At 71.6% G+C, this 57671-nt stretch carries 50 protein-coding genes and 2 tRNA genes (2 of these 52 cut by a window edge); 30 read left to right on the forward strand and 22 right to left on the reverse strand.

Annotated elements, in window-relative coordinates; genetic code table 11:
• The 4 genes from LL648_RS26750 to LL648_RS26765 all read left to right on the forward strand — a co-directional run.
• Positions 1–308, forward strand: partial view of a sensor histidine kinase gene (locus LL648_RS26750; protein ID WP_232665497.1) — the final stretch only. The gene continues 862 nt to the left of window position 1, outside the view; 308 of the gene's 1170 nt are visible here — the last part of the coding sequence; its start codon lies off the left edge, out of view; it ends in the stop codon at positions 306–308.
• 275 nt (positions 309–583) lie between these two features.
• A complete protein-coding gene (locus tag LL648_RS26755) occupies positions 584–1528 on the forward strand; it encodes a LysR family transcriptional regulator (protein WP_232665498.1) in 945 nt (314 codons plus the stop codon).
• Between the two features lie 126 nt (positions 1529–1654).
• Complete coding sequence (locus LL648_RS26760) at positions 1655–2608, forward strand: MarR family winged helix-turn-helix transcriptional regulator (RefSeq protein ID WP_232665499.1); 954 nt, start codon at positions 1655–1657, stop codon at positions 2606–2608.
• Positions 2609–2705: 97 nt separating this feature from the next.
• Positions 2706–3083, forward strand: a complete 378-nt coding sequence (locus LL648_RS26765) for a hypothetical protein (RefSeq protein WP_232665500.1) — start codon at positions 2706–2708, stop codon at positions 3081–3083.
• Between the two features lie 44 nt (positions 3084–3127).
• On the opposite strand, the gene LL648_RS26770 is transcribed toward LL648_RS26765, so the two are convergent.
• Positions 3128–3736, reverse strand: coding sequence for a TetR/AcrR family transcriptional regulator (locus tag LL648_RS26770; protein ID WP_308190405.1), 609 nt, complete (start codon positions 3734–3736; stop codon positions 3128–3130).
• A gap of 108 nt (positions 3737–3844) precedes the next feature.
• On the opposite strand from LL648_RS26770, the gene LL648_RS26780 reads away from it, so the two are divergent.
• From LL648_RS26780 to LL648_RS26790, 3 genes are read left to right on the forward strand one after another with little or no spacing between them, the layout of a single operon-like run.
• The gene (locus tag LL648_RS26780; RefSeq protein ID WP_232665501.1) at positions 3845–4642 is read left to right on the forward strand and encodes a class II aldolase/adducin family protein; all 798 of its coding nucleotides are present in this window, start codon (positions 3845–3847) and stop codon (positions 4640–4642) included.
• A gap of 23 nt (positions 4643–4665) precedes the next feature.
• Entirely contained in the window at positions 4666–5223 is a 558-nt protein-coding gene (locus LL648_RS26785; RefSeq protein WP_232665502.1) for an HD domain-containing protein, read from the forward strand.
• The gene (locus LL648_RS26790) at positions 5220–6068 is read left to right on the forward strand and encodes a bile acid:sodium symporter family protein (RefSeq protein WP_232665503.1); all 849 of its coding nucleotides are present in this window, start codon (positions 5220–5222) and stop codon (positions 6066–6068) included. The genes LL648_RS26785 and LL648_RS26790 overlap by 4 nt, the downstream gene beginning before the upstream one ends.
• Positions 6069–6085: 17 nt before the next feature.
• Here the strand turns inward: LL648_RS26790 and LL648_RS26795 are convergent, their stop codons facing one another.
• Positions 6086–7441 (reverse strand): MFS transporter, encoded by a 1356-nt coding sequence (locus tag LL648_RS26795; RefSeq protein WP_232665504.1) that lies wholly within the window; start codon positions 7439–7441, stop codon positions 6086–6088.
• Positions 7442–7506: 65 nt separating this feature from the next.
• Here LL648_RS26795 and LL648_RS26800 point away from each other — a divergent pair, with 65 nt between their 5' ends.
• The 11 genes from LL648_RS26800 (at position 7507) to LL648_RS26850 (ending at position 17687) form a co-directional block, all read left to right on the forward strand.
• Positions 7507–8271 (forward strand): ArsR/SmtB family transcription factor, encoded by a 765-nt coding sequence (locus tag LL648_RS26800; RefSeq protein WP_232665505.1) that lies wholly within the window; start codon positions 7507–7509, stop codon positions 8269–8271.
• An 82-nt stretch (positions 8272–8353) separates the two neighbouring features.
• Complete coding sequence (locus LL648_RS26805; RefSeq protein ID WP_232665506.1) at positions 8354–9355, forward strand: Gfo/Idh/MocA family protein; 1002 nt, start codon at positions 8354–8356, stop codon at positions 9353–9355.
• Entirely contained in the window at positions 9352–10113 is a 762-nt protein-coding gene (locus tag LL648_RS26810; RefSeq protein WP_232665507.1) for an amidohydrolase family protein, read from the forward strand. Before LL648_RS26805 ends, LL648_RS26810 begins: the two co-directional genes overlap by 4 nt.
• Positions 10110–10871 (forward strand): amidohydrolase family protein, encoded by a 762-nt coding sequence (locus LL648_RS26815; protein WP_232665508.1) that lies wholly within the window; start codon positions 10110–10112, stop codon positions 10869–10871. The genes LL648_RS26810 and LL648_RS26815 overlap by 4 nt, the downstream gene beginning before the upstream one ends.
• On the forward strand, positions 10868–11851 hold the full coding sequence (locus LL648_RS26820; RefSeq protein WP_232665509.1) for a dihydrodipicolinate synthase family protein: 984 nt from the start codon (positions 10868–10870) through the stop codon (positions 11849–11851). The genes LL648_RS26815 and LL648_RS26820 overlap by 4 nt, the downstream gene beginning before the upstream one ends.
• Positions 11848–13191 (forward strand): ABC transporter substrate-binding protein, encoded by a 1344-nt coding sequence (locus LL648_RS26825; RefSeq protein WP_232665510.1) that lies wholly within the window; start codon positions 11848–11850, stop codon positions 13189–13191. The genes LL648_RS26820 and LL648_RS26825 overlap by 4 nt, the downstream gene beginning before the upstream one ends.
• 14 nt (positions 13192–13205) lie before the next feature.
• Entirely contained in the window at positions 13206–14084 is an 879-nt protein-coding gene (locus LL648_RS26830) for a carbohydrate ABC transporter permease (RefSeq protein ID WP_232665511.1), read from the forward strand.
• Positions 14074–14934 carry a carbohydrate ABC transporter permease gene (locus tag LL648_RS26835; protein ID WP_232665512.1) on the forward strand — a complete coding sequence of 287 codons (861 nt, stop codon included), beginning with the start codon at positions 14074–14076 and terminating at the stop codon, positions 14932–14934. The genes LL648_RS26830 and LL648_RS26835 overlap by 11 nt, the downstream gene beginning before the upstream one ends.
• A 7-nt stretch (positions 14935–14941) precedes the next feature.
• Complete coding sequence (locus LL648_RS26840; RefSeq protein ID WP_232665513.1) at positions 14942–15670, forward strand: creatininase family protein; 729 nt, start codon at positions 14942–14944, stop codon at positions 15668–15670.
• The gene (locus tag LL648_RS26845) at positions 15667–16785 is read left to right on the forward strand and encodes a mandelate racemase/muconate lactonizing enzyme family protein (RefSeq protein WP_232665514.1); all 1119 of its coding nucleotides are present in this window, start codon (positions 15667–15669) and stop codon (positions 16783–16785) included. Before LL648_RS26840 ends, LL648_RS26845 begins: the two co-directional genes overlap by 4 nt.
• Before the next feature lie 32 nt (positions 16786–16817).
• Positions 16818–17687, forward strand: coding sequence for an amidohydrolase family protein (locus LL648_RS26850; RefSeq protein WP_232665515.1), 870 nt, complete (start codon positions 16818–16820; stop codon positions 17685–17687).
• On the opposite strand, the gene LL648_RS26855 is transcribed toward LL648_RS26850, so the two are convergent.
• The 7 genes from LL648_RS26855 to wrbA all read right to left on the reverse strand — a co-directional run bounded on the left by LL648_RS26855 (position 17684) and on the right by wrbA (position 24765).
• Complete coding sequence (locus tag LL648_RS26855; RefSeq protein WP_232665516.1) at positions 17684–18466, reverse strand: IclR family transcriptional regulator; 783 nt, start codon at positions 18464–18466, stop codon at positions 17684–17686. The genes LL648_RS26850 and LL648_RS26855 overlap by 4 nt on opposite strands.
• A 34-nt stretch (positions 18467–18500) precedes the next feature.
• Complete coding sequence (locus LL648_RS26860; RefSeq protein ID WP_232665517.1) at positions 18501–19394, reverse strand: alpha/beta fold hydrolase; 894 nt, start codon at positions 19392–19394, stop codon at positions 18501–18503.
• Between the two features lie 33 nt (positions 19395–19427).
• Positions 19428–20045, reverse strand: coding sequence for a GNAT family N-acetyltransferase (locus LL648_RS26865; RefSeq protein ID WP_374112112.1), 618 nt, complete (start codon positions 20043–20045; stop codon positions 19428–19430).
• A gap of 22 nt (positions 20046–20067) precedes the next feature.
• The gene (locus LL648_RS26870) at positions 20068–21396 is read right to left on the reverse strand and encodes an HNH endonuclease signature motif containing protein (protein WP_308190407.1); all 1329 of its coding nucleotides are present in this window, start codon (positions 21394–21396) and stop codon (positions 20068–20070) included.
• Positions 21397–22229: 833 nt separating this feature from the next.
• Positions 22230–22808 carry a class I SAM-dependent methyltransferase gene (locus tag LL648_RS26875; protein WP_232665519.1) on the reverse strand — a complete coding sequence of 193 codons (579 nt, stop codon included), beginning with the start codon at positions 22806–22808 and terminating at the stop codon, positions 22230–22232.
• Between the two features lie 78 nt (positions 22809–22886).
• Positions 22887–24062: an MFS transporter gene (locus tag LL648_RS26880; RefSeq protein WP_232665520.1), complete on the reverse strand. Its 1176-nt coding sequence runs from the start codon at positions 24060–24062 to the stop codon at positions 22887–22889.
• Positions 24063–24150: 88 nt separating this feature from the next.
• Positions 24151–24765: an NAD(P)H:quinone oxidoreductase gene (gene wrbA / locus LL648_RS26885; protein ID WP_232665521.1), complete on the reverse strand. Its 615-nt coding sequence runs from the start codon at positions 24763–24765 to the stop codon at positions 24151–24153.
• Positions 24766–24886: 121 nt separating this feature from the next.
• On the opposite strand from wrbA, the gene LL648_RS26890 reads away from it, so the two are divergent.
• Positions 24887–25789: a LysR family transcriptional regulator gene (locus LL648_RS26890; protein WP_232665522.1), complete on the forward strand. Its 903-nt coding sequence runs from the start codon at positions 24887–24889 to the stop codon at positions 25787–25789.
• 9 nt (positions 25790–25798) lie between these two features.
• Here LL648_RS26890 and LL648_RS26895 read toward each other — a convergent pair whose 3' ends face one another.
• Together LL648_RS26895 and LL648_RS45395 are read right to left on the reverse strand one after the other, a co-directional pair.
• Entirely contained in the window at positions 25799–32245 is a 6447-nt protein-coding gene (locus LL648_RS26895; protein ID WP_232665523.1) for a non-ribosomal peptide synthetase, read from the reverse strand.
• Between the two features lie 4 nt (positions 32246–32249).
• Complete coding sequence (locus LL648_RS45395; protein ID WP_232665524.1) at positions 32250–35291, reverse strand: non-ribosomal peptide synthetase; 3042 nt, start codon at positions 35289–35291, stop codon at positions 32250–32252.
• A 291-nt stretch (positions 35292–35582) separates the two neighbouring features.
• On the opposite strand from LL648_RS45395, the gene LL648_RS26905 reads away from it, so the two are divergent.
• Positions 35583–36506, forward strand: coding sequence for a sigma-70 family RNA polymerase sigma factor (locus LL648_RS26905; RefSeq protein ID WP_232665525.1), 924 nt, complete (start codon positions 35583–35585; stop codon positions 36504–36506).
• Between the two features lie 28 nt (positions 36507–36534).
• Positions 36535–36975 carry a YybH family protein gene (locus LL648_RS26910; protein WP_232665526.1) on the forward strand — a complete coding sequence of 147 codons (441 nt, stop codon included), beginning with the start codon at positions 36535–36537 and terminating at the stop codon, positions 36973–36975.
• A gap of 78 nt (positions 36976–37053) precedes the next feature.
• Here LL648_RS26910 and LL648_RS26915 read toward each other — a convergent pair whose 3' ends face one another.
• Genes LL648_RS26915 through LL648_RS26935 form a run of 5 tightly spaced genes read right to left on the reverse strand, consistent with a single transcriptional unit; the run spans position 37054 to position 41016 of the window.
• Positions 37054–37983, reverse strand: coding sequence for a phosphotransferase enzyme family protein (locus tag LL648_RS26915; RefSeq protein WP_232665527.1), 930 nt, complete (start codon positions 37981–37983; stop codon positions 37054–37056).
• Positions 37984–37992: 9 nt separating this feature from the next.
• Positions 37993–38976, reverse strand: a complete 984-nt coding sequence (locus LL648_RS26920) for an LLM class flavin-dependent oxidoreductase (protein ID WP_232665528.1) — start codon at positions 38974–38976, stop codon at positions 37993–37995.
• Complete coding sequence (locus tag LL648_RS26925) at positions 38973–39299, reverse strand: TIGR04076 family protein (RefSeq protein WP_232665529.1); 327 nt, start codon at positions 39297–39299, stop codon at positions 38973–38975. The genes LL648_RS26920 and LL648_RS26925 overlap by 4 nt, the downstream gene beginning before the upstream one ends.
• Positions 39296–40783 carry a sodium:solute symporter family protein gene (locus tag LL648_RS26930; protein WP_232665530.1) on the reverse strand — a complete coding sequence of 496 codons (1488 nt, stop codon included), beginning with the start codon at positions 40781–40783 and terminating at the stop codon, positions 39296–39298. The genes LL648_RS26925 and LL648_RS26930 overlap by 4 nt, the downstream gene beginning before the upstream one ends.
• Positions 40783–41016, reverse strand: coding sequence for a DUF3311 domain-containing protein (locus tag LL648_RS26935; RefSeq protein WP_232665531.1), 234 nt, complete (start codon positions 41014–41016; stop codon positions 40783–40785). The genes LL648_RS26930 and LL648_RS26935 overlap by 1 nt, the downstream gene beginning before the upstream one ends.
• Positions 41017–41149: 133 nt before the next feature.
• Here LL648_RS26935 and LL648_RS26940 point away from each other — a divergent pair, with 133 nt between their 5' ends.
• Together LL648_RS26940 and LL648_RS26945 are read left to right on the forward strand one after the other, a co-directional pair.
• Positions 41150–41686 (forward strand): helix-turn-helix domain-containing protein, encoded by a 537-nt coding sequence (locus tag LL648_RS26940; RefSeq protein ID WP_232665577.1) that lies wholly within the window; start codon positions 41150–41152, stop codon positions 41684–41686.
• A gap of 98 nt (positions 41687–41784) precedes the next feature.
• The gene (locus LL648_RS26945) at positions 41785–42651 is read left to right on the forward strand and encodes an alpha/beta fold hydrolase (RefSeq protein ID WP_232665532.1); all 867 of its coding nucleotides are present in this window, start codon (positions 41785–41787) and stop codon (positions 42649–42651) included.
• 103 nt (positions 42652–42754) lie between these two features.
• Here LL648_RS26945 and LL648_RS26950 read toward each other — a convergent pair whose 3' ends face one another.
• The 3 genes from LL648_RS26950 to LL648_RS26960 are packed head-to-tail and all read right to left on the reverse strand — an operon-like array spanning position 42755 to position 45567.
• Positions 42755–44137 carry a VWA domain-containing protein gene (locus tag LL648_RS26950; protein ID WP_232665533.1) on the reverse strand — a complete coding sequence of 461 codons (1383 nt, stop codon included), beginning with the start codon at positions 44135–44137 and terminating at the stop codon, positions 42755–42757.
• Between the two features lie 9 nt (positions 44138–44146).
• Positions 44147–44701 carry a GNAT family N-acetyltransferase gene (locus LL648_RS26955; protein WP_232665534.1) on the reverse strand — a complete coding sequence of 185 codons (555 nt, stop codon included), beginning with the start codon at positions 44699–44701 and terminating at the stop codon, positions 44147–44149.
• Positions 44702–44706: 5 nt separating this feature from the next.
• Positions 44707–45567, reverse strand: coding sequence for an alpha/beta fold hydrolase (locus LL648_RS26960; RefSeq protein ID WP_232665535.1), 861 nt, complete (start codon positions 45565–45567; stop codon positions 44707–44709).
• Positions 45568–45631: 64 nt separating this feature from the next.
• On the opposite strand from LL648_RS26960, the gene LL648_RS26965 reads away from it, so the two are divergent.
• The 3 genes from LL648_RS26965 to LL648_RS26975 all read left to right on the forward strand — a co-directional run bounded on the left by LL648_RS26965 (position 45632) and on the right by LL648_RS26975 (position 48195).
• Positions 45632–45703: transfer RNA gene (locus LL648_RS26965), tRNA-OTHER, on the forward strand.
• Positions 45704–45740: 37 nt separating this feature from the next.
• Positions 45741–45812 (forward strand) — tRNA-Arg (locus LL648_RS26970).
• Positions 45813–45837: 25 nt separating this feature from the next.
• Positions 45838–48195, forward strand: a complete 2358-nt coding sequence (locus LL648_RS26975; RefSeq protein WP_232665536.1) for a hypothetical protein — start codon at positions 45838–45840, stop codon at positions 48193–48195.
• On the opposite strand, the gene LL648_RS26980 is transcribed toward LL648_RS26975, so the two are convergent.
• A complete protein-coding gene (locus LL648_RS26980) occupies positions 48196–49098 on the reverse strand; it encodes a GntR family transcriptional regulator (protein WP_232665537.1) in 903 nt (300 codons plus the stop codon).
• A gap of 177 nt (positions 49099–49275) precedes the next feature.
• Here LL648_RS26980 and LL648_RS26985 point away from each other — a divergent pair, with 177 nt between their 5' ends.
• Positions 49276–50106 carry an AfsR/SARP family transcriptional regulator gene (locus LL648_RS26985; RefSeq protein WP_232665538.1) on the forward strand — a complete coding sequence of 277 codons (831 nt, stop codon included), beginning with the start codon at positions 49276–49278 and terminating at the stop codon, positions 50104–50106.
• Here LL648_RS26985 and LL648_RS45400 read toward each other — a convergent pair.
• The gene (locus LL648_RS45400) at positions 50039–50701 is read right to left on the reverse strand and encodes a TetR/AcrR family transcriptional regulator (protein WP_232665539.1); all 663 of its coding nucleotides are present in this window, start codon (positions 50699–50701) and stop codon (positions 50039–50041) included. The genes LL648_RS26985 and LL648_RS45400 overlap by 68 nt on opposite strands.
• Before the next feature lie 81 nt (positions 50702–50782).
• On the opposite strand from LL648_RS45400, the gene LL648_RS26995 reads away from it, so the two are divergent.
• Positions 50783–51754 carry an ArsR/SmtB family transcription factor gene (locus LL648_RS26995; protein WP_232665540.1) on the forward strand — a complete coding sequence of 324 codons (972 nt, stop codon included), beginning with the start codon at positions 50783–50785 and terminating at the stop codon, positions 51752–51754.
• Positions 51755–51865: 111 nt separating this feature from the next.
• Positions 51866–53137 (forward strand): serine hydrolase domain-containing protein, encoded by a 1272-nt coding sequence (locus LL648_RS27000; RefSeq protein ID WP_232665541.1) that lies wholly within the window; start codon positions 51866–51868, stop codon positions 53135–53137.
• On the opposite strand, the gene LL648_RS27005 is transcribed toward LL648_RS27000, so the two are convergent.
• Positions 53124–56261 carry a BTAD domain-containing putative transcriptional regulator gene (locus LL648_RS27005; RefSeq protein ID WP_232665542.1) on the reverse strand — a complete coding sequence of 1046 codons (3138 nt, stop codon included), beginning with the start codon at positions 56259–56261 and terminating at the stop codon, positions 53124–53126. The genes LL648_RS27000 and LL648_RS27005 overlap by 14 nt on opposite strands.
• Before the next feature lie 348 nt (positions 56262–56609).
• Here LL648_RS27005 and LL648_RS27010 point away from each other — a divergent pair, with 348 nt between their 5' ends.
• Positions 56610–57671: the 5' portion of a hypothetical protein gene (locus tag LL648_RS27010; RefSeq protein ID WP_232665543.1), read on the forward strand. The gene runs 582 nt beyond the window's last position; the window shows 1062 of its 1644 coding nt (coding positions 1–1062); it begins with the start codon at positions 56610–56612; the stop codon falls past the right edge of the window.

Consider the following 57671-nt stretch of genomic DNA (forward strand, 5'->3'; position numbering starts at 1 on the left):
ACGCGTTGGTGCACAACGTGCCGGGCGGGCGCTGCAACGTCTGGACGGGGACGCGCGACGGAAGGCCGGCGCTGCGGGTCGTCAACACCGGCGCCGCGATCGACCGTGCCGACATCGACGCCCTCTACCAGCCGTTCCGGCGGCTCGACGCCACCCGCACCGCCGGCCGGGACGGCCTCGGGCTGGGCCTGTCGATCGTCGCGGCCATCGCGATCTCGCACGACGCCGAGATCACCACCGACCCCGGCCCCGCCGGCGGGCTCGACGTGTTGATCACATTCCCTGCCGGCCCGGCCGACCCGACGTAGAAGTTCCCCACCGTTTTGCCAACCTGCACGCCCAAAATGCCGTGTAGGTAGGCAAAACGGTGGGGACGTTCTACGCGGTGTCGGCTGGCCGTGCTCTACCGTCCGTAGGACTTCCCCATCGTTTTGGGTGGATGCGCGCTCCCACGGCGCGCAAGTGCACAAAACGGTGGGGAAGTTCGGGGTGCCGGGGGTTCGGCCATTGTCGAATCCTCTTGCCGGGCGGTGTTGCTGCGCTGATCCTTGGCCGGCCGGGCGGCCGGCGGGATCGGGGGACAGTGGAGCTGCGCGAGATCGAGACCTTCCTCGTGCTGGCGGAGGAGCTGCACTTCGGGCGGTCGGCGACACGGTTGCGCCTGAGCCAGGGCCGGGTGAGCCAGACGATCCAGGCGCTGGAGCGGGAGATCGGCGGCACGCTGTTCGACCGGTCGAGCCGGCACGTGCGGCTCACCCGGCTCGGCGAGCAGTTCCGCAAGGGCGCGCAACGCATCGTCGACGAGGTGGGCGCGACGCTGCGCGCCTGCCAGGCGCTCACCCGCGACGCCGGTTGGCGCATCCACGTCGGCTACTCGACGTCGGTCGGGCTCAAGCTCGTCGCCGAGCTCACCGCGGCCTTCGAAGCGGCGTACCCCGAGAGTGTCGTCGTCTTCAACTCGGTCGGGATCCGGGTCGGCAACTCGGTGGAGTCGCTGATCCTGGACCAGAGCCTCGACATCGCGCTGATGTGGTGCCCGGGCGGCGACGGACGCACGCTGCGCGGCCCGCACCTCGCGATCGGGCCGACGCTGGCGGTCGACCGGCGCGCGGTGCTCGTCCCGTCCGGCCACCCGTTGAGCGCCCGCGCCGAGATCGAGCTGGACGACCTCGTCGGGTTCCCGCTGATCGAACCGGGCGCGCGGGCGGTGCCGGCGCTGCGCGAGCTCTGGGCTCCGCACGTGACGTCGACCGGCCGCCGGCTCGGGTACACCGACGACGACATGGTGACGATGGTCGGCCGCCCCGACATCCTCGTCACGGACCTCTACCCGCTGGTGCTGGCCGGTCGGGGCCTGCACTTCACCGTGACGTCCGTCCTGGAACGGGTGCCGTGCCCGGGGATCGTCGCGGTGCCGATCGTCGACATGCCGCCCGCTGTGCTGGTGCCGATCTGGCGCTCGCCGACCGACAACGAGGGCATCCGCGCGTTCGTGGAGGTTGCGACCTCGGTGAGCCCGATGGATTAGCCCGGGTGATCGAAGGATGAACGATCGGTGCTTGTCGAGCGCTGCCGGCGGCCGCAAGCTCGTCGAGGGCTGATCGGTTGCCCGGAGCGGGAGTGGCATGCGGTGGTTGCGCCAAGCGCCGGCAGGGTGACTGCCGCCGACAGCAGGGTCCGGATCGACCCGCGCGCGGCGGTGCGAGTGGTGTTCGACCCGTACGGCTCTGTGCTCGCGCTGGCCTGCGCCGCTGTACGTGACCGGCAGCGTGGGCTCGACACCGGGCCGGCGCGGATCGCGGCCCGGATGTCCGAGCGGGGGTTCCGGGCGATCGCGCCGCTCGTCGCGCCCGGAGCGTCGCTCGGTCCCGACTGCCTGAGCCCGGTGGCGTTGGGCACCGACACCGATGTGGCCGCCGAGGTGGACCGGCTGCGCGGCATGACGGCGGCGGACGTCGCGCACGACATCGAGAGCACGTTCGGCGGTGCCCCGCCGGATCGTTGGCAGCGTCTCGCGTCGAGATCGTGGGTGCGCGACGTCGGGGACGTCCTCGAGAGCCTGTGGACCTCGGTCGAACCGGTGTGGCGGCGGGAGAGCAACCTCAGGGCGCGGGAGGCCGACCGGATCGGGGTGGCCGCGGCCCGCCAGTCGCTGGAGCTGGTGCTGGCCCAGGCGCACCCGCGGGGCCGGGCGGAGGACAGCGCGCTCGTCTTCCCCGATCCCGAGGCCGTCGAGCTCGACGCGACGGGCCGGACGGTCGTGCTGTCGCCGCTGCTCAGCAAGCTGGACGTCTCGCTGAGCAACCTCGAACGCCCGGACATCGTCTGGTTCGCCTACCCGGTGCTCGACGACCGCCCGGAGCGCAGCGACGCCGCGGCGCTCGCCGCGTTGCTGACGCAGGTGCGCGCCGACCTCCTGCGGTTCGTCGCGCGCGACCGGACGATGACGGACGTGCGCGCCGGCCTGTCGTTGGGCGCGAGTGTCGCGACCTACCACGTCGACGCGCTGGTGGCGTACGGGCTGGTCAGCCGCTATCGCGCCGGCCGGAGCACGCTCGTGCGGCGGACCCCGCGCGGCGCGGCGCTGATCGACCTCTACGGCGGCTGACGCCTGTTCACTTGATCCGTGTGCAGTCCAGGACGTACAGTCATCGAATCGAATCGATTCGATCGAATCGATTCGATTTCGACGAGCGGGAGATGTCGTGGCTGCGGGGGCCTGGTACGGACTGATCTTGTACGCGTTCACCGCGGCCATGCCGCTGGTGCTGCCGCTGCTGTTCGTGCGGCTGCTCCCCGCGGTCGGTGTAGCGATCTGCGACGCTCTGCGCCGGGAGCCGTGCGCGCGGAACGGGCTCGGACCGGTGGTGGCCGAACTCCGGTCGCTGCACCGCAGGGCGGTCCACCGGCCGCAGCTGAACCCCGGCGGCTTCTACGCGAGCTACGACTGCGCGCTGCTGAACGCCTGCCGGCTGGTCGGGGTCGACACGCCGCTGGCGGCCGCGAACGCGGCCGAGCGGCCGTTCGCCCGCCTTCAGGCGGAGGCTGCGCTGGAGGCGGCCGGGATCAGGCTGAACCCCTGAACCTGCGCCGGCGGTCGTGGGGGTGCGCTGCGCGCGAGGGTCAGCTAGCGCCGTGGCGCGGCGAGCGCCCGCAGCACCGTGGGCAGGAACTGCTGTTCGAGCCGGCCGGGTGGGAGGGCGTCGGGTTCCAGGTGGCTCTGCGCCCTGGCGCCCTCCACGACGGCGACGACGAGGCGGGCGAGGTCTTCGAGGTCGACGGCGGGGGTCGCCCCTGCGCGCGTGTAGAGCTCGCCGAGCAGCTCGGCCAATGACGTGCGCAGCCGGGCGTCGCGCTCGTTGAGTGCCGCCGCCGCTCGCGGGTTGCGCACGGCGTAGAGCGTGAACTCGGTGGTGATCAGGAACCAGGTGCGGTCGTCGTCGGGCGGCGTCGCGGCGGCTGCGACCGCTGCGGCGAACACGTCGGTGTCGCCCTCGGGTAGCTCGACAGCCCGCAGTCGGTCCAGGACGCGCTCGGAGTTGGCGTCGAACAGGACGAGCAGCAGCTCGTCCTTGCTTCCGAAGTTGGAGTAGAAGGCGCCGCGGGTGTAGCCCGCGTGCTGGCAGATGTCCTCGATGGACGTGCCGTGGAACCCGCGCTCGGCGAAGACCTCCGTCGCCGCCTCGAGCAGTCGCGCCCTGGTCTGCGGGCGCCGCTTGGTCATGCCCTTCGGCACCGAGCCACCTCCGGTAGTTCCTTGACGCCCCTGCCGGTCGTGACTATACAGGGCTGTATCGGATACGTATCTGTATCCGATACATGCTTGAATCCACTGGAGGTGGTCATGACCGCGCCTGTCATCGGGCCCGTCGACACGACGTTCGCGCTGCCACGGGAAGGTCTGCCGGTCGACGAGGAGCGCGCGCTGCGCAAGCGGGAGCTGGCCGCGGCGTTCCGGCTGTTCGGCCGGTTCGGCTTCAGCGAGGGAGTGGCCGGGCACATCACGGCCCGCGACCCCGAGCGGCCCGACACGTTCTGGGTCAACCCGTTCGGCATGAGCTTCTCCCGGATCACCGTCGGCGACCTCGTCCAGGTAGACCACGAGGGCAACGTGCTGAGCGGCGACGCGCTGGTCAACCGGGCCGCCTTCGTGATCCATTCGCAGGTGCACGCCGCGCGTCCGGACGTCGTCGCCGCGGCGCACGCGCACTCGCTGCACGGCAAGGCGTTCGCGAGCCTCGGCGTCCCGCTCGACCCGATCACGCAGGACGCGTGCGCGTTCTTCGAAGACCACACCGTCCACGCCGACTTCGGCGGGGTCGCCGACGAGATCGAGGAAGGCCGACGGATCGCCGCCGCACTCGGCGGGGCGAAGGCCTGCGTGCTGCGCAACCACGGCCTGCTCACCGTCGGGCGTTCGGTCGCGGAGGCCGCATGGTGGTTCATCACGATGGAGCGCTCGTGCCAGGCGCAGCTGCTGGCGATGGCGGCGGGCGCACCCACGCACATCGACCGGGCGACCGCGCTGTCCGTCCGCGAGCAGATCGGCACGCCGTTGGCGGGGTGGGTCCAGTTCCGCCCGCTCTGGGAGCAGATCACGGCGTCCGACCCCGACCTCTTCGACGAGACGGGTGCGCCGTGACCGGACGAGCGACGTTCCACGCGATGACCGACTCGACGGCGGCGGACTACGAGATCATCGTCGCCGAGTCGATGCGGTTCATGGGCGGCCTGCCGGAGCGGGTGCTCGCCCACCTGCGCCTGCTCGGCAACGACCACGGCGGGTTCGCGGTCGATCGGCTCACCCACTGCCTGCAGACCGCGACCCGTGCCGAGCGGGCCGGCAAGGACGACGAGTACGTCCTCTGTGCGCTGCTGCACGACATCGGCGACACCCTCGGCCCGTTCAACCACGCCGACATCGCATCCGCGCTGCTCAAGCCGTTCGTCGGCGAGCGGAACCACTGGATGGTCAGCAACCACGACGTCTTCCAGGGCTACTACTTCTTCCACCACCTCGGCCTCGATCCCGACATGCGGGAGCGGTTCCGCGGGCACGAGCACTTCGACCACACCGCCGAGTTCTGCCACGAGTTCGACCAGCCCGCGTTCGACCCCGGCTACGACACGTTGCCGTTGGAGCACTTCGCGCCGCTGGTCAGTGAGCTCATGGCGATGCCGCGGCGCAGCATCTACCTGCCGTCCGTCGAGGCGCCGGGGTGACTTCGGAACTCGTCACAGCAAGCCTGCTCGCATCGCTCGCCGTCGTGATGTTCGGGCTCGGCACGACGTTGCAGCCGCGGGACTTCCGGCGGGTCCTCGCCGAGCCGAAGGCCGCGGTCGTCGCGCTGACGGTGCAGCTGTTCCTGCTGCCGGTGCTCTGCTTCGTCCTCGTCACCGCATTCGGGCTGGCGCCGACACTGGCCGTCGGGATGATGGTCCTGGTGGCGGCGCCGGGCGGCACGGTCGCGAACCTGTTCAGCCATCTCGCCGGCGGCGACGTCGCCTTGAACGTCACGCTCACCGCGATCAACTCGCTGCTCTCGCTGGTGCTGCTGCCGGTGGTCGTCAACCTCTCGATAGCCCACTTCCTGGGCGCCGGGGCCGACATCGGCCTGCAGTCGGTCAAGGTGCTGCAGGTCGTGGCGCTCGTGCTGGCGCCCGTGCTCGCCGGGATGTGGGTGCGCCACCGGTACCAGCACTTCACCGGCCGGATCCGGCGCGCGCTGAACATCGTCTCCGCCGCCACGCTGGTGCTCGTCATCGCCGCGGCGTTGATCAGCAACGTGCAGGTCGTGCTGGACAACTTCGCCGCCGTCGGGCTGGTCGCGTTGGTGCTCAGCGCGGCGAGCCTCGCCGTCGGGTACGGGATCCCGCGGTTGCTGCGCGTCGGGCGAAAGCAGGCGATCGCGTCGTCGTTCGAGATCGGGCTGCACAACGCGACGCTGGCGATCGCCGTCGCGGCAGGTGTCCTGCAGAGTCAGGAGATCGCGATCGCGCCCGCCATCTACGGGATCGTCATGTACGCACCGGCGGCGATGTGCTGCTACCTGTTCGCGCGCCGATAGCAGCGTCGACAACGACATCATGGCTGTTTGTGAGCGCTAACATCAGCTAAAACGTCGTTGTCGACGCGTCCGGCTACCACGGCTGTTGCCAGCCAGATGGCTGTTCCCGTCCAGGCCACTGTGTGTAGTCCCGTGACGAACCCGGCGGTGTCGGTCGGGGCTCCCGCGACCGCGCCGAACACCGCTACCCCGATGGCGGTCCCGGCTTGCCGTGCGGCTGTGACCAGGCCCGACGCGATGCCGGCTCGGCCGGCCGGGGCGGCCTGCAGTGCGGCGGCCATGACGGCCGCGGTGAGCAGGCCCGCCGCGATGCCGAGCCCGGCCAGCGCCACCAGGAGCAGCTTGTCGTCCGCAGCCAGCATGGCCGCCGAGGGCGCTCCGACGGCAGCCGCGCAGATCATCGGCGGTCGTGGCCCGAACCGGGCCGTCAGCCGCCCGGCGACGGGCCCGAGCAGCACGAGCGGCAGGAACAACGGCAGCAGTGCAACTCCCGCTGCGAGCGGGGTCCGGCCCTGGACGACCTGCAGGTACAGCGTGACGACGTACAGCGTGCCGTTCATCGCCGTGTTCATCAGCAGCGCCACGACCAGCGCGGCGGCGAACCGGCGCTTGCCGATCAGCTCGGGTGGCAGCAGCGGCGCCCGCGCCCGGCGTTCCCACCGGACCAGGCCCGCCCCGGCCAGCACGCTGACGGCCGCGGCCACCACCGCCTCGATCCCTACGCCGTGGTGTCCGACCTCGATCACCGCATACACGAGCCCGACGAGTGCCACCGCCGAGCCGACGAGACCGGGCAGGTCCACCGCCTGCCCACCAGCAGGCGACCGCCGCACCAGCAGCAGGACGGCCACCGCGGCGAGCGCGACCACGGGCACGTTGAGGAGGAACACCCAGCGCCAGCCCGCGACCGTCACGAGCAGTCCGCCGAGCATCGGCCCCGCGGGCAGCGCCAGCGACGTGATCGCCGCCCACGTCCCGAGCGCTCTGGCCCGCGCCGCCCGCTCCGGGTAGAGGGCCGTGACCAGGGCCAACGTCGTCGGCAACAGCGCGGCGGCGCCGACGCCCTGCACGGCCCGCGCGGCGACGAGCCACCCGACGTCCGGCGCCAGTCCGCAGCCGGCGGAGCCGAGCCCGAAGCCGAGGAACCCGAGCAGCACCAGCCGCCGGTGCCCGAACCGGTCGCCGAGCGCCCCGGCGGTGAGCAATGCGCCGGCCAGCGCGACCGCGTACCCGTCGACGATCCACTGCTGCGCCGCCGCACCGGCGGTCAGGTCGGCCGCGACCGCCGGCAGCGCGACGTTGACGACCGTGACGTCCAGCAGGACGAGGAACATGCCGGCGCACAGCGTGGCGAGGGTGAGGGATCGGCGCATGCGCTCCACGATCGTTGCGCAACACTTCACCGGCGGCCGAAGTGTCGCGGGCGCAGACTGGGTCCATGCCCGGAGCAACCGCCGACATCGCCACCATCGCGGCCCTCTTCGCCGAACGGGCGCGGGCCAGGATCCTGCTCGCGCTCGTCGACGGCCGTGCGCTGCCGGCGTCGGTGCTCGCGGCGGAGGCCGGTGTGTCCGCGCCCGCCACCAGCGCGCACCTGGCCAAGCTCCGTGCGGCCGGCCTGATCACCGTCGAGCCGGCGGGACGGCACCGCTACCACCGGTTGGCCGGGCCGGCCGTCGCCGACGCGATCGAGGCGCTCTCCGCGCTCGCGCCGGCCGAACCGATCCGCTCCTTGCGCCAGCACACCGCTGCCGCGGCCCTGCGCAAGGCCCGGACCTGCTACGACCACCTCGCAGGCGGCCTCGGCGTGACGGTCACGGCGGCGCTGGTCGAGCGCGGCGCGCTGTGCCGCGAGGACGGGGTCGTCGGCACCGATAGGCGCCCGGCCGATCCGCTCTCCGCCGCGGTCCCCGAGCACCCGTACGCGCTGGGGCCGCAGGCGGGCCCGGTGCTCGCGGCGCTCGGCGTCGACGTCGACGAGGTGGCGGACGCCGGCTCCCGCCGCCCGCTGCTGCGCTTCTGCACCGACTGGACCGAGCAGCGCCACCACCTGGCCGGACGGCTGGGTGCCGCTGTGCTCGAGGCACTGCTGCGGCAGGGCTGGGTGGCGCCGACCGCCCGCCGCCGCGCGCTGGCCGTCACCGATCTGGGTGAGCGTGAGCTGCGCGAACGGCTCGGCGTCAACCTGCAGCAGTCCGCCTGACGCCTTGTCCCGCCCGGCCGCCCGCTGCTAATCTTTCGGCTTATCAGATCTATGTACGAAATCTCGTAGATAGTGGGCCGAAATGAAGGGCATTGCACTGGTCGGGCTGGGCGAGATCGGGCGTGCCGCACACCTGCCCGCGATCCTGCGCAACCCCGACGTGACGCTGCGGGCCGTCGTCGAGCCGGATCCCGCCCAGCTCGCCCGCGCCGACCTCCCACCCGGTGTGGACGTCCACCCCGACCTGGCCGCGGTGCTCGACCGGCCCGACGTCGACGGGGTCGTGCTGGCCACTCCGCCGTGGGTGACGCCGGGGCTGGCGGTCGCCGCGGCGCGGCGCGGGCGGTTCGTGCTGGCCGAGAAGCCGGTGGCGACGTCGGTCGCGGCCGGCGCTGCGTACGACGTGCTCACCCCGACCGAGCGGGCCCGCATCCAGGTCGGGCTCACCTACCGGCACGACCCGGCGATGGTCGCGCTGCGCGACGTGATCGCGGCGGGCGAGCTGGGCGACCGGCTGCTCGTGCGGGCGCACGTCTACGACGAGCAACGCACGTCGGACGCGGCGCACACCGAGCTGATCGAGCGCACGCTCCGCCACGGCAGCCCCGTCGTTCACGAGGGCGCGCACGTCTTCGACTGGCTGCGGTACCTGCTCGGCGCCGAACCCGAACTGCGCGACGCGTGGTCGTTGCGCACCCGCGACGGTCTCGCGGCGCCCAACCTCGTCGGGGCCAGGCTGCGGTACGGCCCGGCCGAGGCTCTGGTGGAGTTCGGCTGGCTGACCGACGTGCTGCCGCGCACCGAGCTGAGCGTGCTCGGCGACCGCGGGCTCGCGGTGCTGGACGGGCGGACGTTCGCGCTCACCGTCACCACCGGCGACGACCGGATGGTCATCGACCCGGTGCCCGACCGCGCGACCCGCTGCTTCGACCGGCAGCTCGCCCGGTTCGTCGCGCTGGGCGGCGGTCGGGGCGGCGGTCGGGGCGGCGGTCGGGGCGGCGGCGCGGCCGCGGAGCCGGACCTCGACGACGGGCTGCGTGCGCTCGCCGTCAGCGAGCTGGTCGAACGAGCGGGGGCGGCATGATTGATTTCCATACCCACACGCCGCTGTGGACCAGCGCGAGCTGGCTCGGCGGTGCCGGGTTCGACGCCGACGACTTCGTCCGGTTCATGGACGCCGTCGGCATCAGCCGGGCAGTCGTGCTGAGCCACGACGGCCTGTTCCACTCGACACCCGAGGCGAACGACGCGGTGGCGGGGTTCGTGGGCAAGCACCCCGGCCGGCTCGTCGGGTTCGGCACCTACAGCCCGCGCCGGCCGGAGGCGCTCGCGGAGATCGAGCGGTCGTTCGCCGAGCTCGGGCTGCGCGGGCTCAAGCTGCACCCCTGGCTGCAGGGGTTCAGCATGCACGAGCAGGTGCTCGATCCGATCATGGAGATCGTCGCCGCGCACGGCGGCATCCTGCTTTGCCACGACGGCACCCCGCCCTACTCGACGGCCGGCCAGATCGCGGCGCTGGCGCGGCGCCACCCGCGGGTGCCCGTTGTGCTCGGGCACGCCGGCCTGCACGACCTCTGGCGGGAATCGCTGCACTTCACGCAAGAGACCGAGAACCTCTACCTCTGCATCTGCGGCACCCCGCCGTACGCCGCGGCGCGGATCCTCGACCGGGCGCCGGCGCACAAGGTGCTGTTCGGGACCGACGCCGGGCTGTCGGACAAGGCCAGCCAGGACTACGCCGTGGCGCGAGTGCTGGAGATCGACGAGTGGGGCATCACCGAGGCGCAGAAGCGCGCGATGCTCGTCGACAATCCGGCGCGGCTGCTGGACGGTGCCGCATGAACACGCTGGTCGTCGACGCGCACGTCAGGATCGGGCAGCACCGCGAGGCCGCGCTGAGCGTCGAGGCCCTGCTCGCCGCGATGGACCGCACCGGCGTCGACCGCGCCGTCGTCGCGCCGAGCGAGGCCCAGATCGCCTACGACAACCGCGCCGGCAACGCCGCGACCACGCAAGCCGCGCGGGCGACCGGCGGCCGGCTGGTCGCGTACGCGGTGGCCAACCCGTGGCGGGGTGCCGCCGCCCTCGACGAGCTGGCGTGGGCGCACGAGCAGGGCGCCCGCGCGCTGGCCGTCGACTCCGCGCTGCAGGGGTTCGACCTGCTCGACGGGCTGGTCGATCCGCTCGTCCGGTTCGCCGCCGAGCACCGGTGGCCGGTCTACGTCCGCACCGGCACGCCGCCGGGGCACCTCCCGCTGCCGACCGCGGCCCTCGCCCGCCGGTTCCCCGAGGTCGCGTTCGTCATGGGCCGCAGCGGCGCCACCGACTTCTGGATCGACGCCGCGCCGGCGCTGCGGCACGCGCCGAACCTCTACGGCGACACCTCGTACGCGCCGTGGGACACCGTGCTCGGCGAGTTCGCCCGCGACCCGGAGATCGGCACGTCCCGGCTCGTGTTCTCCAGCGACCAGCCCTACGCCACCGCGGTGGGGGAGATGCGGCGGATGCGCGACTGGCTGCTCCCCGCGCACGAGCGCGCGGCCGTGCTCGGGACGACGATGGCGGGCCTGCTCGGGCTCGAGAAGGAGCCGCCAGCATGAGCACGAGCATGAGGACCGCAACCCTCTCCGGCCTCGGCGCCGCCGGCGCGATCCGGGGGGTCTCGCCGGTGCTGGAGGTCCCCTTCACCGCCGACGGTGAGATCGACCTGCCCGGCTTCCGCAGGGTCGTGCGGCACGTCCTGCGCTGCGGCGTGTCGAGCGTGATGTTCCCCGGGTTCGCGGGCGAGTTCTACAAGCTCGCCGAGCACGAGCGCACCACCCTGACCGAGGCGTTGATCGAGGAGGCGAAGGCGTTTCCCGACGCCGTTGTCATCGCCGCGGTGCAGGACCACGCCACCAAGCTCGCCGTCGAGCGCGCCCGCTGGTCGGTCGCCGCGGGCGCCAAGGCGATCAACCTCCTGCCGCCCTACCTGCTCAACCGCCCAGCCGCAGCGATCGACGTGCACATCAGGGCGGTGCTCGCGGCCGTTGCCGACACCCCGGTCGTGCTGCAGTACGCGCCGAACGAGACGGGCGCGAGCCTCGATGCCGGACGGCTCGCCGCGATCGGGCGCGACCACCCGAACCTCGTGCTGGTGAAGGTTGAGTCGAGCCCGCCGGGCCCGTTCATCAGCGAGCTGGCTCGGCTCGACCCGCCGATGCTCGCCGTCGAGGGCTACGCGGGCGTGCAGCTGCCCGACGCGATCCGTCGCGGTGCCGTCGGCACCCAGCCCGGCTGCTCGTTCACCGAGATCTACCAGGAGATCTGGCGGCTCTACGAGACCGGGCAGCACGCGGCGGGCGACCGTCTGCACGCGCGGCTGCTGCCCTACACGTCCTACTGGATGCTCGACACCGAGCTGATCATCGCGGCCGAGAAGCTGATCTCGAAGCGCCGCGGGTTGATCGAGAGCGACCACTGCAGAGCCCCCCGCCGCGAGCTGGACGAGCAGGAGCTGGCCGCCGTCGACCGCTTCCTCGTCGAGTTCGCCGACCTGCTGCCCGACGTGACACCCGATGTGGATGGAGGCCCGCAATGAGTCATCGACGATTCGGCGCGCTTGCACTCGTGGCCGCCGGCGCGCTGCTTGCGGCGTGCTCCGGAGGAGGTGCGGGCGGACCGGCCGCAGCCGGTCCGGACCCCGCGGCCTGGCGGGAGTCGATCACCGGCTCGATCGAGGTCGGCGTGCTCCCCGCGGAAGGCACCCCCGGCCGCGCGTACCTGGAGAAGCTCGCCGAGAGCATCGAGGCCGAGCATCCCGGCACGCAGATCACGCTGACGTTCGCCAACACCGAGGCCCGTCCGGCCCTGGAGCAGCGGTGGCGCTCCGGCGACGGCCCGGACGTCGACTACGGGATGTTCGACGGCACCGTGCCCGCGCAGCAGGTCTGGGCCGACGACGGGTTCCTGCTGAACCTGAAGCCGTACCTCGACGCACCCGACCCCGCGACGGGCAAGCCGTGGAGCAGCTCGTTCACGGCCGCGGCGAACGGGTTCCTCACCAACCCGGGTGACGGCGGCGTCTATGGCGTGCCGAGCGAGATGTCGACGCAGGTGCTCTTCTACAACGCGGGCATGTTCGAGCAGCTCGGCATCACCCCGCCTCGCACGTGGGACGAGCTGATGGCGACGACCGCCGCGTTGAAGGCGAAGCAGGTCGACCCGATCGCCGTCACCGGGCTCTTCCAGCCGTACATGGGCATGTGGTCGGACAACCTGTGGCTGCGTGAGGTCGGCTGGCAGAAGGCCAACGACGTGCTGGTCAACGGCAAGGGGCACATCACCGACGACCCCGGGTTCCTGGCCGGGCTGGAGAAGGTGCAGCAGCTGCGCGACGGCGGGGCGTTCATCAAGGGCTTCCAGGGCACCGACTTCACCCCGGCGCAGGCGCTGTTCTTCCAGGGCAAGGCCGGGATGATCCTCATGGGCAGCTGGCTGGCCAGCGAGATGAAGGACGTCATCCCGCCCGACTTCCGGCTCGGTGTGCTGCCGTTCCCGACGGTCGCCGGCGGCAAGGGCGACCAGCAGGCGATCGCTGCCGCGCCGCAGATGGTGTCGATCAACGCGAAGAGCGCGAACGTCCCGCTCGCGCTGGAGTGGGTCAGCCGGCTCACCGGCACGAAGGTGCAGGCCGAGCGGGCCGAGCAGTTCGGCGAGCTCTCCGGTGTGGTCGGCGTGCCGAGCCCGAAGGGTGTCACCGGCATCGACGAGGTGGTGGCGGGCGCGTCGGCGCTCGTGCCGCGCGAGTTCGCCATGACCGGTACCAAGGCGTACGAGTTCGTCTACGCCGAGGTGGCGAGGCTGATGTTCGGCGAGCAGGACGCCGGCACCACGCTCGACCGCATCGATCAGCAGCTGCGTGAGCTGCACAAGAACTAGGGAGGGGCGCAGCGATGTTCCGACGGGCGCAGCGACGGATCGTCGTCCCGTTCCTCCTGCCTGCGTCGCTGCTGCTCGCGGTCTTCTTCCTCTACCCGCTGGCGCGGACGGTGCAGCTGTCGTTCAGCGAGTTCACGCGAACCGGGCGGCAGCGTTTCGTCGGGCTGTCGCAGTACGCGGAGCTGATCGGCGACGACCAGTTCCTGGCGTCGCTCGGCCACGCCGTGGTGCTCGCGCTCGCCGGCGGCTGCATGCTGTTCCCGCCGGCCGTGGCCATCGCGTGGGCGTTCCACCAGCGGCTGCACGGCGAGCGGGTGTTCCGGTTCCTGATCTTCGCGCCGGTGGTGCTCTCCGTGGCGGTCGTGGCGCTGATGTGGAAGTTCATCCTGCACCCGACGCTGGGGCTGGTGAACCCGGCGTTCGCGGCGATCGGGCTCGGCGACCTGGTGCCGGTGCTGCTCGGCGACCCGCGGACGGCGCTGCTCGCGGTGGCGTTCACGGCGGTGTGGCACGGCATCGGGATCTGGATCGTGCTGACCACCTCGGGGTTCGCGCGGCTACCCGCCGACGTGCTCGAAGCCGGCCGGCTCGACGGCGCGGGGGAGTGGACGCTCTTCGCGCGCGTGATGCTGCCGATGATGCGCGACCTGTTCCGGACGCTGACGATCCTGTGGATCGTGCAGAGCCTGCAGGCGTTCGCGTTCGTCTTCATCATGACCGGCGGCGGCCCGTTCGGCTCCACCGAGATCCCGGCGACATTGATGTTCAGGGTGGCGTTCGAGAACGCCGAGTTCGGCTACGCCGCCGCGATGGGCGTCGTGATCGTCGTGCTGCTGCTCGCCGCGGCGCTCGGGCTGAACAAGCTGCTGAAACGGGACGACCTTGAGTACTGACGCCGGCGCCGGTAGGGCGCGGTTCCGGCCCTTCCACCTGTACTTCTACGTGCTGATGGGCGCGTTCGCGCTCGCGGCGGTCGGTGCGTTCGCGTGGATCGTCAACAGCTCGCTCAAGACCGACGTCGAGTTCATCGGCAGCCCACCGTTCTCGACGACGACCTCGTGGCAGTTCGGGAACTACGCCCAGGCGTGGGAGGCGGGCGGGGTCGGCGCCTTCTTCGGCAACAGCGTGCTGGTCGCGGTGTCGGCGACCGTGCTGGGCGTCTTCTTCTCCGTGCTCGCCGCCTACCCGCTGGCCCGCATCCGCTTCCGCGGCAGCTCGCTCGTGCTGAGCGGGTTCCTGATGGGACTGATGGTGCCCTGGATGGTCACGTTCATCCCGCTGTACCTGACGCTGCGCGACCTGGGGCTGCTCGACAGTCGGCTAGGGCTGGTGCTCGTCTACGCGACCTACAACCTGCCGTTCAACATCTTCGTGATGGTCGGCTTCATGCGGACGCTGCCCGTCGAGCTGGAGGAGGCGGCCGCCGTCGACGGTGCCGGGCCGAGCGCGACGTTCTTCAGGGTGATCATGCCGCTGCTCGGTCCGGGCGTTGCGGCGATCACGATCATCAGCTTCTTGAACAACTGGAACGAGTTCTTCTACGCGTTGGTGCTGATCCACTCGGAGGACCGGATGACGCTCCCGGTCGGTATCTGGCAGCTGAGCCAGGCCGCGACATACGGGAGCAACTGGGTCACGCTGTTCGCAGCGATGTTGATCGCCGTCGCGCCGGTGCTGCTGGTCTTCGCGTTCCTGCAGAAGCGGATCACCGAGGGGCTGACGGCCGGAGCACTGAAGGGATGAGCCGCTGATGGCCCTCTACTTCTGGGAAGAGCTCACCCGCGAACAGCTGCGTGCCGTGCTGCCGAACGCGCTGGTGGTGCTGCCCGTCGGGGCGACCGAGCAGCACGGACCGCACCTGCCGACCGGCACCGACGCGATCATCGTGAGCGAGGTCGTGCGGGCCGCGGCACGAACCGCGGATACGACGCTCGACCTCGTGCTCGCGCCGCCCCTGCCCTTCGGGGCGTCGGATCACCACCTGCCGTTCGGCGGCACGCTCTCCTTGCGCGTCGAGACGATGACCGAGGTGCTGTTCGACCTCGCGCGGTCCGTCCACGTCGATGGTGCCAGCCGGTTGCTGCTGGTCAACGGGCACGGCGGGAACCGCGGCGCGTGCCACAGCGCGGCACAACGAGCCGCGACCGCGTACGGCATGCGGATCGCCTACGCGGACTACTGGGAGCTGCTGCGCGCCGACCGCCCGGCCGCGGCGGACGACCCGCCGGTGCCGGGGCACGCGGGCGCGTTCGAGAGCGGGCTGGTCGTGCGGCTGCGCCCGCACCTCGTCGGTGACCTGCCGGAACGGACCCCGCCGGACGTGCTGGGCGTGCGGGGTGTGACGGTGCAGGAGCAGGACGCCTGGACCCGCACCGACGGGTTCAGCGACAACCCGGCCGCGGCCGTCGACGGCGGTGAGTGGTTCGACGCCTGCGTCGCGGCGCTCGCCGCGCGGCTCGTCGTGCTGGCGGCGGGATGAACGGACCCGTCGTCACCGCCGTCGAGACGGCGCCGGTGAGCCTCGCCGCGCACCCCGAGCTGGTGGTGCACGGAGCGAAGGGCGGCCACGAGCGTTCGGACTTCCTGCTGGTCAGGGTCACGGTCAGCGGTGAGGGACGGACGGAGGTCGGGTACGGCGAGGTCAGCGCGACCCCGCTGTGGAGCGGTGAGGACGGCACCACCGCGCAGCACCTGATCCGGACCGTGCTCGCGCCCGCGCTCGTCGGGCAGCAGCTGGTGCCGGTCGGCGCGCTGGATGCACGGATGGATCGCGCGCTCGCCGCGAACCCGTTCACCCGCTCCGGCGTCTCGATCGCGCTGTGGGACGGCTGGGCGCGGTGGCTCGGGCTGCCGCTGGCCACGGTGCTCGGTGGGCCGTACCGCACCGAGGTGCCGATCAAGCTCTCGCTCTCCGGCGACGGCGACGTGCTGCGGCGCACCCACGCGGCCGCCGTCCGGGCCGGTTTCCGCGCGTTCAAGGTCAAGGTCGGGCTCGGGGTCGCGGGCGACGTCGCGCGGGTGGCGGCGGTGCGGGAGCTGGTCGGACCGGAGGCGTTCGTCGGGGTGGACGCGAACGGCGGCTGGTCGCGGGCCGAGGCGGCGCGGGCGGTGACCCTGCTGGCGCCCTACGACGTGGCGTTCGTCGAGCAGCCGTGCGCGGCATCGGACGTCGACGGCCTGCGGATGACCAGGGCGCTCGGCGTGCAGGTGGTGGCCGACGAGTCGGTGTTCGACCTGGCCGACCTGGCCAGGGTGGTGCGCGCCGACGCCGCCGACGTCGTCAGCGTGTACGTCGGCAAGGCGGGCGGGCCGGGACGGGCCGTCGAGCTGGCGGCGACCGCGCACGCGTTCGGCATCCGCTCGCTCATCGGCTCCAACGGCGAGCTGGGCATCGGGGCGGCCGCGCAGCTGCACGTCGCCTGCGCGATCCCGCACCTGGCGACGGATCTGCCCTCCGACGTCATCGGCGCGCACTACTACGCGGAGGACGTGCTGGCCGAGCGCCTCGACAGCGACGGCAGGCGCGCCCGCATGCACGATCGGCCCGGCCTGGGTGTCGTGCCGCGCCGCGAGATCGCTGAACGATTCTGCTGAACGATTCCGCTGACCGGCTAGGAGCTCCCCTCATGATCGTGGACGTGCACGCGCACACGCCGACCCATTGCGATGCCGTGCCGGCCGACCAGGTGCGCACCTACGACAACTGGCGCACCGACCGGCCCGTCGTCACCACCAACTCGTGGGCCGACTACAACACGGCGATGGCCGCGGCCGACGTCTCCATCGTCTTCAACATCGCCGTCGACGACCCCCTCGGGTCGACGGGGCTGGACTACCGGCCGGAGGACACGAACTCGGCGACCGCGGCGTTCTGCGCCGACGCCCCGGAGAAGCGGATCGGGTTCATGTCGGTCCACCCGATGCGGCCCGGTGCGATCGACGAGATCGAACGCTGGCGCGCCGCGGGCCTCGTCGGGATCAAGTTGGGGCCGAACTACCAGGACTTCGAGCCGCTGTGCGACGAGGCGCTCGCCGTCTACGCCCACGCGGAACGGGTCGGGCTGCCGATCCTGTTCCACCAGGGCGCCTCGCCGATCCGGTTCGCGCCGCTGCGCTACACACACCCGCTGGTCACCGACGAGGTCGCGATCCGGTTCCCCGAGCTGCGCATCGTGATGGCGCACATGGGCCACCCCTGGGGCCGCGAGACGGTGATGACGATCCGCAAGCACCCCCACGTCTACGCCGACGTCTCCTCGATCTACCTGCGGCCGTGGGTCTGCTACGAGTCGCTGCTCTACGCGTCGGAGTGGGGCGCGACCGGGAAGCTGCTGCTCGGCTCCGACTTCCCGATCGCCACCACCGCGGAGGCCATCGCCGGGCTGCGACGCGTCAACGACGTCGTCGCTGGCACCGGCATGCCGCGGATCTCCGAGGACGCGATCGAGGGGATCATCCACGCCGACGCGCTCGGGGCGCTGGGTCTGAGCCGCTAACCGCCGCTGCCGGCCGCCAGCTCCGTGAGCCGCCGGGCCTGCGCCGTGACGGCCGCGGCGACCGCGGCGCGGCTGTCGCCGCGGACCCGTTCCACCCAGCCCGTGACGCCGATCGAGCCGGCCACCGCACCTTGCGCGTCGAAGAACGGGGCGGCGATGCAGCCGATGCCGGCGTCCTCCTCCTCGTCCTCGACGGAGTAGCCGAGGTCGCGGACCTCCGCCAGCAACGTGCGCATGCGCGCGACGGTGGCGGGTCCGGCGTTCGGACCCGAGCCGGGGACCATCCGGCGCAGCAGCGTCGCCAGCTCCGCCTCCGGCACGTGCGCGGCGATGGCCCTGCCGAGCGCGGTGAGGTTGAACGGCGCCGTCTTGCCGGGGTAGGTGTTGAACTGGACGATCCCCGGCGCGCCGACCTTCGCCACGTAGATCACCAGCGCGCCTTCGAGCACACCGACGTGCGCGGCCATCCCCGTCGTCTCGACGAGGTCGCGCAGGTACGGCTGCGTCATCGAGGAGAGGTCGACCTTGCGGTCGAGCTGCGCGGCGAGCCCGCTGAGCTTCAGTGTCGGGCGCCAGAAGTGGCTCCGACCGACGACGGTGCGGCTCGCGTACCCGCGCATCTCCAGCGTCTGCGCGATCGCGGCGCAGGTGGCGAGCGGGACCCCCGCTTCCTGCGCGAGCGCGGTCAGCGTCATGGGCGCGTCGGCCGCGACGAGCGTCTCCAGGATCGTCAGCGCGCGGTCGACGGCGGGCGAGGGCGGCCGGTCGGGGTCGGGCATCGCCGGAATCGTAGCCGTCTTCGAACAGTCGGATCTATCTTCGGTAACTCGAAGGGTCGGCGCAGAAGGCGACGAGGGCCGCCGCTACCTCGTCCGGTGCCTCCTCGGGGAGGAAGTGTCCCGCGTCGACGGGACCACCGCGCACGTCGTCGGCCCACTCCCGCCACACCGCCAACGGGTCGTACCAGGTGTCGACCGCCGCGCCGGCCGCCCACAGCGCGAGCACGGGGCAACGCAACCGGTGCCGGCCGCGGTCGTGCTCGTCGTGCTCGACGTCGAGGGTGGCGGCGGCGCGGTACTGCTCGCAGATGGCGTGCACGCGCTGCGGGTCGCGGAACTGCTCGACGTACGCGGCCCGGGCCTCCGGCGTGAACACCTCCGGGCGCTGCGCCCACGTGTCGAGCATGTGGTCGACGAAGATCTCCGGTGCACCCGCGACGAGCCGCTCGGGCACCGGTGCTGGCGCGGCGAGGAACGACCAGACCCAGTAGCCGAGACTGAAGCGCTGGTCGGCGCGGGCGAACGCCTCCGCGGTCGGTACGACGTCGAGCACCGCGAGCGCCGTCACGGCGTCGGGGTGGTCGAGCGCGAGCCGGTACGCGCAGCGGGCGCCGCGGTCGTGCCCGGCCACTGCGAACCGGTGGTGTCCGAGCCTTGCCATCACCTCGACCTGGTCGGCCGCCAGCGCGCGCATCGCGTACGGCCGGTGCTCGGCGTCGCTCGGTGGGGTGCCGCTGCCGCCGTAGCCACGCAGGTCGGTGGCGACGACGGTGAACCGCTCCGCGAGCGCCGGCGCGATCCGATGCCACATCAGGTGCGTCTCGGGGATGCCGTGCAACAGCAGCAGTGGCGGCCCGGACCCGCCCCGGCGGCCGTGGACCGTCGTGCTGCCCGCCTCGACGTCGAACTCGTCGAACCCCTCGAACACGCCTGACCTCCAGCTGCTCTGCGCCCGGATCGGCTATCCCGACGTCCTGCCGGCGAGCTCCCCCCAGTGCTGGCCGCGGCGGGCCCGCCAGTGCCGGCCCCGATGCGCGCGGATCACGGGGGCACGCGGGTGCCGTCCCGCGAACTCCTCCGCGGTGATACCCATTTGCACGAGGTAGCGCACCTTGCCGCGCACCATCTCGGTGTCGGGCAGCCGATGCTCCTCGCGGAAGCCGAGCACGCCGTGCAGCGAGAGCGACGCAAGGTTCCCGCTGTAGATGCTGACCTCGCACGTGCGGAAGCCGCGGTGCCAGAACATGTGCCGCAGCAGCGTGGTGATCGCGTCGCTGGCGTAGCCGCAGCGTTGGTGCTGGGAGGCGACGCCGATGCCGTAGCTGAAACGCCCGGTCACCGGATCGACGCCGGTGGCGCAGATCGACCCGACCAGCCGCTCGGCGAGCAACGTCTCGATCCCGAAGTGGGCCGGGTCGGCTGTACCGGAGCGGTGCGCGCCCCAGTGCCGGTAGTCGCCGACCTGCGAAGGGCCGCTGCGGGCGGCGTCACGGTCGAAGCTCTTCAAGGCACGACGATCACGGGTACCGACTTCCCGCAACCGCACCTTCCGTCCGGTCAGGTGATCTGGCACGGGCACCTGGGGATGATCATTGGCACCGTCAGACGATATCGCCGAACCCGGTCGGTTCGCAGCCTGGCGGGTGGGAGCTCGCCTCCCGACGGCCTGCGTGGACACCTGAACCCGTAAACGGTCTTCGCCTGGGGACTTGGTCCGGGTCGACATATCTGGGCGGGACGAATTCTAGTATTCCGTCGACCATCCGGGCGATCCATTCGGTGGCATGTATTTCCCGGTGATGCATCCGGCATAGCATGACGAGGTTGTTGATTTCAGTTGATCCACCATTCTGCCATTCGACGACATGGTGGATGTCGCACCAACTCGCCGGGCGGCCACATCGTGCGCATCCGCGGTCACGGGCTGCGACGGCTCGTCGCATTCCGTCGGGAATCACGCGGGAGAGGCGGCCGATGTCGAGGGGCTGGCTGTCGCTGTTCATGACGATCGGAATGACGGCGGCGTTGCAGGCGAGCTGCCGCAGGTCTTTGGTGGTGATGTGGCCGCCGAAGTCCAGCATTGCGGTGCGAACTCGGGTTTCCAGCTCTTCGAGCGGGATGTGCACGTTGAGATGTGGCCGGTGCCCACCGGACTGTGGGACGTCGCCGTGGTCGAGGACGTACCCGCAGACGTCGGCCAACGCCTCGGCCTGGCGCTGTTTGCAGCTGCGCTGATCATCCGATCCCGCCGGTTTCGACTTCGCGTCGATCAGGGTGGCGATGGTGGCGAACAGGACCGGATTGTCGAACCGGCCCTTGATCGTCCCGCCGGGCCGGTCGGGGTGTGGGGTGATGGTGAGCTCGTTGACCTCGGACTCGGGTCCGTCGTCGGGTTCGGGTCCGTCCTGGTCCAGGCCGCGCACGACGTCCATCCCGAACGTGAGAACTTCCGACGGCCGGTTGAGCGGGGCGTACTCCACGACCCGCCGCTCGACCTCATCACACATGGCGGCGCTGAGCCGGGACGCCTCACCGGACTCCAGCACCTTCCGGATCACCTCGACGTGGGCCAATCCGATCGTCGCGGCCGCGAACGCCGCAGCGCAGATCGGCATCCGGGGTTCCAGGACGGTGCCGGTCAAGCTCACCTGTGGGCACAGGTTCTGCGCGGCGTTCACGTACTGGCGGGCTGTGCCCCAGTCGATGTTCCAGGAGTCCGCGAGAGCACCGATCGGCGCCCGGTAGCCGAGCGACCCGAACCCACCCTCCCGCAAGAAATCGGCGACGAACTGAACCCGCGCCCGGTCGATCTCCCGGACCACTCGTTCCATATCTCGGGACGCAAGAAGGCGATCGGGGAACGTTCCGGTGGCGGCCTCGACTTGTAACTCGGCGATACCGTCGAGTGTGGTGTCGAGACCCGGGGACATGACTCAATTCTAGGCGAGGTGAAGATCGTCGGCCAGTGAATAGGAGGCTGAGGTGCGAAGAGTGTACTTATGTACACCCCCAAGTCTGGACGAGGGTGCCGCACCTGTAATGCCGTTTCCAACCGCGCAGACCCGGGTGCGACGTCGCAGACCGCACAACCTCTGCGAGGACACAACGGGCTCTGCGAGGTCGCGCCGAAGGCGTGCCCGCCACCTACAGGTGGGGCTGAGAGTGCCATCCCGTCGACCTGGATAATCCCCACCACACGGCCGCCCGTGGGCGGCCCTCAACCCAACGGAAGACAACGGACGAAGCTCCGCCCACGGGCGGCCGTGTGGTATCCCCAAGGAGGTCGACGGGATGGCACGACCCCGACCATCCCGGAGACTTGCCCGCCCGGCGAGGGCGCCCTTAAGAAACGCGACCACCAAGCCCAACAGAACCACCACCGCGAGACCATCCGCCACGAACCCACCCAACGGAACCACGTCGAGAACCCACCCCACCCACCCAAAACGCGCGACCCGCCCGCCGAAACGCGAGACTCACCCGCCGAAACGTGGGACTCGCCCGCCGAAACGTGGGACTCGCCCGCCGAAACGTGGGACTCGCCCGCTGGAACGTGGGACTCGCCCGCCGAGACGGGGGACTCGCGCGCTGAGACGGGGGACTCACCGTGCCGGAGGTGTCGACTCACCGTTCCAGAAGTGGCGACTCACCGTGCTGAAAGTGTCGACTCACCTGTCCACCCCGACTCGCGCACGGGTTCGCCCCGACTTGCGCACGGCCTTGCCCGACTGCCGAATCTAGCGCCCGCCCTCGCCTCGTCCTTTTACGTCTTCGGTGTGCAGGCGAAGCGGACCCGCGCCGGCGGGAGGTTGCCCCACACCACGGGACCCATCTGGACGTCGTCGAATGCGCCGAGCACGTCGGCGTGGTGCCGGCGGGCCTCCGGGAGCCATCGGAACATGCTCAGCGCCACCTGCGTGAACGTTCCGTCCGGCGCGAGCACGTCGGCGACGAGCCGCGGGATCGGTGCGCTGCGGTAGGCCGCCCACGGCAGCAGGCTCACGACGGCGTCGACGGGCCCGATGCCACGGGCATCGAGCACCTCGTGCAGCGTTCCCGCGTCCGCGCAGACCACATCCACCCCGCGGTGGCGTTCCGCCAGGCGCTCGGCGAGCAGCGGGTTCAGCTCGATCGCCACGTGCCGCCCCCGGCCGCGGAGACGCCGCTGGACGGCGTCCGTCAGCCGTCCGCTGCCCGCACCCAGCTCGACGACCACCGGTTCGGTTGTCGTCGGGAACCGGCACAGCATCTCCGCGACGAGTGCTTCGGAGCTGGCGGTGACGGTCGCTACCGCCGTCGGGGCTCGGAGGAACTCCCTGAACAGGACGAAGGCATTGGACATCCGGCTGACGCTAGGTGTACCGGATGGCCGACAGATGTCGCGGAGTGAACCGCAGCGGTGCGGCATGGTGCAGGTCGGTCACCGCGCGTGCTGCCGTCGTGCGGCGGCGACAACGACCAGCCCCGCCGCCGCGACGCACGCGCCGACCGCGGAGGGGCCGGCGAAGCCGAGGCCCGACGTGATCGACAACCCGCCGGCGTAGGCGCCGAGCGCCGCACCGAGGTTGACGGCGGATCCGCCCGCGGCGGCGGCGAGTGAGGGCGCACCGGCCGCCTGGTCGATGAGCCTGGTCATGAACGGCGCGACGATGGCGAACGCCGCCGCACCCACCACTGCGAGCGCCACGACCGCCACCACCGGGTTCGAGGCTCCGGCCGCGAGCACGGCCAGCCCGGCCGCGAGCACCGCAAGCGATCCGCCGAGGCTGCCGAGCTGCGCGCGAGAGCCGAGCCGGCCGCCGATCACGTTGCCGGCGAGCAGCCCGACCCCGAAGAGCGCGAGCAGTGGGGCGATCGCGGCGTCCGGGAAGCCTGCGACCGAAATGAGCAGTGGCGTCACATAGGTGAACATCGCGAAGAGGCCGCCGAACCCGGCGAGCCCGATGGCGAGGGTCAACCACACCTGCACTCGGCCGAAGGCTGCCAGCTCCGCGCGCAGCGTCGCCGCGACCGGTGGGGGTGGCAGCGCCGGCACCGCCCGGCTGACGATCACGAGGCTGACCGCCGCCAGCGCGGCGAGCACCCAGAACGTGGAGCGCCACCCCAGCTGCTGGCCGAGCAGCGTGCCGAGCGGGGTGCCGACGATGTTGGCCGTCGTCCCGCCCGCGAACACGATCGCGATCGCTCGCGCCCGCCGCTCCGGGGCCACCAGCTCGGCTGCGACGACCGACGCGATCGGCAGGAACGCGCCCTGCCCGAGGGCCCCGAGCACCCGTCCAACCATCAGCGCGGGATAGTTCGACGCCAGCGCCGCGACGAGGTTGCCGATCACGAAGACCACCGCGGCGGTGAGCAGCAGCGCCCGCCGGGGCGTCCGGGTACCGGCGGCGACGAAGATCGGCCCGCCGATCACGATCGCCAGCGCGTACCCGGAGATCAGCAGCCCGGCCGCCGGGATCGAGACACCGAGGTCGATCGCGACGGACGGCAGCAACCCGGCGATCACGAACTCCGCCGTGCCCATCACGAACGCGCTGGCCGACAAGGCGACCAACGCGGCCGCGGAAGTGGGCCGCGCGGACGTCGTCGTGCTCATGTGTGCTCCTCGAGAACACGCGACAACGACGGCATCACGAATGCGGAAACGCGATTCGGCAATGCCGTCGGAGCCGACGGAGTGGGGTTCAGGCTGCCGTGCGCAGTGGGGCAAGAGCGGCTGCCAGGTGCGCGAGCCGGCCGCCTTGGAAACGGGCGGCGTTCAGCAGTTCCTTGGACGGCTCGCCCTCACCGGAGACGCTGCTGAGCCCGTACGGGTTGCCGCCCGCCGCGTGGATGATGTCGTAGTCGACGTAGCCGGTCGGCACGATGATCGAGCCCCAGTGGTAGGCGATGTTGTAAAGCGCGAGCAACGTCGACTCCTGCCCGCCGTGCCTCTCCGAGGTGCTGGTGAAGGCGGTGAACGGCTTGCCGGCGAGGTGCCCCGCCTCCCAGATGCCGCCCGTCGTGTCGATGTAGCTCTTGAGCTGCGCCGCGATGTTCCCGTAGCGGGTGGGGGTGCCGACGGCGAACCCATCGGCCCAGACGAGGTCGTCCGGCGTGGCGATCGGGACGTCGGCGGTGGCGTCGGCATGAGCGCGCCAGGCGGCGTTGCGGTCGAGCGCGTGTGCGGGGGCGGTCTCAGCGGTGCGCAGCAGCCGGACCTGCGCCCCTGCTGCCGCCGCGCCGTCGGCGATCGCCTCGGCGGTGGTGTGCACATTGCCGGTCGCCGAATAGTAGACAACTGCAATCCGTGACGGCACGGTTGCTCCCCCTTCTCGGGCATTCATTCTGGTGTGTCGGAAATTTCTCCGATCCATCGTGGCGAACCCGGGTTGCGGTGAACAAGGACGCATTTCTTTGCGCAGCGTGTAGTGTCGCTGCATGGTCGAGGGGATCGAGCTGCGCGAGATCCGCACGTTCCTCGCCGTCGCCGAGGCGCTGCATTTCGGCCGGGCCGCCGAAAAGGTGGGCCTCACACCGTCGCGGGTGAGCCAGTCGGTGCGGGCGTTGGAGTCGCGCCTCGGCGGGCTGCTGTTCGAGCGCACCAGCCGGAAGGTGGTGCTCACGCCGCTCGGCCAGCACCTGTACAAATCGCTCGCGCCGGCGCACCTCGCGGTGGTGCAGGCGCTGCGCTCGACGCAGGACGCGGCGCGTGGTGTCGCCGGCACGTTCCAGCTGGGCATGTTCGATCCGGCGAGCTATGCCGCGCCCCACCTGGCCGACCTCATCCGGGCCTTCGAGGCGCTGCACCCGGGATGCCAGGTCGCGGTGCGGGAGATCGCGATGGAGGACCAGCTGGAGTGGCTGCGGTCCGGCGAGGGCGACGCGCTGGTGCTGCGGCTGCCGAACGCGGCGCCCGACCTGACCATCGGGCCGGTGCTCACCGACGAGGACCGGGTGCTCGCGGTGGCGGTCGACCACCCGATCCTGCAGCGCGGCGAGATCGACGTGGAGGATCTCGCCGACTTCACCGTCACGGACATGCCTCAGATGCCTCGGGAGACGATGGACGCGTTCATCCCTCCGCGCACGCCGTCGGGGCGGCTCATCCCGCGCCGAGAGGTCCACCGGTTCAGCGAGCTGCTCCCGCTCGTGGCGGTGCGTTCGATCGTCCACCCGACGGTGCGGTCGTTCGACAAGTACCACCGGTACCCGGGCGTGACGTACGTGCCGATCACCGGGATGCCCCGTTCGCGGACCGCGCTGGCCTGGGTCACCCGGTCGTTCAACGCACGCACGGCGGCGTTCGTCGAGGTGGTGAAGGAGTTGCTCGGCGATCGATAGGCGGTGGGCTCAGCCGCCGAGCACGCACGCCGCGAGGAACTCCGGGCGCGTGACGTTCAGGTAGTGACCGCCATCGGGTGCCACCCGCACGTCGAGGCGGCCGAACCGGGCCCAGTGCCCGGCCGCCTGCTCGTGGCCGCGGACGAGCGGGTCGTCGAGGGCGTAGACGACCGTGATCGGGAGCACGGCCGGTTCCGGGTTGCGAAGGGCCGCGGCGAAGGCGTGGCTGGCTTCCGCCGTGTCGTAGCGGAAGGCCCGCGCGAGATCGGACCGGTCGGCCTCGGCAAGCCCGTCGAGCTGGTCGAACCCGGTGTTGGCCACCAACCACCGCAGGATCTCGCCCTCGCTCATGGCCATCACCTCGGTACTGGTGTGCTCGCGGGGGTCGATCGACCGGAGCACCTTCGCCACGATCACGAGCCGTGCGACCCCGACGCCCCGCTCGTGCAGCACCCGCCCGGCAGTCAGCACCGGCCCGGCGCCTGCGCAGTGCCCGAGCAGCACGACGGGACCGACGGCTCGGGCGGCGATCTCCGCGGCCAGCTCGGCACCGAGCTGCTCGGCCGGCACGGCAGGCCGCGGATCGTGCTCCACCCGCCCCGGCAGCTCGACACCGAACACCCGTGCCCCGGCCGGGTGCAGGTGCCGTGCGAGGTCGAGGTAGCTCGCGGCACTGCCACCGGCGTAGGGCACGCAGACGATCGTGGACGTCGGGTCGAGCCCCTCGGACCCCGCCGCGGCGGTCAGGTCGACCAGCAGGTCGCGCGCGGAGCCGCCGCGGTCGCGCAGGTGCCGGACGAGCCCGCGGGCGGTCGGGTGGGCGAGCAGGTCGCGCACGGTGGCGCCGCCGCCGAGCGCGACCGCCACCTTCATCGCGGCGACGGAGTGCCCACCGGCGTCGAAGAAGTTGTCGGTGACACCGATGTCGTCGACCGACTTGCCGATGGCCGAAGCGAACGTCGCCAGCATCAGCCGCTCGTCCGCGTCGGCTGGCTCGACCGGTTCGTCGCGCACCCGACCGCCGACCATCCCTGCCAGCCGGGCGCGGTCGACCTTGCCGTTCGCGGTGAGCGGGAACGCGTCGAGGTGCCGCACCGAATCGGGGTGCATGGCGGCCGGCAACGTCGCGGCCAGCGCATCGCGGAGGTCCCGGACGGTGAGTCGGGCGCGGCCCGTGTGGAACGCGGCCAGCAGCTTGTTGCCGTTGACGTGCTGCACTACCACCGCCGCCGCGTCGACACCCGGCAACCTGCGCACGGCGCCCTCGATCTCCGCGAGCTCGATCCGGAAGCCGCGGACCTTCACCTGGTGATCAACGCGTCCCGCGCAGTCCAGCACGCCGCCCGGGAGCCACCTGCCGATGTCACCGGTGCGGTACATCGTGGCCGAGCGGTCGTCGAGGACGTTCGGCTGGAAGGCGGCGGCGGTCCGGGCCGGATCGTTGACGTACCCGGCGCCGACACCTGGCCCGGTCACGATGATCTCGCCGTACGTGCCGACCGGGCAGCGCCGGCCGCTGCCGTCGACGACGTGCAGCCCGGTGTTGAGCACCGCCGTGCCGACCGGGACGCGGTCGCCGTCGACGGGCCCGCGCATCACGTGGTGCGCCACATCGTCGGACGCCTCGGTCGGCCCGTACGCGTTGACCAGCGGCGTCGAGAACCTCGCGAACCACCGTCCGGTGAGGTCGGGCGGCAGCGCCTCGCCCGTCACCACCGCGCAGCGCAGCGCCGGCAGCGCAACGGGGCGGCGCTCCAGCTCGGCGAGCACGGCGTCGAGGTGGGCGGGCACCAGCTCCAGCACCGTGACCTCCTCGCTCGCGAGGGTGCGCACCAACGCCCCCGGCTCGGCGGCCACCTCGTGGTCGACGATCACGGTCCGGCCGCCGACCAGCCAGGCGGCGATCAGCTGCCACACCGAGATGTCGAAGCACTGCGTGGCGACCTGCGCGATCCGGTCGCCCGCCCCGAGCTGCAGGTCGACCTGCTTGGCCAGCAGGTGGTTCAGCATCCCGAGGTGGCGGATCACCGCGCCCTTCGGCTCGCCGGTCGAGCCCGAGGTGAAGATCGTGTACGCCGGGTCGTCGCGATCGGGGCGGTCCGCGTCACGCAGCGCACCACCGCCGCTCGTGGCCTCCACGGTCACAACAGCGGGCATCCCGTCCTCGACGCCCGCGAGCCCGGTCCGGACCGCGGCCGCCGCGGCCGCCGCGACGACGACGTGCCGGCTACCGCTGCGCCGCACGACCGCGCCGAGCCGCGCCATCGGCGTCGACAGCTCCTGGGGTAGGTACACGGCACCGACCTTCAGGAGCGCGAGCACCGTGACCGCCCAGTCGACACCCCTGTCGAGCACGGTCACCACCATGCTGCCGGCGCGGACCCCGTCGGCCCGCAGGTGCCCGGCGACGGTGGCGCTGATCTCGTCGAGCTCGCGGTAGGTGAGCCGGCGCTCGCGGTGCACGAGCGCCACCTCGTCGGGAACGGCGGCGACCTGCTCGGCGAAGCGGTCGACGAACGTCCCCGCCGGCAGGTCGAGCCTCGCCCCGGACGCGCCGGTGATCTCCACGAGCTCCGCGGCGTCGAGCAGCGTCCCTGCATGCACGTCGAGGTGGGGGCGGTGACCGAGCAGCGTCAACGCCTTCGCGTAGTACCCGCCGATCCGCGCGATCCGCTCGGCGTCGAATGCGGCGGCGTCGTAGTGCAAGGAGAGCTGGACGGCATCGGTGATCGCGTCCTGGGCGAACTCGGCGCGGAACGGGAACTCGGTCTGCGCGTTCACGATGGACCGCACCATCCCGAACCCGTCGCGCGCGGAGAGCTGCTTCAGCACGTGGAAATGGGTGAAGTTGAAGACCGACTCGAACAGTGGTTCGCGGGTGCCGGCCGCTCGTTTCATCTCCGCCATCGGGAAGCGCCGGTACGGCAGCAGCTCGGTCTCGGTCCGGTAGACGTCACGAGCCAGGTCGGCCCAGGTCCCGCGGACCGCAACACCGAACGGGACGGTGTTGAGGAACAGCCCCGCCAGCCGCTCGCCGCCCTGTACCTCGGGACGGCCGCTGTGCTCGTACCCGGTGCGCACCGCGTCGCGGCCGCAGACGAAACCGAGCACGGCGACGTGTGCGGCGAGCAACACCGACTTGAGCGGCACGTTCAGTGCGGCGGCCGTGCTCGTCAACGCAGCGCTGAGCGTGCCGTCGACCGCCACGTCGTGGATCATGACGCCGGACCCGCCGGATCCGTCGCTGCCGTCGAGCCGCGGAATGCGGGCGTTCTCGAACCGGTCGAGCACACCGAGCCAGAAGTCGCGCTGCTCCGTCGACGCGGTGGCCGCGCGCTCGGCGCGCAGGAAGTCGGTGTATGCGGCGGCGGGCTGCCCGGTCGGCCGGGCCGGCTCGGTCGGGCTGTCCAGCAAGGCGAAGTAGTGCTCGAAGACGTCGCGGTGGATGGTGTTGACGCTCCACCCGTCGAGCGCGGCGTCGTGGTAGCTCAGCGTGTACCGGTAGCCGCGCCGGCCGAGCAGGTGCAGGTGCACGCGCACGAGATCGGGCTCGCCTGCGCGGAACCCCGCTGCAAGCTCCTCGGTCCTGAACGCCCGGAGCCGTTCGTCCTGCTCAGCGGGCGCGCATCCGGACAGGTCGTGGACGGTCAGCGGGCACGGCACCTGCCGGTGCACCACCTGGACCGGCTCGGTGAAGCCACCGAGGTGGAACGACGTCCGCATGATCGGGTGCTGGGCGGTCACCGCGGCAACCGCCGAGCGGAAGGTCTCGACGTCGACCGAGCCGTCGATGTCGTAGCCGAGCACGTCGTGGTACATGCCGGAGTGGGGCACCGCACGTTCGGCCTCGTAGAGCAAGCCGACCTGCAACGCCGACATCGGGTACGCGTCGACGGCATCGGCCGGCAACCGACTTCTGTCCTCATCGGACAACAGAACGAAGGGCTCCGGCCTGGCGGGCGGCTCCGTGTCGCTCTCCTGCCGCGTGACGACGTCGGCCAGCTCCGCGATCGTCGGGTTGGCGAACAGCTGCTGGAAGGTCATGTCGAGCCCGGCGGCGCGGGCCGCGGCCAGCACCGCGATGAACCGGATCGAGTCGCCGCCCAGCGCGAAGAAGCTGTCGTGCACGCCGACCCGCTCGACCCCGAGCGCGTCCTGCCACGTTCTGGCCAGCGCCCACTCCACGTCGGTGCGGGGCTCGACGTACCCGCTGCCGGCCAGGCCGGGCGCGGGCAGCCCACGCAGGTCCCGCTTCCCGTTGTGGCCGGTCGGGATCACGTCCACCTCGACCACCCACTGCGGGACCATGTACGACGGCAGCTCCTCGGCGAGGGCCGCTGTGAACGCCGCTGCGTCGAAGCCGCCGCCGGGGACGACGTACGCGCACAGCGCCCGCTCCCCGCCGTTGTTCCCGCCGTCGCCGACCACCGTGACGGCGCACTCCGCCACCGCCGTCAACCGGGATGCGACGTGCTCGATCTCGCCGAGCTCGATCCGGTAGCCGCGGACCTTCACCTGCGAGTCGATCCGGCCGAGGAACTCCAGCAAGCCGTCGCCGCGCCAGCGGGCGAGGTCACCCGTCCGGTAGATCCGGCCCAGCTCGGGGTGCTCGACGAACCGCTGCGCCGACAGCTCCGGCGCGGAGAGGTAGCCCCTGGCCAGCCCGGCGCCGCTGATGCACAGCTCGCCCGGTGTGCCGATCGGCGTGACCGCGCCGGAAGCACCCAGCACCCACAGCCCCGTGTTGTCGATCGGGCGGCCGATCGGGACCGCGCGGCGCAGGTCGGCCTCAGCCGTGTCGAACCAGCTGACGTCGACTGCGGCCTCGGTGGGGCCGTAGAGGTTCACCAGCCGGGAACGGTCGAGCAGCTCGCGGAACCGCGCGACCTGGGCGGAGCCGAGCGCCTCGCCGCTGGCGAACACCGTACGGAGCCCGGCCAGCTCGTCGCGCCCCTCGACCGCGTCGAGGTAGCCGAGGAAGGCCTGCAGCATCGACGGCACGAAGTGCACCGTGGTGACGCCCTGCTCGGCGATCCACGTCACGATGCTCCGGGGATCGCGCTCCGCGCCGGAGGGCAGCGTCGCCACCGCCGCTCCGGCCAGCGACCACCAGAAGATCTCCCACACCGACACGTCGAACGTGAACGGTGTCTTGTGGAGCACGACGTCTCCGTGGGTGAGCGGGAAAGCGCGTTGCATCCACGCCAACCGGTTGACGATCGCCCGGTGCTCGATCATCACGCCCTTCGGGACACCGGTGGAGCCCGAGGTGTAGATGACGTACGCGAGATCGTCCGCGGTGCCGACCGGCGCGGGATCGGCGGCGTCCGCGGCGAGGACCGCCGGATCGTCGACGTCGATGATCCGCGGGCCGATGACCACGGCACGGGCGGTGCGGTCGCCGATCACCATCCGGGCGCCGCTGTGCTCGACCATGAACTCGATCCGGCGGCGGGGGAGCGTGGCGTCGATCGGCAGGTAGCAGCCGCCCGCCTTGAGCACGCCGTAGATGGCGACCAGCTCTGCGCGCGACCGGGGCAGGCAGACCCCGACGACGTCGCCGCGGCCGACCCCGAGCTCCCGCAACCGGTTGGCCAGCCGGTTGGCGTCGCGGTTGAGCTCGGCATACGTCGTCCCGTCCTGGGTGACGGCAACCCGGTCCGGGTGCAGATCGGCCTGCTCCTCGAGGTACGAGTGCAACAGCCGCGTGGCGGGGAACGCGCGCCCGGTCGAGTTGACGGCGTCGATCTCCGACCGCTCGCGCTCGCTCGCTGCGAGCAGCCGGGTGACGTCGGTGCCGGGGTCGGTGAGCACCGTGTCGAACGCTTCGGCGTACGCGGTGGCGAGCCGCGCGGCTGTGGCCGCGGTGAACATATCGCTCCGGTAGGACACCACCACGTCGGCGCCGTCGACCGCGATGTGCACGGTGCACCCGAGCTCGGCGGCGTCAGCGGCGGTCACGACCCCGGCCACCCCGACGGCGACGTCCGTCGGGCGCACCCTCGCACGCTGGTAGAGCGTCCAGAGCGGCACCCCGGTGTGCGGCGCCACCGCGAGGTACGCGGCTCGGGTGGCGGCGAGCAGCTCCCGGAACGTGCCGGTGACCTCCACCGTGAGCGGCATGGCGACCACCGCGGCGCCCTCCGGAGCCGGCACCACCACCGTCACCACGACCTGCCCGGTCGCGCGGGCCACCACCAGCGCCGCGACCGCGGCGTGGAGGATGCGCAGCAAGGACGGCTCGCCGTTCGTGACGACCCCGGCTCCCTCGACGGCCGGATCCGCGAGCCGGCACCGCGCGCCTGACATGAGCGCCGCCGGGGCTTCCGCCGATCGGCCGGGCAGGTCGCGCACGAGGACCATGGGTTCGGGGGACCGCGCCACCGCCGCCTGCCAGAACCGCGCGTCCTCCGGGTCGGCCTGCAGGGTCCGCTGTCGCTCGAAGATGGTGGACATACCGCTAGAACCTGAAGTCCGCGACGGACACCACCGGTGCGTCGGCGGTGCGTCCGAGCACCGGGTCGTCGGGCCGCTCGGTCAGCTCTGTCAGCGTCGTGACGAACCGGTCGAGCAGGTGATCAGCGGAATCCGGCGCGTAGAGCTCGCTGGCGTACTCCAGCTGCATGGCCAGCCCGTCTGGCCGGCGGAAGACCTGCAGGTTCAGGTCGAACCTGGTCGTTCCCGGGTTGCGCAGCTCGACGGAGACGTCGAGACCAGCAGGTGTGATCTCGGCGAACCCGAGGCGCTGGTAGGCGAAGAACGTGTCGAACACCGGGTTGCGCGAACGGTCCCGCGGCCCACCGAGCCGGTGGACCAACCGGTCGAACGGGTAGCACTGGTGGGTCATCGCGTCGATCTGCTTCGCGGCGAGCTGAGCGGCCAGCCCACGCAGCGTCGTGGTGGCCCCGATGCGGGCGCGTAGGCACACCGTGGAGACGAACATGCCGACCACCGATTCCAGCTCGGGTCGGCCACGCCCGTTCATGGGCGTCCCGACGACGATGTCGTGCTGCCCGCCGGCGCGGGCCAGGGTGCCGACGTAGGCGGCGAGCAGCACGGCGAACGGAGTGGTGCCGAGGCCGCCGGTGAGCGCGTCGAGCTCCCGCGTGCGGTCGGCGCACAGCGATCGATGGGCCACGGCACCGCGCACGGCCCGGTGCACGCCGCGCGGGCGGTCGGTAAGCAGGTCGATGCCGCTGGGAGCGCCGGCCAGCTCGGAGAGCCAGTACGCCTCGGACGCCCGGTCCGGTTGCGCGTTGTGGCTCCACTGCGCAGCGGAGGAGTAGCTGACGGCCGGCGGCCCGAGGTCGGCGCCGCCGTAGAGCTGGAACAACTCGTCGACCAGCACGCGGAGCGAGATCCCGTCGACGACGATGTGGTGCGCGTCGAGGTGGAGGTGGTGCAGCCCTGGTCGGTCGGCCACGAGCAGCCCGCGGATCAGCGGCGGACGGTCGAGCGCGAACGGGCGCACGAATGCGGCGGCATCGGCGGCGGACCCGAGACCCAGCTCCGCCGTGACCGGTTCGGCGAGCTGGCGCACACCGGCGTCGGTCAGCAGGAACCGCATCCGCAACGCGTCGTGGCGCGCTACGAGCTCGGCGAACGCGGCACGCAGGCGGGCCGGGTCGAGCGGACCGCGCACCGTCACGACGGCTGGCACGTTGTAGGCGAGCGACCGTGGATCGACCTGCCACAACGCGTACATGCAGACCTGCTGCGGATGCAGGTCCACCGGCGTTCCGTCCGGCACCCGCGGGATCCGCGCAGCGGCGAAGGGTGCCGCTGCCGCCACCGCAAGGCTCATCGCGGCGAGCGTCGGTGACGCGAACGCGCCGGCGAACGTCAGCGACTTGCGCAGGCCGTGGTTGACCCGCCCGACCAGTGCGCCGAGGCTGAGCGAGTCGCCGCCGGCTTCGAAGAACGACTCCTCGGGGTCGATCGTGTCGGCGTCGATGTGGAGTACGTCCGCCCACAGCTGCGCCAGCTCGCGCTGCTGCGGGGGCCGCTCGCTGCCGTTGCCTCCACCCGTGCCGTTCGGGAGCTGCAGCGCGGCGAGGTCGACCTTGCCGTTGGCGTTCAGCGGGAGCCCGGGCACCATCACGATCTGGTCGGGGACGAGGTGGCGGGGCACCCGGGCCGCGAGCACCGCGCGCACCTGCGCCGCGGACTGATCGGTGCCGGCCACGTAGGCCGTCAGCCGCTTCAGCCCTGCGGCTCCGGTCGCGCGGACGTGGCAGTCGGAGACCCCCGGCACCGCGCGCAGCACGGCGGTCACCTCGCCGAGCTCGACCCGGTGGCCGCGGATCTTCACCTGGCCGTCGGCCCGGCCGTGGAAGTGGAGCACGCCGTCGGCGCTCTCGTGGACGAGGTCACCGGTGCGGTAGAACCGTTCGCCGCCGAGCACCACGAACCGTTCGCGGGTCAGCTCCTCGCGGTTCAGGTAGCCGCGCGCGACGCCGTCGCCGCCCACGTACAGCTCGCCCATGACCGTCGCCGGAACCGGCCGCCGCTGCTCGTCGAGCACGAGGACGCTCGTCCCGCGGATCGGGCGGCCGATCGGGATCGGCTCCGCGCAGTCCATCCGGATCTGGTGGGTGGTGGTGAACGTCGTGTTCTCGGTGGGGCCGTACCCGTTGTGGAGCTCGAGATCGGGTCGGGCGGCCAGCAGGGTCCGCACGTGCCTCGGCGAGAGGACGTCACCGCCGGCCAGCAGCACGCGCAGCGGCGGCGCGAAGATGCCGGGGTCCTCGTCGACGAGCTGGTTGAGCCGCGCCGACGTCACCCAGGCCATGGTCGCGCCGTACCGCGTGATGCATTCGCGCAGCCGCCACGGCACGAGCGCCGTCGCGGTGTCGACGATGCAGAGGCGTGCGCCGTTCAGCAGCGCGGCCCAGACCTCCCACGTGGACGCGTCGAACTCCAGCGCCGACATCTGCAGGATCCGGTCGTCGGAGAATATCTCGACGTACTCGGGGTCGGCGGCCAGCCTGATGACGCCGCGGTGTTCGACGAGCACTCCGCGGGGTCCGCCCGTGCTGCCGGACGTGTACATGACGTACGCGAGCGGCGACGGCCACACGGCGGCAGGAGTCAGCGTGACGGCCGGTGTGGTCGCGACGTCGTCGAGCGCGCACACGAGCGTCGAGGGCGGTGCCACGACCCGGATGACGTCGGCCCCGGCGCCGTCGCACAGCACGATCGCCACCCCGCTGTCGTCGATCAGCTCGGCGAGACGTGCACCTGGGAACGCGGGGTTGAGCGGGACGTACGCGCCACCGGCGAGCACCACCCCGAGCATCGCGACCACGGCGTCGGCCGAGCGTTCGAACGAGGTGCCCACGAGCGTCTCGCGGCGGACCCCGAGCCCGGCGAGGCCCGCGGCGACCGCGGCGGCGCGGTCGTGCAGCTCGCGGTAGGTCAGCGAGCAGGTCGGGGATTCGACGGCGATCGCGTCGGGCCGGCTGCCGACCTGGGCGGTGAAAAGCTCGCCGAGGTCTTTCACCTTGCAACACCCGTTTCGGTACGCAAAACGATTCTTTCTGCGATTGTTCCTGATTCGTTCTCGGGCGCAGACTCGTAGGACCTACGAAAGGGAATCACTGGGTATTCACCGCTTTCGAAGCGGGAGTGGTGGCGCCATGGCGCCGTACATGGGCAATGCCGGAGAGTAATCCTCTGATAACCCGTTGTCCAGTCATTCAAGTTTCGTTATCAAAAACGCCAGAGATTGCTTTCATTGCTCGTGTCATCGAGGGTGGCGTGGTTGTCGGCGCTGAGCGGCATGATGGTTCACGTGGGCGAGCGACGCTTCGACGATCTCGTGGAGCCGCTGCGGCGGGAGCTGCAGCTGCACTGCTACCGCATGCTCGGCTCCGTCCAGGACGCCGAGGACGCCATGCAGGAGACGCTCGTGCGGGCGTGGCGCGGCTTCGAGCAGTACGAGGAGCGGGGCCAGCTGCGGGCGTGGCTCTACCGCATCGCCACCAACCGGTGCCTGAGCATGATCGAGGTCCGCCGGCGCCGCGAGCTGCCGATGGATCTCACGCCCGGCGCGCCGCTCGCCGAGGTCGCGTGGCTCGAGCCGTACCCGGATGCCTGGCTGCCCGCGACGCCGCCCGGCCCGGAGGCGCGCTACGAGACCCACGAGGCCGTGCGGCTGGCGTTCGTCGCGGCCCTGCAGTGGCTGCCCGGTCGCCAGCGTGCGGCGCTGGTGCTGCGTGACGTGCTGGGGATGTCGGCGCGGGAGACCGCCGACGTGCTCGAAGTGTCGGTCGCTGCGGCGAACAGCGCGCTGCAGCGTGCGCGGGCGACGGTGGCCGCCGGGCGCCCCGAGCGCGGCGCGGACGACGTCGAGGCCCAGGAGCTGGCTGCGCGCTACGCGGCCGCGTGGGAGCGCGGCGACGTCGACGCGATCATCGCGCAGCTCAGCTCCGACGCCCGCTACGCGATGCCGCCGCTGCCGGCGTGGTACGCGGGGCATGCGGGCATCAAGGATTTCCTGCAGAGCGGTGCGCTGGACCTGCGCTGGCGGTTCGTGCCGGTGCGCGCCAATGGACAGGCGGCCTTCGGGACGTACGCGTGGCAGGACGGCGGGTGGGTCGCGATCTCGGTCGACCTGCTCGCGATCGACGGCGAGGGCATCGTCGAGGTCATGTCGTTCCTCGGCACCGAGCACTTCCCGCGGTTCGAGCTGCCGCTCTTGCTCCCACACCGATGAGTTCGGCCGGCGCCGCAGGTTGTACGCGGTGACCGAACCGGTACGACTCTCGGAGGACAAGATGGGCGACGACAGCGAGCTGATCCGGAGCATGATCGAGCGCTGGGCGGCGGCGGTGCACGCAGGCGACATGGAGGGGACGCTCGCCGACCGCGCGTCCGACATCGTGATGTTCGACGTGCCGCCCCCGCACCGCGGCGCCCGCGGGATCGAGGAGTACACCGCCACCTGGCCCGGCTTCTTCGAATGGCAGGCGAGCGGCGCGCTCTTCGAGATCGACTCCCTCGAAGTGACGGCCGGCGACGACGTCGCGTTCGCCTTCGCGCTGCTGCGTTGCGGCACCCCGGAGCAGCTGGCGGCCAGCCCCGAGACGCGGCTGCGGCTCACGCTCGGCCTCCGCAAGGACGACGGGCGCTGGCTGGTCGCGCACGAGCACCACTCGTTCCCCGACACGAGCACGGCGGGCTGACCCGCGACTTCCCCACCGTTTTGCCAACCTGCACACCCTGAACGGCGTGCAAGTAGGCAAAACGGTGGGGAAGTTCGGCTACTGGGGCAGCAGTGAGGTGAGCAGGCGGCGCGTGTGCGGCTCGTCCAGCACCTCGCCGACCCACGCGGCCGCGGTGGCCTGGTCGGGGGAGCGCGAGTTGGGCTGCAGCCAGTCGCGTGCGCCCATCTCCGTGATGTGCCCGAGCTGCGCGATCAGCATCGAGAAGTGCCCGGTACGGGTCACGCGGGCGGGCCCGCCCGCAGCGGCGTAGGCGGCGGTGAGCGTGCGGGCCCGTCCGGGATCGGTTCGGCAGTACTCGAACAGCGCGCAGGCCAGCTCCTGACTCGGGTCGGCCCCGCCGCTGTTCTCCCAGTCGATCACGCACAGTCCGCCGTCGGGGGTGGGCAGGAGGTTGTCGGCCCACAGGTCGCGATGGCAGCTGCGCAGCGTCTCGGGGGGCTCGATCCACGACTCCAGCGCGACCAGCTCGTCCCGCAGCGCCGCGAGCCGCCCGACGAACGGCGCGCCGGCAGCGCGCAGGTCGTCGAGGATCGCGTCCCACGCCGCCGCACCGACGGGTTCGCGGTACCACGGGTGCAGCTCACCGGGCTCTTCGAACGGCACGCGGTGCATGGTCGCGATCACCGCGCCGACGAGCTCGGGGTCGACCATCGGGTCGGGCGAAAGCAGGTCGACCCAGCCGTAGACCCGCACCTGCCGGTCGCCGACGGTCGCCAGCACGGTCGAGCCCGTCGTGCGCCGCACCATCGGCGTCGGGACCCCCGCCGCATGGGCCGCCTCCTGGAAACGGGTGGCCGGACCGACCTCGGCCTCGCTGGTCGTGCCGAACGGGACCTTCACGGCCCATCGGCCGTCCGTGGTCTCGAGCTGCCAGACCTCGCCCTGTTTCCCGCGCGCGACGGGCGCCTCGGAGAGGCGTGCACTGCCGCCGAGGTCGAACAGCGCGGCGATATCGGCGGCGTGCATGCCGCCAGCTCACCACACGTGCCGGCGCAGCCGCGGCAGGACCTCGCTCCCGAGCAGCGTGATGCCGTGATCGTCGCTGAGGCCGTGGGGTGTGCCGAACTCGACGCGGGACACCCCGGCGTCGATCAACCGCTGCGCCTGCTCGGCCACGTGTTCCGGGGTGCCGGCGAAGGCGAACCGGTCGAGCATCGCGTCGGGGATCAGCTCGGCGAGCCGGTGGTGCTCGCCGTCGCGGGCGCACCGCTCGATCTCCGGGAGCAGCTCCGCCGGCACGTCGACGGTGGGGTCGAGCGCGGCGACCACGCCGAGGTACATCGCCACCTCGTGCCGGGCCCGCGCACGGGCCGCCCCGGCGTCCTCGTCTACTACGGTCACGGCGCCGGCGACGATCCCGAGCGCGTCGGTGCCCGCCCGCTCGCGGATGACCGCGACCATCTCGGGGTTCGCGGTGCCGCCGACCTTCACCTCGTCGGCGACCCGCCCGGCGAGCGCAACCATCCGCGGTCCCCACGCCCCGATCAGCACCGGCACCTTCGCCCGCCGGGTGGGATAGCTCAGGCAGGTGCCGGGGGCGAGCCGGAACACCTCGCCGTCGAACCCACCCCGATCGCCGGCGAGCAGCATGCCGATCACCGCGACGGCCTCCTCGACCGCACGCACCGGCCGGCGCCGCTCGACGCCGATCGTGTCGAGCCACGCGCCCTGCGCGAGCCCGAGGTACGCCCGGCCGGACGACACGAGGTCCAGCGCCGCGACCTGCCCCGCGATCTCGTAGGGATGCATCGTGAACGGGTTCCAGCACGCCGCGCCCAGCCGCACCCTGGTGGTCGCCTTCGCCATCTCCAGCAGCGGGACGATCGGCGGCTGGAACGTCAGGTCGCCGAAGACGCTCAGCACGTCGAAGTCGAACGATTCCGCGATGCCCGCCAGCTCGGCGTACCGACCCGGCGGCTTGTCGCCCTGCAGGCCGAGCCCGATGCTCGTCCGGTTCACGTGAGCTCGTCCGTGCTGATCCGGACCGTCCCGGTGCGCTCGATCCGCATGATCAGCCGCTCGTCGGGGTCGGGGCAGCAGGCCAGCGAGTCGCGCTCCAGCCAGTCGCCGTCGGGCAGCTTGCGCTGCTTGGCCGGCAGGAGCGGCAGCACGGCCTGCAGCGCGTAGATGCAGAAGTGGTGCCCTTCGGGAATGCGGAGGCGGCAGCTGTCGGTCAGCTCGACGTAGTCGCCGACCCGCATCCCGCACACCGAGCGGCCTTCGATCCGGTCGACGGTGACCCGCAGGTCGTACAGCTCCGTCACCGGGTTCTCGCTGGTCATGACGGCACCGCCGCGGGTACGGCGCCCGGGATGCCGACGGCGATCTCGGCCGGCTCCGGCGCCGGTGTGCAGAGGCTGACGACGACCACCACCACAGCGTTGATCACCATCGCGATCAGGCCCGGCTCCCACTCCGGCATGTTCGTCGACCAGAAGTCGGCGGCGAACGGCGCCAGCAGCGCGACGAACCCCGCCACGATCCCGAGCAGCACCCCGACCGCGGTCGTCCGGCGCCACAGGAAGGCGAGGAAGACGCCCGGCGCGAGCATTCCGATCGCCGAGTACGAGTAGAGCAGGATCTCGACGAGCGACTCGCTGTTGCCCAAGGTCAGCCACACGGCGACGGCCGCGAACGCGATCATCGACAACCGTGAGGCCAGCAACGCACCGCGGTCGGTCAACGCGGGCCGCAGTGGCCGGAGCACGTTGCGGGCGAAGATCGAGCCGGTGGTCAGCAGCAGCACCGAGCCCGGCGCGAGCGCGAGCAGGAAGCACGTCCCGGCGAGCAGCCCGACCACCCACGACGGGTACGTCGTGGCGACGAACTGGAGCAACGCGCCGTTCGAGCCCGCCTCGCCTGGCTGCGTGCCGGCGAGCAGCGCGCCGAACCCGAGCAGGATGATGAAGAAGTAGGCGAGCGAGTAGAGCGGCTGCCAGATCGCGTTGCGCCGGATCGCGGTGGCCGAGCTGGCCGTGAACGACACCTGGAACAGGTGCGGGAACACCCAGTTGCCCAGCGCGACGTTCAACGCCGAGGTCATCAGCCAGATCGTCGTCGTCGGCGCGTTGGGATCGAGCCCAGGCAGCTTGCCGATGCCCGGGTGCTGCTCCCCGACCAGCCGGAACACGTCGAGCAGCGACGACGCGCCGACCTTGCTCGCCACCGTCGCCGCAAGCAGCACCACGACAACCACGACGAGCACGTCCTTGACCGCCGCGGAGAAGACGGCCGAGCGCATGCCGACCACCAGCACGAACGCGAGCATCAGCACAGCGCCGAGCACCACGGCGACGGTCGGCGGCACGGCAGGCCCGAGCGCGAGGCGCACCACGAGCTCCAGGCTGACCAGCTGGATCTGCACGTAGACGACGAGCGCCGCGATCCCGACGACACCGGTCACGACACCCAGCCACGGCGCGCCGTACCGGGCGGCGAAGAAGTCCGGCTCGGTGATCAGCCCGTGCCGCCGGCCCGCCTTCCAGATCTTCGGCATGAGCCAGTAGCCGATCGCGTAGCTGAGCGACACCGACGTGAACGCGAGGTAGGCGGGCGCGCCCATCGCCCAGGCGTAGCCGGAGATGCCGAGCAGCGCGAAGATCGTGTAGATCTCGCCGGCGTTCATGAACCAGAAGAGCAGCGACCCGAAACCGCGGCCGCCGACGGCCCACGTGGTGAGCGTCGGTCGGGTGCTGGTCCGGCGGCCGTACGCGATCGAGCCGATGGCCGTGCCGATCACGATGACGAGCACCAGCGTGATGGCCATCAGTCGACCTCCTCGTCGACGATCCCGGCCTTGCGGTCGAGCACGAAGACCGTGCCGATCACCGCCGACGTCAGCAGGATCCCGAGCATCTGCCAGAACATCGGGAACGGGATGTGCAGCGGCGCGACCGGGACCTCGTTGACCACCGGGATGAACGCCACCTGCCAGACGAACGGCAACACGAGCAGCCAGCGGTGGCGAGTGGACCGGCGGGCGGGCGTGGTTGCGGCCACAGCGGCTCCTGGGATGAACAAGTGTGCAGTGAGACTGCACAAGGTGCGGCGACGGTACGGTCAGTGCTGCACATTGGTCAAGCACATCGGTCAAGCTCTGCAAAGATGTGCAGGCACACTGCATGGGGTGACGATGATCGGTGACCAGCTCCGCGAGCTCCGCAGCACCCGTGGCCTGAGCCTGCGCGCGCTCGCGGCCGAGGCGGGCGTCTCCGCGACGTTGCTCAGCCAGGTCGAGCGCGGCGTCACCGAGCCGAGCCTGGCGACGCTGCGCAGGCTCGCGGCGGTGTTCGGCGAGTCGGTCGCGTCGCTCTTCGAGGACCGCGCAGCCCCCTCGGTGTGGCTGAGCCGCCCCGGTGAGCGGTCCGTGCTGCGCGGGCCGCGGGGCCAGATCGGGTACGAGCGGCTCACTCCGGGCAACGGGCAGATGGAGGTGCTGCGCGGCGTGCTCGAACCCGGCGAGGCGATCAGCTCCGAACCGTGGAGCCACGCGTCGCTGGAGTGCGCGTTCGTCGTCGCGGGGACGCTCACCGTCGAGCTCGACGGCGCGGCCCGCACCGTCGCGGCGGGGGAGGCGCTCACGTTCGACTCCCGCCTGCCCCACCGCTACCTGAACACGGGCGCAACAACCGTGGAGTTCCTGATCTCAGTGGCGCCACCCACCCCGTGACCGTCGACAACGACGTTCTGGCTGTTCTGAAACGTTCCAAACAACCAGAACGTCGTTGTCGACGCAGTTCCGTGCGCCGCAGCTGGCACGATCTTGTGATGCACGTCGAACGTCACGGCACCGGCTCTCCCACCGTGCTGCTCGAAGCGGGGGTGGGGCACCACAGTGCCTATTGGGGTGTGGTGCCGGAGCTGCTCGCCGCGACGACGTCGGTGGTGACCTACGACCGGCGGGGTTACGGCCGCAGCCCCGCCCGGCGGGCCGCGCCGAGCGTGGCGTCATACCTCGCCGATCTGGAGGCGGTGCTGGCGCTGTGCGACGACGGTCCGTTGGTGCTGGTCGGGCACTCGCTCGGTGGGTTCCTGATCCGGGCCGCGGCGGCTGCCCACCCCGAGCGGGTCGGCGCGCTGGTCTTCGTCGACAGCGCGACGGAGAACGAGATGGACGGTCTCCCGGAACGCGCGCGGCGGCTCGACGCGCTAGGCCCGTGGCTCATGTTGATCAATGCCGGCGTGGCGGCGACCGGCCTCGCCAGGTTGCCCGCCGTGGCTCGCCGCGTGGACCAGGAGTTCGCCGGGTTCCCACCGCGGCAGCGTGCGGCGATCGTGGCCGACCAGGCGAGCACCCGGCACTGGCGGACGGCGAGCGCGGAGCTGCGGGCGTACGGCGGCTTCCGCGACCACGCGCTCGCACACCGCGCGGACCCGGTCTTCGCGAAGGTGCCGGTCACCGTCATCACCGCAACCGTGTGGCCCGACGCCATGAGTCGCCAGCTCGGGATGTCGCCCGCCGAATACCGCGATCAGCACCTGCGCAGCCAGCGCGAGGCGTTCGAGGCGCTGGCGCCGGAGGCCAGGTTCGTCGCCGCCGAGCGGAGCGGGCACGTCGTGCAGCACGACGAGCCGGAGCTGGTCGTCACGGAGGTCGAACGCCTCGTCGCGGAGTTGCGGCAGCCCGCCGGCTGACCACCGGCCAACAACTTCCCCACCGTTTTGTGCACTTGCGCGCCGTTTCGGCGCGCATCCACCCAAAACGGTGGGGAAGTTCGGGCCGCCCGGGCCGCTGCGGTCAGACGGGGAGCAGTCCCGCGTTGCGCGCGGCGGTGAGCCAGCCGGGGTACTCGGTCATGAGCAGGTCGTAGAGCTGCTCGTCGGGGATGTTCGACGGGTCGTTCACACCGAAGAAGTCGGCGTTGTCGATGGCACGGCCGGGCAGGTCGTCGAGCGACTCCAGGAACGTGAACTGGCTGTCGGCGAGCCGGGCGAGCAGCCCGCGCTTCGTCCCGGTGGCGTCCACCGACTTGCTCGACGGGCCGATCGCCATGAACTGCCAGAAGATCGGTTCGTGGGAGGAATACCGGAGCTGGTCCTCGGTCGACTTCCGGTCCTGCGTCGCGCCGTCGGTGACGAACATGACGTACACCGGGTAGCTGTCGGCGAACGGCTGGTTGCGCGGGCCCGAGCCGCCGAAGTAGCGCTCGCGGATCAGGCGCATCGCCGCTGCGTAGTTCGTCCCGCCCTCCAGACGCCGGCGGGAGATCATGGTCGGCACGTAGCTCGCGTGGTTCGCGAGGTTCACCGGCGGTTCCTCGTAGCCGTGCTCGCCGAAGAGGAAGACGTCGACCTCGCCGTTGTCGTCGAACCGCAATCCGAGCGCGAGGATCCGCTCGACGAGCGCCTGGATCTTGCCCGACCGGTACAGGCTCGTCATCGAGGCGGAGATGTCCAGGCACAGTGCGACCCGTGCGGTGTGCTCGCCGAGCCCGCGCTTCTCCAGGCTGACCGCGGCGCGCTTCGTCAGGTCGAGCAGCTGGGGCGACTGCGCGCCCACCCGCTTCTCCATGTCGATCAGCTTCTGCTTCTTCAAGCTGACGCCGGGCTGGGCGGGTGCCTGCGCCGGAGCGGCGGCGGGCTGGGCAGCGGGCTGGACGGTCGGTTCGGGGGCCGGCTCTTCGTCGATGGAGACCCCGAAGTCGGTGGCGAACCCGGCGAGACCACTCGCGTACCCCTGCCCGATCGCCCGGAACCGCCACGCGCCCGAGCGCCGGTACAGCTCACCGAGCAGGAACGCCGTCTCCGCGGCCGCCCCGTCCACCGCGTAGCGGGCGAGGGTCGTCCCGCCGGAGGTGAGCTCGACGACCAGCCCCGACACCTCGCGGAACGGTTTGCCCTCCGCCGAGGCGCCGATCACGATCCGCTCGACCCCGGTTTCGACGCCGGGCAGGCGCACCTCGAGCGAGTCGGTCCTGGTTCCCGCGCCGGCGTGGCTCACGGCGCCGCTCGGGTGCTGGGGCTGCCCGTAGAAGACGAAGTCGGCGTCGGTGCGCACCTTGCCGTCGCCGCCCAGCAGCAGCGCTGACGCGTCGACGGTCGGGCCCGCCGCCCAGCTCACGACGACCGTCGTGGCCCCCGGCTCGCCGAGAACGACGTTCTGCCCTTTTGTCAGCTCCATGACGGCAGCCTATTGACTCCTCTCCGCCCGCCACTCCGGCGCCAGCACCGACCACACCTCGACGTCGAGTCGTTCGCCGCGGTGGTTGGTTCTCTCGCGCAGCACGCCGTCCCTCGTCATCCCCAGCCGACGCGCGACGGCGATGCTGGCCGCGTTCCCGGCCGCGACGAGCCACTCCACGCGGTGGATCCCGCGTTCCTCGACGGCCCAGTCGATCATCACGCGAACGGCTCGCGTGACGAGACCCCGCCCGACGGCAGCGGGCTCCAGCCAGCAGCCGGCCTCGGCGGTGCCGTTCGCGATGTCCATCGTCCTGAACAGGACACCGCCGACGAGAGTGCCGTCCAACCAGATGCCGGCGATCCGGCCGGCGTCGATGATGGCCTTCCGGGCGTAATCGTCGAGGAAGGCACGGCTGGACGCGGGATCCGTGATGAGGTCGGGGAGCACGATGAACCGTCCGATGAAATCCCGTCCGCGATCCATGTTGGCGAGCAGTTCCGGGGCCCGCCACGGCTCCAGCGGTCGCAGTTCGGCGCCGCTGCCCAGGGAGATCGAGTACATGGGGATCACACAACCATCAGCAGCTCGCTGAGGATCGGCTCGGTGTGGGTCCACAACACTGCGCCGCCGATGCCGGGGACGAGCCGGCGGGTCGCCGTGGGGATCCGGGAGGCGAGGGTCGCGCCGTGGTCGGGGGAGTGGCTGGTGTCCTCCTCCCCGTACCAGAGCTGGACGGGCACCCGGATCGCCGCGAGGTCGAACGGCCAACGCCCCATCGCGAGCACCGTGTCGCGGGCGTATCCGGCCGGGCCCTGGCGAAACGCGTCGTCCATCGCGGCCCGGTAGGCGGCGTGGAAGTCGGGGCTCGTGTACACCCCGAGGTCCGACGCCGGGCTCGCGTCGTGCACGAGCTTCAACATGGCGTCGGCGTCGAGACCGGCGAAGCCGGCCTCGGCCGCATCGGGGTCGGTGGCCACCATGTCCACGAGCGACCGCAGGTGCGGTGGAAGCGCCTCGGCGAAGGCCGGGAGGGCGACCTCGTCCGCGCCGGAGACGATCGCCACCGGGCCGGTGATCCCCGCCGCCGCGCAGGCCAGCACGAACGGTGCGCCCTGCGAGCTGCCGATGACGGGCGGCCTGCCGAGCCCTCGTCGCTGCATGAGCTGGCGGACGTCGTCGGCGAAATCGGCGAAGGTTCGGCCGGGCAGCGGCGTCGAAGCACCGAGACCCGGACGGTCGACCGCAACGATCCGCACGCCGACCCGCTCGGGGACACCCGCGCCGACGCCGAGCAGGCGGCTGGTCGCGGCACCCGGCACCAGCAGGACCGGGATCCCGTCCTCGGGGCCCCACTCGGCCCACCCCATCAGCCTGCCGTCGGGGAGCTCGGTCTCGCCGAGCCGCTGCGGCGTGGTCACGTACTCCATCCATCCGATCTTGCTCGAAACCGGCTGCGCCCTACCACTTCCGCTGGGTAACCTCGGGACACTCCATGGAGAAGATCATCTGGTAGATCACCCGGCTATTACCGGGAAGGTGCGGGTTCGAGTCCCGCCTCCATGTCAACGACGCCGCCGGTGCGAAGGCCGTGGTGTCACCACCTGGTGTAGCTCAGCGGTAGAGCACCCGGCTCCGGACCGGGAGGGCGCGAGTTCGATCCTCGCCGCCAGGTCTATCTCGGAGACTGGAGACGAGCCGTGCCTGACGAGGGAGTCCACGCCGCAGCGCCCGAGTACGCGATGGGTCAGCTCACCCGCGCCATCACCCGCGCGGTCGAGTCCGGCACCGCCGAGGATCGCGAGCGGGCGCTGGCCAAGGTGCGGCGCTGGCAGGACGTGCTCTCCGGGATGGAGTCCGGCCGGCTCGCGGTAGGTTCGCGCACGCCCGTTGCCGGCACCCCGGCATGGGTGACGCTCGAGGTGGCGCACGGTGGGTTCGCCACCGGCCGCTACCTGGCCGAGAGTCCGCTGACCGACGCGGAGCGGCATCGTCTGGACACCCTGCCGCCGAGGATCCCGGGCGAGACCGACCGCGAGCGGCTCAACCTCTGGTACCTGGGCGACGACGGCCAGTCCGAGCTGCTCGCCGCGCTGCGCAGCGGCCACTACCGCGTCGAGGTACCGGAAGAGGCCGCCATCGCCGTTGCTGTGCTGTTGGTGGAGCAGGGATTCGCCGAGCACGCGCTCGACCTCGTGGCCGAGCTTCGCCCGCTGATGCACCGGCTGCGGTTCACCCCACGGTTCGAGCCGGTCGCGTTGCCGTCCGGCACCTCGGTCCGGCTGGTCTCGGTCGGCGAGGTGAGCGACGCGCTGCGTGCGGTGCGAACACCACCGCAGATCGCGCAGATGAACGACACCCTGCAGGTGTGGGGCCCGCTGTACGACCGCCTCGTCGAGCTGTGGTGCGCAACCGTCGAGGGTGAGCTGCCAAGTCTCGACGCGACGGGTGCCGTCACCGGTGGCTGGCCGTGCCGACGATGGCCGCAGGACTGGGCCGGTGATCGCGCGCGGTGGCTCACCGACTACGCCGACGCGGCTCGGCTGCACCCGGTCGCCGGCCGGTACGCGCACCCGAAGAGCAACTTCACGCGGATGCGCGTGGCGCTGGAGTGGTGCCCGGAGGGCAGCGGGGCGCTCTCGGCGCGCGACGTCGGCTGGGTGCGGCGGGCCCTCGCGAACACCGTGTCCCGCCGCGGCGCACCGGGGTCGGAGCGTCGGGTCGCGTTGCGCGAGACGCAGGCCGCGGTCGCGTCGATCCCGACGCGTGCCGGCCTGGCCGGCGTGGTCGTGGGCCGGCTGGCGGGGTTCCGGGCCGACGGCGGGATCCCGGCGCTCGCCGCGATCACCGCTGCCGTCTCGGCCGACGAGCCGGCGGCGAGCGCCGTCCCGGCCGGCACGGCGATTCCCGACAACCTGGTGCGCAAGGCCGTCCGCGCGCTGGAGGCGCCCGTCGACGAGCTCGTCGCGCACGGCGTGATCACCTCGAACGAGGTGCTGGCCACCGTGCTGCCACAGATCACGTCGAGGCTGCTCAGCGCGGCCATCCCGGACCCGGTGGTGGCCGGGCTCCACGAGCAGCTCTACACCGCGTTCCGTCGTCGTCGCGGGCTGCTGCTGCTCGATCTCGCGCAGCAGGTGCGGTTCGAGGAGCTGCCGTGGGTCGCCGCGCTCGTGCCGTTCGTGGCGGCCCGGTCCGACGTGGCCACGGCTGCGTACCGGGCGTTGCAGCAGAGCACGATGCTCGCGCTCACGTCGTTCCCGCAGGAACTGGTGCCCAACCCGCTGGTCACCGAGTTCCGCGCAATGGCGACGCAGGCGGGCCTCCAGCTGCCGCTGGTCGAGGAGATCGCCGCCGACATCTTCATGGGCACCTTCACCGACAAGTGGCGCCTGGCGGCCGGTGTTGCGAGTGCCGCGCTCGAGGGCACCCTCTACGCCCGCTACTACGACCTGCCCGAGCAGGCGAGCTGGACGTCGCCGGCGCGACCCGCGCGCAAGTGGGGCAAGGTCGTCGCACGGGACTTCGCCGAGGTGTGCGCGGAGCGGGCCCAGGAGGCCGGGCGCGGCGGTGGTCGGGTGGCGGGCAACGGGACGCTGCTGGAGCAGAGCCAGATCCTGACCACGCACAACCTTGCCGTCCTCGTGGCCGGGCTCGATCTCACCGAGCCGCTTCGGGAGCGCGCCCCGGAGCTGGCGTGGACCACGTTCCGCTGGGTCGTGCACCGCCTCGCCCAGTCGGCCCCGCACCGCCACGCCGCGCTGATCCAGGTCAAGAACGCCGCGTACGCCTGGCGTCAGGCGATCTTCCTGCTCGGCCTGTGCGGGCAGGAGGAGCAGGAGCGCCAGGCGCACCTGTTGGCCGCGGAGGCGACTGCGGCCGGGATCGGCAAGCGCTTCCGGCCTGCGACCGACGGCCTGGCGCACGTCGTCGGCGGTGGGCGGTTCGGCTCGCACGGCAAGGCCTGGGGTCGGGACGGCAGGCGGTTCCTCGGGTGGTCCGCGGGTCGGCACTGGTTCCTGGAGGACGCGATCGCGGGGTCGGCCAGCCGGACCTGATCACATCCCGCCCCGGCCCGCTGCCGCCTCGATCCCGTCGAGGTGGCGCCGGATGCCCAGCTCGAAGAGCGCGTCGAGGTCGATGAGCGGGTTGACGGTGACGCGGGAGAGGTGCGGGAAGTGCCCGATGCTGAGGTGCTGGCGGATCTCCTGCTCGCTGAGCGCCCACCACTCGGCGGTGGAGAGTCCGCTGGCGCGGATCGCGGCCTGCTCGACGGCCATCACGCTAGCCAGCCCTTGGACGAGCGCGGGCAGCGCGATGACCTCGCGGATGCGATCGGCGGGGTCGATGTCGAGCTCGGAGAGCGCTGCGAGCGTCCACTCCGAGTGCGTCAGGCCGGCGAGGTCGACCAGCGGCCTGGTGACGGTGTGCACCTGCAGCAGCCACGGGTGGTCGACGTACATGTTCCACTGCAGCCGGCTCACGGCGGTGAGCCGCGCGCGCCAACCCTGTGGTGGCGGGTCGGGCAGCGGGTAGTCGCGCGTGACGAACTGGATCATGTAGTAGATCAGCTCGTCCTTGCCGGCGACGTGCCGGTAGAGCGACATCGGACCGACGCCGAGCAACTCCGCCAACCGGCGCATCGAGAGCTCGTCCGCGCCCTCCGCATCGGCGATCCGCACCGCCGCGGCGACGATCCGATCGCGGCTCAGCAGCGCACCGGGCGAGCCGACGGACCGACGTGTCGGCGTGCCGCGGACGATCGTGCCGGAGCCCGTCCGGGACTCGACGAGACCATCGTCGCGCAGCTCGCGCAGCACCCTCGAAGCGGTCGCGAGCGCGACGTCCCACGTCCTCATGATCTGCCGGGCGGACGGCACCTGATCGCCGGGGCGCAGCTCGCCCGAGGTGATCCGGTGGCCGATCTCGTCGGCGATGCGCCGGTACGGAGGAGTCGACATAACAGAAACGTACTAGAACACTATAGGAAAGCTATAGACGGTTGACCGGACGTTTCCGCTGGATCTGCCCGGTTCTCTTGCTCTCGGCGGCACATGTCGACACGATGGGGTGATGTCGGGGAGACAACGTACGCAGGCTTTCGCCGCCGTGTGGCGCGGCGAACGGGGGTGCGCACCGTGACTGCGCTGCTCGGGTTGGTCCCCGAGCCGGTGGCGGTACCGGAGGACGACTTCGTCCGGGTCACCGCACTGGGCACCTTGACGGTCCGGCACGCCGGTGAAGTGGTCCGGATCCCGGCGCAGTCGCGGTGGCTGCTGGGGCTGCTGGCGCTCCGTGCGAACAGCGTCGTCGCGCTCGACGAGATCGTTGCCGTGATCTGGCCCGCCGACCCGCCGCGGGCCTACCGCGAGCGGCTGCACACCTACGTCGCACGGCTGCGCCGTCCACTGGGGAGCGGCGCCGTCAACGTCCAGTGGTGTGGCAACGGGTACGAGCTGGCGGCAGGTGCGGACTCGCTCGACGTCCTGGAGTTCGCCGCGTACGCAGCGACCGGTGACGCGAAGCTGGCAGTGGGCAACCGCATGGACGCCGCCCATTGGTACGGCCGCGCGCTCGATCTCTGGAAGGGCCAGCTGCTGGGTGGTACGGACGGCCGCCTGGACAACCATCCGGAGGCGGTGCAGCTCAGCCGCCACCGCGTCACGACCTGCCTCCGCTTCGCCGACCTCGCAGCGCGGTGCGGGCTGCAGCAGCGGGCCGTCGACGCGTTGTCCGCCGTGTGCCACGCGGAACCGCTGGACGAGGCCGTGCACGGACGGCTCATGTCGGCGCTCGCCGACGTCGGACGCAGGGCCGACGCGCTCACCGTCTTCCACGGCCTGCGCGCCCGGCTGGTGGACGAGCTCGGCGTCGAGCCCGGTGCCGAGGTGACCCAGGTGTTCAGGGAGCTGCTGGACGGGCGCCCTCCCCGGGGTCGTGCGTGGGTGCGCGGGACTCCTTTCCAGTAGCGGAGCCCTGCACCTGGAAGGTGCGGCCGATGACCAGCTGCAGGAACCTGGCCTCCTTCCTCGAGTCGAAGCCGTCGTCGGCGCAGTGCAGGTAGAGCCCGTCGATCATGCCGAGCACCCACCGCGCGACCCGGAGCGGTGAGATGGAGCGGTCCATCCGGTCCGCCTGCTGAAGCCGGCGGGCGAGGCCGGCGAGCAGGTCGAGCACCGCGGCGTCGTACCGGCCGAGGATCACCGCGATCTCGGAGTCGGCCGGGATCCGCTCCAGCATCGCCACCGTCAACCCGGCGGCCTTCGGGTCGCCGAGGTCCCCGATCAGCACGTCGACCGCCGCCCAGAACGCGGTGAGTGGCTCGGTCTCGTCGATCGTGGCCAGTCGCTCGGTCACCTTCCGGCAGTCCTCCTCGACGACGCCGCGGAAGATCGCGCCCTTGTCGGCGAAGTAGTGGAAGAGGCTTCCCGAGCTGACCTGTGTCGCGCGCCTGAGATCGGCCACGGTGGTCTTCGCGTACCCCTTCGCCGCGAAGGCCTCCGCGGCGCCGTCGAGGATGCGCTTGCGGCTCTCGGCGTGCCTGACGGGGTCGACGGTGCGCACAACGATCTCCCCTCAGGCCTCGCATCCCGATGGGCCGACATTAGTGGAATGTGTGTTCTACTTTTGCCCGGGGGGTGTGGGATGGATCTTCTGCAGAGCAGGATCCGGCTCGATCCAGGCGCGGCGGTCAGGGTGACGTTCGATCCGTACACGAGCGTGCTCGCGCTCGCGTGCGCCGCCGCGCGCGACCGGTTGCAGGGTGCCGACAGCGAGCTCTCGAAGGTCGCCGCGCGCTTCTCGGAGCGCGGGTTGCGCGCAGTCGCCCGGCTGGTCACGCCGGGTGCGTCCGTCGGTCCGGACTGCTTGAGCCCGGCCGAGCTCGGTAGGGACACCGACGTCGCGAGCGAGCTGGGCCGGTTGCGCGGTCTGACCGCCGGGGAGCTGCACACCGACTTCCAGCTGACGTACGGATCGTCGATGCCGGCGCAGTGGGAGCGGGTCGCGGCAGCGCCGAAGACGTGGGTGCGGGACTTCGCCGACGCGCTGGAGAGCCTCTGGGCGGTGGTGGAACCGGTCTGGCGCCGTGAGGCCGCGCTGCGTTCGCGCGAGGCCGACCGGGTCGGCTCCGCAGCCGTCCGCCGCGCGCTGGACATCGTGCTCGCGCAGGCGCACCCGCGTGGACGCACCGAGAACGGCATCCTGCACTTCCCCGACCCGGAGGGGGTCGATCTCGACGCCACCGGGAAGGTCGCGGTACTGGCACCCGTCCTGAGCAGGCTGGACGTCTCGATCAGCAATCTGGAACGACCGGACCTCATCTGGCTGGCCTACCCGGTCGTCGTCAAGGGTCGCGAGACGTCCCACGAGGCCGACCCGGCGGCGCTGGACGCGCTGCTCACCCCGGTCAGGGCCCGGCTGCTGCGTGGGCTCGAGGGCGAGCAGCCCATGTCGACGATCGCCACGCGGCTGTCGCTCGGCGCGAGCGCGACCACTCACCACGTCGATGCGCTCATGGCTGCCGGGCTGGTGACCCGCCGGCGGGACGGGCGGAGCATGCTCGTGTCCCGCGGCGCGCGCGGCAACGAGCTGATCGACCTCTACGAACGGGCCTGATCGGGGTTCGGAACAGGCTCGTGTGCGGTGCATGCCAGCGTGCTGTGCGCGGGATGCCAGCGGCCGGCCGGACGCTCTGATCGTCAGATCGAGCAAGCCCGGAGGACCGACATGCACCGAAGAGATCCATCCACCGCCCGGTGGTCCCGGCGACGGCGGATCGGGCCCGCGCTGGTCGTCGGGCTGGTCGCCGCGGCGGCCGTCGTGGTCGGCTGGCCGGCGGCTGCGGCGGCGCGAACACCTGCCGGCACCGGCCCCGAGCCGGCGCGCGGCCAACTGACGGAGCTCGCCCGCAAAGTGGTGGCCGCGGGCGCACCGGGCGTCATCGTGCGCGTGGACGACGGCAGCGGGCGTCCGATCGAGATCGTCGAGCAGGCGCCGTGGGCGGCGCGGCACCAGCGACTACGGCCCGACGACGAGTTCCGCATGGGCTCCAACACGAAGGCCATGGTCGCGACGGTCGCGCTGCAGCTGACTGCCGAGAACAAGCTGAGTCTCTCCGATCCGGTCGAGAAGTGGTTGCCGGGCCAGGTCCCGAACGGCGGCGCGATCATGCTGAAGATGCTGCTCAACCACACCAGCGGCCTGTTCGACTACACGCAGGACGCCGCCCTGCGGCCGTCGATCCTCGGCACCGAACGACGGACCTGGAGGTCGAGCGAGCTGCTCGCGATCGGCGCCGCCGGCGCGCCGCTGTTCCCGCCCGGCACGGGTTGGGCCTACAGCAACACCGACTACGCCGCGATCGGCGCGGTGCTCGAACGCGCGACGGGAACGAGCCTCGCCGAGCTCCTCCGCGACCGGATCGTCCGGCCGCTCGACCTGCGGCACACCTACCTCGCGACGGACGGCGAATGGCGCGGGCGGCATGCGCACGGGTACGAGCCGGACTCGGCCCACATGCCGGAGGGCGTGCCGGTCGAGTTCCGGACCGTCGCCGGAGAGCCCCTCGATGGGCACGTGGACGTTTCCGCCAACGACCCGACGTGGGGCGGCGCCGCCGGCGCGGTGGTGTCGACCACACACGACTGGGGGCGCTTCTTCCAGGCGTTGATGTCTGGGCAGCTGCTGCCTCCGGCCCAGCTGAAAGAGATGCTCACCGCCGTCCCGCAGGATCCGGCCGACCCCGGCGGGCCCGGCGCCGGGCTGGGCATCATGACGAGCACCACGCCTTGCGGCACGATCTGGGCGCACGACGGTGGGATCACCGGGTACCTGAGCACCAACCTCACCGACCGCACCGGCACCCGCACGGCGTCGGTGCTCATCCCGAGCGAGCTCGTCTCGGAGTTCGTGGTCGACCCGAAGGTCGCCGAGGCGGGCAAGGCGCTGAGTAGCGCGGTGGTCTGCTCCATGCTGGGCGCGCAGGTCAGCCCCCGATGATCACCGCAGCGACCAGGTCCTTCGCCTCGGCCCACGAAAGCGCTGCCCCGGCGGCATGCGCTGCCATGAAGTCGTCTTCGTCCAGCGCAAGCGTGGTCTGCTCGGCGATCCGTCGGGCGTCGAGGTCCGCGCCGTCGCCGGCGCCGCGCAGCGTGGCTGCGGCGCCGAGCAGCTGTACCGCCGCGATGGGCCGACCGCGGCTCAACTCGATCCAGGCCGTCGTGACGGCGATCTCGGCTGCGATCGGGGTGTCCCAGGTCAGCATCAGCCGCACGGCGACATGGTTGAGGCGGCGCGCCGCGTCGTCCGGCCGCTCCTCGGCTGCGTCCACCTGCGCGAGCAGGCACAGCAGGAGGGCGGCGAGGTGGGGCGGGGTCTTCTCGCTGAGGCCCTCTTCGGCGTGGTCGCGCGTCTGCTCCAAGCGTCCGGCCCGCCACTCCAGCTGGGCGAGGCCGAAATGCACGGGGGCGACGACCTCGGCCGGAGCGGATGCAAACTCGTCGAGCAGGTCGTGGAGCCGACGACGCCCACCGTCCAGGTCGCCGGTCGCGGCGCGGTTCACCGCGGCGCCCACCTCGTTCTCGATCGAGTACTCCGCCATGCCCAGCTCATGGAAGCACCGCGTGGCCCGCTCGTGCATCTCGGGCAGGCCGTGCAGCTCTCCGGAGAGCCTCAGGATCGGTTCGAGGGAGCTGAGCGCAGTCGCCGTGCCCCATCGCTCGCCGAGCCGCTCGAAGCCGTTCAACGCCTCGGTGAGGAGGATCCTGGCCTCGTCGACCTTCCCGGTGATCCTGGCCAGCTGGCCGCGGATGAGCAGCCCGGCTGCGCGGCTCCATGCATCGGGTCGCTCACGCGGATCGTCGGGGAACGGCTGCTGCATGGCGTCCGGTGCGGCGATCATGGCCGCCAGCCTGACCTCTTCGAGCAACGGGTGGAGAGCGCCGTCGATGCCGTTGATCGCCTGCACGACATCGCTGAGGTCGGCTGCGAACTGGTCGGGCCGGCTGTGGGGGCCGGTGTTGAGGCCGCGCGCCGCGACGACGACTGCGCGGGCGGTGGGATCGGCGGGTCCTCGTAGCGCGAGTGTTCGGTCGAGCAGATCGAGCGTCTCGGGTGGATTGCCTTGCAGCGACCAGTACCAGCTCAGCGCGGCTCCGAACCTGGCCGCCGCGTCGGCGTCCGCCTGGGCGATCGTCCAGCGGAATGCGGTCAGCAGATTGTCGCGCTCGGCCTCGAGCCGGGCCAGCCATCGCAGCTGGTCGCGGGTGCGCAGGTGCGGGTCGGCGGTCTTGGCCAATTCGAGGAAGAACGCGGCGTGCCGTGCCCTGACGTCATCGGTCTCGGCGCGAGCAGCGAGCTGCTCCAGGCCGTACTCCCGGATGGTCTCGAGCATCCGGTATCGCGGGTCGTCCGTGCCGTCGGTCTCGGCGGTTTGCAGCAGCGATTTGTCGACGAGCGCGGCCAGCAGTTCGGGAGCGTCGAGACCGCCGATGGCTTGCGCGGCGTCCTCCCCGAAGCTGCCGGGCACCACCGAGAGCCGCTCCAGGAGCAACCGCTCGTCGTCGGCAAGCAGGTCCCAGCTCCACGCCACCACGGCATGCAGGGTCCGGTGCCGGGGCAGCGCGGTGCGGCTGCCGCCGGTGAGCAGCCGGAACCGGTCGTCCAGCCGTGCTGCCACTATCTCGATGGGCAGGGTCCGCAAGCGGGCCGCGGCCAGCTCGATCGGCAGTGGCAGGCCGTCGAGCCGCTGGCAGATCTCGGTTGCGGCGGTCGACGTGTCGCTGTCGAGCGTGAAGTCGGGACGCACCGCGGTGGCGCGCTCGGCGAACAACCGGATCGCCGAGGGGGGATCGAGCGGCGGCACCGGGTGCAGGTGCTCGCCCCCGATCCGGAGCGGCTCCCGGCTGGTCGTCAGCACCCGCAGCCGTGGGCAGCGGCCGAGCAGCTTCTCGACCATCGCTGCCGCGGCATCGATCACGTGCTCGCAGTTGTCGAGCACCAACACGACGTCGTCGTCGCTGAGCAGGTCGACCAGCCGATCCAGCGTGTCGACCGCTGGTGGCAACGCGGGCCGGCCGGCTTCCCGTGCTCGCAGGACGTCGAGCACCGTGCTGTGTACGTCCGGGGCATCGACCGGGGCAAGCGCGACGAACCACACCCCGCCAGGCGCCGTGAGCCGGCTGCCGATGGTGGTGGCGAGCCGCGTCTTGCCCGCCCCACCCGGTCCGACCAGCGTGACCAGCCGCGCTCTGCCGAGCAGCTCGACCACCTGGCGGACGTCGTCGTCGCGGCCGACGAAGCTGGTCAACGAGGCGTCCAGGTTGCCACGAGCCGCGGGCCGCGGGCCGCCGCCCGCCTCACCGCGCAGCACCGCGAGGTGGGCCGACTGCAACACCGGGCCGGGATCGCTGCCGAACGCCTCGACCAGTCGGTCCCGCAGCTGCTGGTAGGCGGCCAGCGCCTCCGTACCCCGACCGGCTGCGGCGAGCGCCCTCATCAGCTGGGCGTGCAACCGCTCGTGCAACGGGTGATCAGCGGCCAGCAGCTCGATCTCCTCGACGAGATCGGGATCGACCTGGGGAAACCCGAGCACGAGGTCGGCCTCGATGCGGTCCTCCAGCGCTGCCAGCCGGGCCCGTTCCAGCCGCTCGATCTCCGCGTCGATGAACGGGGCCTCGCGGACGTCGGCAAGTGCAGGCCCGCGCCAGAGCGCGAGCGCCTCGCGCAGGGTCGCCGCAGCCTCGGCGGTGCTGCCGCGTGCGAGCAGTTGCCGTCCCGACCGGGCCAACGCTTCGAACCGGGCGGTATCCACGTCGGCGGCCAGCCGGTATCCGGCCGGGTCCGAGGTCAGCAGTGCTGGATCACCGAGGATCCGCCGCAACCGCGAGACCAGCGACTGGAGGGCGTTCGCCTCGTCAGCCGGTGGCGCCGCCTCCTCCCACAGCGCCCCGACCAGCACCTCCGGCCGCACGGCACGACCGGCGTCGAGCGCGAGCCTGGCGAGCAGTGCCCGCAGGCGGGCTCCGCTCACCGCAACCGGACCTGCGCCGGTGTCCAGCACCAGCGTCCCGAGCAGGCCGACCCGGACTCGAAGGGGCGGCTCCGCGCCCACGTCGGCTTGCACCCGATCGAGATTAGTACGAGCGGCGCGCCGCCGTCTGGTAACGCCGTGTAGCTAAATCATCCGAATCACGTCAGAACTGACCGATCGATGAGGAAGAAGGAAGTGTCGTGCCTTACGCTCTGTGTGTCCGTCGAGTGAGCGGTGCTCCCCAGCGCACCTCGACCGGCATGCCAGCGGGCCCGATGACGGGCTCGTTCAGGGGGCTTTCCTTTCCACGAGGACTGGCAGATGACGACGTCTTCCGTAAGGGTCAACGGAACCGGTTCGCAGGAGCTCGGGCGGCCGCCCACACGGCATCGGGCGGTGCGGCCGCCAAGCAGGTTCTGGCCTGCGGCGATCGCCGTAGTGGTGCCGACCGCACTGGTCGGGGCGCACGGCTGGCTGTACGGCCGGTGGATCGTCGACGATGCGGCGATCACGTTCGCGTACGCGAGGTCGATCGCGGCCGGGGCGGGGCCGGTGCTGCAGGTGGGCGCGCCCCCGGTGGAGGGGTACTCGAACCCGGCGTGGATGGCGCTGCACGTGTTGGGCAGCTGGTTGGGGCTGTTCGACCGCGGCACGTGGTTCGGGGTGCCGGACTACGTGGCGTTCCCGAAGGCGCTGGCGTTGGTGCTGGTGGCGGTGATGTTCGCCGGGTTCTACCGGGTGGCGCGTGCGGTGGTGGCGCGGCCTGCGCTGGTGACGGTGATCGCCGGGGTGTTGGTGGCGGCGACGCCGTCGTTCGTGATCTGGGTGCTGTCCGGGCTCGAGAACTCGCTGCTGGTCGCCGTGGCGGTATGGCTGGTCGCGCTCATGGTGCCCGCTATTGCTTCCGATCAAATTGCCGATCGTTATTCCGGTGCCACAGAAGATGGCCTGCTCGGGACGCGATTGGCGGTGTGGTGCGGGTTGCTCGCTGCGGTAGCGGCACTGACCCGTCCGGACGGTGTGATCTACGCGGGGGCATTCCCGTTGGTGGCGATCGTGCTGATGCGGCGCGGGCAGATTGGCCGTACTGCGGCTGCAGTTGCGATCTCGTGCGTGGCGTTCGTGGTGCCGTTCGGTGCGTACCTGGTGTGGCGGGTGGCGACGTTCGGGGAGTGGTTGCCGAACACCGCGATCGCGAAGGGGCAGCAGGCGCCGACCTGGGAGGCGTTCGCGCAGCCGGTCGAGCTGGGCACGTACGCGGGGTGGCCGGTGATCGGCGCCGCCGCGGTGGTCGTCGTGGCGGCGTTCGTGCTGGGCGGGCCGTTGCGGCGGCCGATGGTCGCGGTGCTCGTGCCGTTCGTGCTGGCGGTGGCGGCGTTCACGATCCTCCAGGCCGACTGGATGGTGCAGCTGCGGTTCGCCACGCCGGTGTGGGCGCTGGGTGCGTTGCTGACGGTCTTGTCGGCCGCGCAGCTGGCGGCGGCGTTCTGGTCGGGCCGACGG

This window comes from Pseudonocardia sp. TRM90224 (assembly GCF_021245725.1).
Lineage (GTDB): Bacteria > Actinomycetota > Actinomycetes > Mycobacteriales > Pseudonocardiaceae > Pseudonocardia.

Excerpts from the sequence above, each read along its gene's own strand:
- LL648_RS26930 (WP_232665530.1), bottom strand. The coding sequence starts at position 40,783 with ATGGCCATCACGCTGGTGCTCGTCATCGTGATCGGCACGGCCATCGGC.
- LL648_RS26940 (WP_232665577.1), top strand. The coding sequence starts at position 41,150 with ATGATCGGTGACCAGCTCCGCGAGCTCCGCAGCACCCGTGGCCTGAGC.
- LL648_RS26785 (WP_232665502.1), top strand. The coding sequence starts at position 4,666 with ATGACCGACTCGACGGCGGCGGACTACGAGATCATCGTCGCCGAGTCG.
- LL648_RS26980 (WP_232665537.1), bottom strand. The coding sequence starts at position 49,098 with ATGTCGACTCCTCCGTACCGGCGCATCGCCGACGAGATCGGCCACCGG.
- LL648_RS26815 (WP_232665508.1), top strand. The coding sequence starts at position 10,110 with ATGAACACGCTGGTCGTCGACGCGCACGTCAGGATCGGGCAGCACCGC.
- LL648_RS26830 (WP_232665511.1), top strand. The coding sequence starts at position 13,206 with ATGTTCCGACGGGCGCAGCGACGGATCGTCGTCCCGTTCCTCCTGCCT.
- LL648_RS26925 (WP_232665529.1), bottom strand. The coding sequence starts at position 39,299 with ATGACCAGCGAGAACCCGGTGACGGAGCTGTACGACCTGCGGGTCACC.
- LL648_RS26995 (WP_232665540.1), top strand. The coding sequence starts at position 50,783 with ATGGATCTTCTGCAGAGCAGGATCCGGCTCGATCCAGGCGCGGCGGTC.
- LL648_RS26875 (WP_232665519.1), bottom strand. The coding sequence starts at position 22,808 with ATGTCCAATGCCTTCGTCCTGTTCAGGGAGTTCCTCCGAGCCCCGACG.
- LL648_RS26880 (WP_232665520.1), bottom strand. The coding sequence starts at position 24,062 with ATGAGCACGACGACGTCCGCGCGGCCCACTTCCGCGGCCGCGTTGGTC.
- LL648_RS26850 (WP_232665515.1), top strand. The coding sequence starts at position 16,818 with ATGATCGTGGACGTGCACGCGCACACGCCGACCCATTGCGATGCCGTG.
- LL648_RS26820 (WP_232665509.1), top strand. The coding sequence starts at position 10,868 with ATGAGCACGAGCATGAGGACCGCAACCCTCTCCGGCCTCGGCGCCGCC.
- LL648_RS26825 (WP_232665510.1), top strand. The coding sequence starts at position 11,848 with ATGAGTCATCGACGATTCGGCGCGCTTGCACTCGTGGCCGCCGGCGCG.
- LL648_RS27000 (WP_232665541.1), top strand. The coding sequence starts at position 51,866 with ATGCACCGAAGAGATCCATCCACCGCCCGGTGGTCCCGGCGACGGCGG.
- LL648_RS26945 (WP_232665532.1), top strand. The coding sequence starts at position 41,785 with ATGCACGTCGAACGTCACGGCACCGGCTCTCCCACCGTGCTGCTCGAA.
- LL648_RS26845 (WP_232665514.1), top strand. The coding sequence starts at position 15,667 with ATGAACGGACCCGTCGTCACCGCCGTCGAGACGGCGCCGGTGAGCCTC.
- LL648_RS26805 (WP_232665506.1), top strand. The coding sequence starts at position 8,354 with ATGAAGGGCATTGCACTGGTCGGGCTGGGCGAGATCGGGCGTGCCGCA.
- LL648_RS26855 (WP_232665516.1), bottom strand. The coding sequence starts at position 18,466 with ATGCCCGACCCCGACCGGCCGCCCTCGCCCGCCGTCGACCGCGCGCTG.
- LL648_RS26795 (WP_232665504.1), bottom strand. The coding sequence starts at position 7,441 with ATGCGCCGATCCCTCACCCTCGCCACGCTGTGCGCCGGCATGTTCCTC.
- LL648_RS26870 (WP_308190407.1), bottom strand. The coding sequence starts at position 21,396 with ATGTCCCCGGGTCTCGACACCACACTCGACGGTATCGCCGAGTTACAA.
- LL648_RS26955 (WP_232665534.1), bottom strand. The coding sequence starts at position 44,701 with ATGTACTCGATCTCCCTGGGCAGCGGCGCCGAACTGCGACCGCTGGAG.
- LL648_RS26895 (WP_232665523.1), bottom strand. The coding sequence starts at position 32,245 with ATGTCCACCATCTTCGAGCGACAGCGGACCCTGCAGGCCGACCCGGAG.
- LL648_RS26915 (WP_232665527.1), bottom strand. The coding sequence starts at position 37,983 with ATGCACGCCGCCGATATCGCCGCGCTGTTCGACCTCGGCGGCAGTGCA.
- LL648_RS26800 (WP_232665505.1), top strand. The coding sequence starts at position 7,507 with ATGCCCGGAGCAACCGCCGACATCGCCACCATCGCGGCCCTCTTCGCC.
- LL648_RS26810 (WP_232665507.1), top strand. The coding sequence starts at position 9,352 with ATGATTGATTTCCATACCCACACGCCGCTGTGGACCAGCGCGAGCTGG.
- LL648_RS26840 (WP_232665513.1), top strand. The coding sequence starts at position 14,942 with ATGGCCCTCTACTTCTGGGAAGAGCTCACCCGCGAACAGCTGCGTGCC.
- LL648_RS26890 (WP_232665522.1), top strand. The coding sequence starts at position 24,887 with ATGGTCGAGGGGATCGAGCTGCGCGAGATCCGCACGTTCCTCGCCGTC.
- LL648_RS26950 (WP_232665533.1), bottom strand. The coding sequence starts at position 44,137 with ATGGAGCTGACAAAAGGGCAGAACGTCGTTCTCGGCGAGCCGGGGGCC.
- LL648_RS26960 (WP_232665535.1), bottom strand. The coding sequence starts at position 45,567 with ATGGAGTACGTGACCACGCCGCAGCGGCTCGGCGAGACCGAGCTCCCC.
- LL648_RS26780 (WP_232665501.1), top strand. The coding sequence starts at position 3,845 with ATGACCGCGCCTGTCATCGGGCCCGTCGACACGACGTTCGCGCTGCCA.